This window comes from Streptomyces changchenzhani, assembly GCF_039766235.1.
Taxonomy (GTDB): Bacteria; Actinomycetota; Actinomycetes; order Streptomycetales; family Streptomycetaceae; genus Streptomyces.
The window spans coordinates 1-57,671 of sequence record NZ_JBDHNH010000016.1 but is presented as its reverse complement, the minus strand read 5'-3'; the positions used below and the strand labels follow the sequence as shown (position 1 = coordinate 57,671).

The following is a 57,671-nucleotide window of genomic DNA, read 5'->3' as shown; positions in this document are numbered from 1 at the left end:
GCAACGCCTTCAAGAACAAATCGGCGAAGAGCTTCGACCATGTGTCGGTCGCCATCCGCCCCGACATGGCTTCCGGCCCCTCCAGCGACGCCCAGGAGGCCAAGAAGCAGCCTGTGCTGACCGACGCTCTGCTGAAGAAGGCACAGGGCCTTCCCGGCGCCGCGTCCGTGATCGGTGACATGTCCGGCTTCACCGCGCTCGCCGACAAGAACGGCAAGCTCGTCGGCCAGGACTGGGGCACCACCGGCGCCAACTTCTACCCCGGCGCGGACGGCAAGGACGCCCGATACGCCTTCACCGCCGGGCAGGCCCCGAAGCGGGCCGGCGAGATCGCGGTGGACAGCCGCACCGCCGAGCGCACCGGCTACAAGGTCGGCGACTCCGCCCGGCTGTCGACCGACGGCCCGGTGACCAAGCAGACGATCAGCGGCATCTTCGACACCTCCAACGGCAATGTGGTGGCCGGCGGCAGCCTGGTGCTGTTCGACAACGCGACCGCGCCCAAGGTGCTCGGCAAGAGCGAGTACGACGAGATCGACATCAAGGCCGCCGCGGGCACCTCCCAGGCGGCGCTGAAGAGCGCGGCCGTGAAGATCCTGCCGAAGGACACCGAAGCGGTCACCGGCGCCACCCTGGCCGCCGACCAGGAAGAGGTGATCAACGAGCAGACCAACTCGCTGAGCCAGGCCCTGCTGTACTTCGCCGGCATCTCGCTCTTCGTCGGCATCTTCATCATCGCCAACACCTTCACCATGCTGGTGGCCCAGCGCACCAAGGAACTGGCGCTGATGCGCGCCATCGGCGCCTCGCGCCGCCAGGTGACGCGTTCCGTACTGATCGAGGCGTTCATCGTCGGCGTGATCGCCGCGGTCACGGGCTTCGCCGTCGGCATCGGCATCGCGATCGGTCTGCGCTCGGTGGTCAACGCCATCGGCGGCACGCTGCCCGACGGTCCGCTGGTCGTCGCCCCGATGACGGCCGTTGTCGCGCTGATCATCGGTGTGGTCGTGACCATGCTCGCCGCGTGGCTGCCCGGCCGCCGGGCCGCGAGGATCCCGCCGGTCGCCGCGATGAACAGCGTCCACGCGTCGCCGACCGTGCGCGGTCTGGTCGTACGCAACACCATCGGCTCGGTCATCGCCGCACTCGGCGCCGGCGCGCTCTTCATGGGCGTGTCCGTCAGCGGCCAGGATGGCATGCCATACATGGCCCTGGGCGCGGGTCTGATGCTCGTCGGCGTCATCGTGCTCACGCCGCTGCTGTCGCGGCCCTTCATCGCCGCCATGACGCCGCTCCTGAAGCCGTTCGGCGTCACGGGCAACCTGGCCAGGCAGAACTCGCTGCGCAACCCGCGTCGTACCGCCTCCACGGCCGCCGCGCTGATGATCGGCCTCACCCTCATCACGGGGATGACGGTGATCGCGATCTCCATGCAGAGCGCCATCAACAAGATGGCGACGGACTCCCTGAAGTCCGACTACACCGTCTCCATGGCGAACTACCAGCCGCTCTCCCCCACCGTGGCGAAGAAGCTGGCCGCACTCCCCGAGGTGGCCGCGAGCAGCCCGATGCGCACCGCGTACGGCGAGGTCGACGGGGAGTTCAGCAGCATCAACGGTGTTGACGAGAAGAACATCGGCAAGCTGCTCAGCCTCGACTTCGCCAGTGGCTCGCTCGACGGTCTGACCGGTGACACCACGGTCGTGGACAAGGAGACCGCCGACCAGCAGGGCCTGAAGCCGGGCGACACCACCTCGGTGAAGTTCGACGACGGCAAGTCCGTGAAGCTGAAGGTCATCGGCGTCTACGAGCCGAACGAAATGATCAACGGCTTCTTCACGCCGACCGCCGTGGTCGACCCGCACCTGGAGAAGGTCGCCGACCAGCAGGTGCTGGTGAAGATGAAGGACGGCACCTCCACCAAGGCCGAGAACGCCATCGTCAAGGCACTCGGCGAGAACCCCGCCATCAAGATCCAGGACAAGCAGGCGATCAGCGACGAGATCGGTGGCGCCATCAACCTGATGCTGTACATGCTGTACGGGCTGCTGGGGATGGCCGTTCTGATTGGCGTGCTGGGTGTCATCAACACCCTCGCGATGTCGGTCTTCGAGCGCAAGCACGAGATCGGGATGCTGCGGGCCATCGGCCTGGACCGCTCCAAGGTCAAGCAGATGGTGCGGCTGGAGTCGGTCGTCATCTCGCTCTTCGGCGCGGCGCTCGGTGTCGGCCTCGGGATCTTCCTGGGCTGGGCCGCGGGCAGCGGGATCAGCGACTCGATGAAGACGTACACCATGCAGATCCCGGTCGGCCGGATCGCGATCTTCCTGGTGGCCGCCGCGCTGGTGGGCGTGCTGGCCGCGATGTGGCCGGCGCGCAGCGCGGCCAGGCTGAACCCGCTGGCGGCGATCAAGGCCGAGTAGCCTCCGGGCGGTACGCACAGCCGAGTGGGCCGGCTCCCGTCACGGGGGCCGGCCCACTCGGCTGTGCGGGCTCAGGCCGGGCGGGACCCCGCGCCCCAGACCCTGGCGCGCAGCGGCATTCCGGAGGCTCCCCCCGCCACCGGCCGTACGGCGAGGACCTGGTTGACCCCGATCTTGTTATGTTCGAAGGACAGGGCGGACGCGGCCATGTAGAGCTTCCAGACGCGGGCCCGGCCCGGCGAGGTGGCCCGGACCGCCTGGGCCCAGTTCGCCTCCAGGTTGGCCACCCAGTGGCGCAGCGTCAGGGCGTAGTGCTCACGGATCGACTCGATGTCGCGGACCTCGAAGCCCGCCTCCTCCAGCGTCCCCGCGGTCCGGCCCACCGGCGCCAGCTCCCCGTCGGGGAAGACGTACGCGTTGATGAACTCGTCGACGTGGTACGCCGATTCGTCCGGCTCGGGGCGGCGCGCGATCTGGTGGTTGAGCAGTCGGCCGCCCGGCTTCAGCAGGGCGAAGAGGTCGTCGGCGTACGCCCGGTACTGGACCGAGCCGACGTGCTCGGCCATCCCGATCGAGGAGATCGCGTCGTACGGACCGTCCCTGACGTCCCGGTAGTCCTGCACCCGGATTTCGATGCGGTCGGTCAGGCCCTCTTCGGCGATGCGCTTGCGGGCGAACGCGGCCTGCTCGGCGGAGAGGGTGATGCCGGTGACCCGCGCGCCATACTCGCGCGCCGCGTGGATCGCCATCGAGCCCCAGCCGCAGCCCACGTCGAGCAGCCGGTCGCCCTCCTTGAGCGCCAGCTTGCGGCTGATCAGGTCGAGCTTGTCGCGCTGGGCCTCTTCGAGGGTGAGGCCCTCGTCGAAATAGGCGCACGAGTAGACCATCGAGGGGCCGAGCACCAGTGCGTAGAAATCGTTGCCCACGTCGTAGTGGTGGCTGATGGCCTCCTTGTCGCGGCGCCTGGTGTGCAGCGGGCCGCTGCGGCGGCGCACCTCCTCGCGGGGCGGGGCGGGCGGCGGCAGCAGGCCCACCAGGCCGACCAGGCCGCGGGCGGCGGCGCGCAGTTTGGGGTCGCGGACCGGGTGGACGGTGGACTTGGCGTCCTGGCCGCGCTCCCACAGCAGGTGGGCGAGGCGGTCCAGGCCCTCGTACAGATCGCCCCTGATCTCGATCTCACCGGCCACCCAGGCGCGGGCGAGGCCCAGTTCGCCCGGTTTCCAGAGCAGCCTGCGCAGGGCGCGGCGGCTGTGGATGACGAGGGTGGGGGCGTCGGGCGGGCCGGCCTCGGAGCCGTCCCAGGCCTTGATGCGGACAGGTAGTGGGGATCCGAGGAGCTCCTCGGCGAGCGCGGTCAGCCGCAGGGCGGCGTCGGCCATGGTGCACACCTCCGTGACGGTGGAGCCAGGGAATGCGGGCGAGATACATCCCAGATAACACCGCGGGGTGCCTCGCAGCATCCCGATACCGGGTAAGGGGTGGGCAAAGTGAGTGGTAATGGCAACTACCGTGGCCGGAAAAAGCCTCAGGGGCCGCCCGCACCACGGATGGCGGACGGCCCCTGAGGCCTGGAGTCACTGCGTGTACTACTGGCCCGGCGTCAGGACGCCTTGGCCTTCTCACCCTCGGCGGGCACCGTGGCCTTGACCCTGGCGGGGGCCGGGGCGGGCTTGGCAGCCTCGTAGAACTCCTCGCGGGGAGTCTGCATGGCGCCGAGCGAGACGACCTCGCGCTTGAGGAACATCGCGAGGGTCCAGTCCGCGAGGACACGGATCTTGCGGTTCCAAGTCGGTACGGCCATGCCGTGGTACCCGCGGTGCATGTACCAGGCGAGACGGCCCTTGAGCTTGATCTTCACCTTGCCGATGACGATCATCGCGACGCCCTTGTGCAGGCCGAGACCGGCGACCGCACCCTTGTTGGCGTGGCTGTAGTCCTTCTGCGGGAAGCCGCGCATCCCGGAGATGACGTTGTCGCCGAGGACCTTGGCCTGGCGCAGCGCGTGCTGGGCGTTCGGCGGGCACCAGGCGTTCTCGGCGCCGGCCTTGCGGGCGGCCATGTCCGGCACCTGGGCGTTGTCGCCCGCGGCCCAGATGTAGTCGGTGCCCTGCACCTGGAGCGTCGTCCGCGTGTCCACGTGACCGCGCGGGCCGAGCGGCAGGCCGTAGCGGGCCAACGCCGGGTTGGGCTTCACGCCGGCGGTCCACACGAGCGTGTTGGAGTCGACTTCGAGGCCGTTGTTGAGCATCACGTGACCGTCCACGCAGGAGTCCATGCCGGTCTTGAGGTAGACCTCGATGCCGCGGGACTCCAGGTGCTCCTTGCCGTACGCGCCGAGCTTGGGCCCGACCTCGGGAAGGATCTTGTCGGCCACGTCGACCAGCAGGAAGCGCATGTCCTCGCGCTTGACGTTGGTGTAGTACTTGGCCGCGTCGCGGGCCATGTCCTCCACCTCGCCGATGGTCTCGGCGCCCGCGAAGCCGCCGCCCACGAAGACAAAGGTGAGCGCCTTGCGGCGGACGTCCTCATCGGTGGTCGAGTCGGCCTTGTCGAGCTGCTCAAGGACGTGGTTGCGCAGGCCGATGGCCTCCTCGACACCCTTCATACCGATGCCCTGCTCGGCGAGGCCGGGGATCGGGAAGGTGCGTGAGACCGCGCCAAGGGCAATGATCAGGTAGTCGAAGGGCAGCTCGTAGGCCTCGCCGACGAGCGGTGCGACCGTGGCGACCTTGCGGTCCTGATCGATGGTGGTGACCCGACCGGTGAGCACCTCGGCCTTGGGCAGGACGCGTCGCAGCGGTACGACGACATGCCTCGGCGAGATGCTGCCTGCGGCGGCTTCGGGGAGGAAGGGCTGGTACGTCATGTACGAGCGCGGGTCGACGACCGTGACGGTCGCTTCCGCGTAACGCATCTTCTTGAGAATGCGTCGAGCTGCGTACAGGCCTACGTACCCACCGCCTACTACGAGGATCCTGGGACGCTCCGTGGTGCTCATGTCATCGAGTATCCACCCCTTACCGGGGGGTGGCTCGTGAGCCCCTTCACAAGCACTCCGACCACTTCTGCTACACTGCGCCGCTCACGTGGCACAGGTCATGGTCCCGCAGGGGAACCACCACACCTGACGGGACGTTGGAAACCCCCTGTGAGCTGGCGCCTCACGGTCTTCCGAGGGGTGAACCACCGGCCCTGTTCACAGGTACGCAACACGCCCGCCCCGTCCGATAAACGAGCGGCGCGCACCTGTCAGGCAACCCGCCGGGCCCCAGTCGTCCGAATGGGGGCCCGAGGGCCCCCATTCCTTGTGAAGAACTTCACGAAGTTCGCCGACGGGTGTCCCGCAGGTTGCCCCCGGGACTCCCCCAGGGCTTCCTCGGAGGTCCTTCAGAGGTCCCTCAGGGCTTCCCGAGCCGCCCTCGGCCGACCCCCCGTCAGGCGATGGACCAGCCGATCCCGTCGAGGATGTCGTGCTCGCTGACGACCACTTCCCCGGCCCCCACCCGCTCCATGATCGCGAGCAGTACGAGCGCGCCCGACGCGATGACGTCCACCCGCCCCGGGTGCATGACGGGGATCGCGGCCCGCTCCGCGTGGGTCGAGGTCAGCAGCATGCCGGTGATCTCCTTGACCCGCTCGTAGGAGATCCGCGAGTGGTGGATGGCCGACGGGTCGTACGTGTCGAGGCCCAGCGCGATGGCCGCGACCGTCGTCACCGACCCCGCGAGCCCGACCAGGGTGCGGGCATCGCCGAGCGGCACCAGTTCCTCGGCGCGGTCCAGCGCGGCCTTGATGTCGGCGCGGATCGCGGTGATCTGGCCGAGGGTGGGCGGGTCCGACGTGACCCCGTCATGGACGAGGTGGCGCTCGGTCATCCGTACGCAGCCGATGTCGACCGAGCGGGCGGCCCGCACCCGGTCGTCGCCGACGACGAACTCCGTGGAGCCGCCGCCGATGTCCACCACGAGGTACGGCTTGGGCAGGTCGGCGCGGCCCGTGAGCTCCTTGGTGGCTCCGGTGAAGGAGAGCTCGGCCTCCTGGTCGCCGGTGATCACCTCGGGCTCGACGCCCAGGATGTCGAGGACGCCGCGGACGAAGTCGTCACGGTTCTCGGCGTCGCGCGATGCGGAGGTCGCGACGAAGCGGACCTTCTCGGCGCCGTGCGCCTTGATGGCCCGCGCGTACTCCCGGCAGGCGGCGAAGGTGCGCTCCAGCGCCTCGGGGGCGAGGCGTCCGGTGCGGTCGACGTCCTGGCCGAGGCGCACGATCTGCATCCGGCGGTCGATGTCGACCAGCTCGCCGGTGGCCGGGTCGGCGTCCGCGATCAGCAGGCGGATGGAGTTCGTACCGCAGTCGATCGCCGCGACGCGGGTCATGCCTGCGCCTTGTCGGTGCAGGGCGTCACGCACGGGCCCTTGGCCCACCAGTCGGCGGGCAGCTTCGCGATGGCCTCGTCGCCGAGCGGGTTCACGCCGGGTCCGGCGGCCAGCGAGTGGCCGACCAGGACGTGCAGGCACTTCACCCGGTCCGGCATGCCGCCCGCGCTCGGGAAGCCCTCCAGGACCTCGATGAGGTCGCGGCGCCCGATGTAGTCCTCGTGGGCCGCGCGGTAGGCGGCGGCCAGCTCGGGGTCCTCGGCGAGCCGGGCCGTCATGTCCTTCATGAGGCCGTCGGCCTCCAGCGTGCCGATCGCGGACGCGGCGCGCGGGCACGTCAGGTAATACAGAGTCGGGAACGGCGTGCCGTCCTCAAGCCGCGGGGCCGTCTCGACCACGTCGGGCAGGCCGCACGGGCAGCGGTGCGCGATGGCACGCAGGCCCCGCGGCGGGCGGCCGAGCTGGAGCTTGAACGCGGCGATGTCCGCCTCGGTGGGCTCGGTGCGCGGGGTGGTCGGGGGTGCGGCTTCCATGCGGCTTTCGTGCCTTCGTGTTCGTGGTTCGCGTGCGTGGTGGTGGTGTTACGGCTGCTGGTCCGGGCGGTCGGCCTCGTCCACGCCGTCCCAGAAGTTGTCGTACCAGGGGCGGTCGGCCGCGCCGTCGTCGGTGCGGCGCTTGTCGCGCGCGTCGGGGTCGAAGACGGTGTAGCCCGTCTCCCCCGGCTTCACCAGGTGCAGGTGCTCCCGGGCGAGACGCTCGACGTACGCGTCGTCCTGAAGGCGGGCCTTCTCGTCGCGCAGTTCCTCGACCCGGCCGCCGGCCTCGCGCATCCGCTGCTGCTCCTGGGCAATCTCGCCGCGCTGCGACACGTACTGCCGCATCGGATAGGCGAGCGCCACGATCAGTGAACAGAGCACAAGCACAAGCAGCGCGGCCCGGCCGGTGAGCCGGGAGCGCCGGGCCTGGCGGCGGTTCTGGGAGCGGTAGACGCGGGCGGCGGTCTGCTCACCGAGCAGCTTGAGCCTGGTCGCGGTGGAGAACCGGTCCCGGTTCTTCCCAGCCATGGCCTCGTCTCCCCTTTACGCAGGCGTACGCACGCCCACGCACGGACGTCCCCGGACACGGTACGGGACCGAGTGCGGGGACGTACGTACGACAGGGCGGTCGGCCCCGGATACTGCCTACTGCCTGCTCTCTACTGCCTACGCGGTGCGGAAGCGCGGGAACGCGCTGCGGCCTGCGTAGACCGCGGCGTCGTCGAGGATCTCCTCGATGCGCAGCAGCTGGTTGTACTTGGCGACACGGTCCGAACGGGCCGGGGCTCCGGTCTTGATCTGGCCGCAGTTCACCGCGACCGCGAGGTCGGCGATGGTGACGTCCTCGGTCTCGCCGGAGCGGTGGCTCATCATGCACTTGAAGCCGCTGCGCTGGGCCAGCTCGACGGCGTCCAGCGTCTCGGTGAGCGAGCCGATCTGGTTGACCTTGACGAGGAGCGCGTTGGCCGAGCCCTCGTCGATGCCGCGCGCGATGCGCTCCGGGTTGGTGACGAAGAGGTCGTCGCCGACGATCTGGACCTTGGAGCCCAGCTTGTCGGTGAGGACCTTCCAGCCCGCCCAGTCGTCCTCGTACAGCGGGTCCTCGATGGAGACCATCGGGTACGCGGCGACGAGCTCCTCGTAGTACTCGGTCATCTCGGCGGCCGAGCGGGACTTGCCCTCGAACTCGTACTTGCCGTCCTTGTAGAACTCGGAGGCGGCGACGTCGAGCGCGAGCGCGATCTGCTCGCCGGGGATGTAACCGGCCTGCGTGATGGCCTCAAGGATGAGGTCGAGCGCGGCGCGGTTGGACTCCAGGTTCGGGGCGAAGCCGCCCTCGTCGCCGAGGCCGGTGGACAGACCCTTGGTCTTCAGCACCTTCTTGAGGGTGTGGTAGACCTCGGCGCCCCAGCGCAGCGCCTCCGAGAAGGACTCCGCGCCGATCGGCGCGATCATGAACTCCTGAATGTCCACGTTGGAGTCAGCGTGCGACCCACCGTTGAGGATGTTCATCATCGGGACGGGCAGCAGGTGCGCGTTCGGACCGCCGAGGTAGCGGAAGAGCGGCAGGTCGGACGCCTCGGAAGCGGCGTGCGCGACGGCGAGCGAGACACCGAGGATGGCGTTCGCGCCGAGCGAGCCCTTGTTCTCGGTGGCGTCCAGGTCGAACATGGCCTGGTCGATCAGGCGCTGCTCGGTGGCGTCGTAGCCGACGAGCTCCGGGCCGATCTGCTCGATGACGGCGAGGACTGCCTTCTCGACGCCCTTGCCGTGGTACCGGTTCGGGTCACCGTCGCGAAGTTCGATGGCCTCGAACGCACCGGTGGAAGCACCGGAAGGAACAGCAGCACGACCGGTGCTGCCGTCGTCGAGGCCGACCTCGACCTCGACCGTGGGATTGCCTCGGGAGTCCAGGATTTCCCGGGCTACGACGACGTCGATGGACGGCACGAGAGCATCTCCTTATGGGGTGTGACGCTAGGGGTGCAGGGTCACTTTGGCCTTGCGACAAGAGCCTAACCGGCCCGGGGGCATCGGCCAGCCGATCGCCCGTTCCCTGGGACAAGAACGCGCACTTGTCAGGGCAAATAATGACGAAACCCCGGCCCGGCGCGTACGGGGGAGAACGCGCCGGGCCGGGGTGGTTCTGTGGGGCGAGCCTCTCAGCCGCTCAGCTGCTCAGCTTCGAGCTCACTTGAGGTGCAGCTGCTGGCCCGGGTAGATGACATCGGCGTCGGTGACGATGTCCTTGTTCAGCTCGAAGACCTTGGCCCAGCCGCCCTTGACCTTCTCGGCCTTGGCGATCTTGCCGAGGGTGTCGCCGGACTTGACCTTGTACTCGCCGTCGCCCTTCTTGATCGGGGCGGCGGCCTTGGTCTCGGCCTTCGGCGCGGTGCGGACCTCGCTGCGCGAGGCGGGCTGCTCGGCCTGGCGCGGGGCGGCCTGCTCCTGCTGCGGCTCGGCCTGCTTCTGCGAGCCGGAGGTGTCGACGTTCGGGTCCACACCGTCGTTGGTGAGGCCACCGGCGCCGGCGCAGGCCCAGGCGCCCGGGCCCTGGATGTCGAGAAGACGCTCGGCAGCGGCGATCTGCTGGCTCTTGGAGGCCTGGGCGGCGCTCGCGGCGTACTGCGTACCGCCCGCGGCGGCCCAGCTGGACGGCGAGAACTGCAGGCCGCCCGAGTAACCGTTGCCGGTGTCGATGGACCAGTTGCCGCCGGACTCGCACTGGGCGACGGCGTCCCACGTCTCGACGGAGGCCGCCGAGGCAGAGGTCGCACCCAGCAGCGGGGCGGCGATGACAGCGCCGCTGACGCCGGCGAGCGCGGCAACGCGGGTGGCCTTGGACGGGCGACGGTGCTTGGCCTTGCTGGAAAACAGCATGTGACATCTCCTCACCGACGCCTACGAGGTGAGCTGTCGGGTTCGGGCCAAGTGAGTGCCCGGCTGCACGTACTGGTGCGCAGCTTTACCCCTAGCCGGTTCCGGTTCGTCTCTCGACGGCCGGGCCCGGCGCTTACCTGGGTCCCCCGCTCCTGCCTACGGCGCTTTACGCGTCGGTTCCCCCCGACCGACGGCAGGATTCGGCGTGACGGTCGACGGGGCCCGCGGTGGCGAGCGGTCCGACCGTAAACACACGACTCCCTGATGTCCAAAGGCGAACATCAGGGAGATACCGCCCTTACCTGCTTCTACGGCAAGGGCATCCGTGCAGGTCAGAGGTGACGCGAGGAGGGCTCCTCGGTGGAACACACCAGTTGGGGCAAAGAGACCCTTGTCTCACCAGCTCCAAACTGGGACATTCAACCGCGAACTACCCCTACTTCGCGGTCAGATCGAGGCTCTGGCCAGGGCGGATGAGGTCCGCGTCGGAGCCGACAACGTTCTCGTTCGCCTCGTAGATCGCCGACCAGCCGCCGGACACGTCGTGCGTGTCGGCGATGGTCCAGAGGCTGTCACCGGACTGGACGACGTACTCGCCGTCCGCGTCACGTACCGATCCGTCACCTCGTGAGGCATGACGGCCTGATTCGCGAGATTCATCCGTATTTCCGGTGGACGCTTCGGCGCTCTTGCCGGGCTCGGCGGCCTTGCCGCCGCGGTGCTTGCCCTGGGTAGCGCCCTCGTCGGCGGTGGGCGTCGCGGACTTCTCCGCGGGCGTACGAGGGGTCTGGGAGGGCGTCTCGGACGCGGGGGGCTCGGTCGGGTCGGCAGGCTTGGCGGAGTCGTCCGCCTCCGGCTTCGCCGATCCTTCCGCCGATCCTTCCGCCGATCCCTCTGTTCCCTCGGACTCGTCGGCCTTGGTCGAGTCGGGCGCCTCGGACGGCGTCGGCGCGGTGGTCGCCCCGTCGCCCGGCGCGGCGTTGTCGCCCTTCGCCAGGCCCGAGATCACCGAGCAGCTGGGCCAGGCCTGCGGACCCTGGTCGGCGAACACCTTCTCCGCGACCTGGATCTGCTGCGAGCGGCTGGCGAGGTCGGCGCGCGGCGCGTACGCCGTACCGCCGAAGTCCTTCCAGGTGTCCTGCGAGAACTGGAGCCCGCCGTAGTACCCGTTGCCGAGGTCGGCGCTCCACATGCCGCCGCTCTCGCATTCGGCGACCCGGTCCCAGGTGGCCGCCTCGGCCGCGCCTGCGCTGGTGGCGCCGAGCAGTGGGATGGCGATGGCGGAGCCGGCGACTCCCACCGCTACAACGAGGGCCGGAGCCTGACGCGGGCGGCGATGCCGGCCGTTCGCGGAGAGCATGCAGTTGCCTTTCGAGTGACGGCTGAGATGACGGTGAACGTAGCCGTACTCGAACGTTTGTTACAAGTCGATGCAGCAGAGATCACGTGAAGGTCTCAACATTGACGTTCCGTCACTCCCGTTTCATCCCGAACTCGACCGGAAGCGTGCGCAGTCCGCGCATGATGAGTCCCCCACGCCACCGCAAATCATCATGATCCACCGCAAGCTGTAGGTCAGGAAGGCGCCGCAGCAGCGTCGCGAGAGCCGTCTGCCCCTCCAGCCGCGCGAGCGGCGCGCCGAGGCAGTAGTGGATGCCGTGCCCGTACCCGAGGTGCTGGTTGTCGGTCCGTGAGAGGTCCAGCGTGTCCGGGTCGCTGAACCGCTCCGGGTCGCGGTCGGCGGCTGCGAGCACGACCAGTACGGGGTCGCCCGCGGCGATGTCCTCGCCGCCCAGCGTCAGCGCCTCGGTGGCGTACCGCCAGGTCGCGAGCTCCACCGGGCCGTCGTAGCGCAGGAGTTCCTCGACGCCGGTGGCAAGGAGCTCCGTATCGCCCTCGGCCAGGGCGCGCTGGAGCCGCTCGCGCTGAACGGGATTGCGCAGCAGCGCGTATACACCGTTGCCAATGAGGTTGACCGTCGTCTCGAAGCCCGCGAAGAGGAGGATGAAGGCCATCGCCGCGACCTCGTTCTCCGTCAGATGCTCACCGTGGTCACTCGCCCGGATCAGACCCGAGATCAGGTCGTCGCCCGGTTCTTCCCTTTTACGGTGGATCAGTTCGGCCAGGTAGTTACGCATCTTCTTCACCGACCGTGCGACGCCGCCGCGCGGGCCGCCACCGTGCCGGATCATCATCCCGGCCCAGTCGCGGAAGTCGTCCTGGTCCTCGCGCGGCACACCGAGCAGGTCGCAGATCGCATAGATGGGGAGCGGGAAGGCGAAGTCGTGGATGAGGTCGGCCTCACCCTTCTCCACGAAGGCGTCGATGAGCTGGTCCGTCAGCTCCTGCACGCGCGGCGCGAACGCGGCCACCGTGCGCGGTGTGAACGCCTTCGCCACCAGCCGCCGCAGCCGGGTGTGGTCCGGCGGGTCGATGTTCAGCAGATGCGTCATCAGGTCGGCCTTGCGCTCTCCGGGGATGCCGGTCTTCCCCTTGGAGTGCGCGGACCCGGTGTGGTTGGCCGGGTTCTTGGAGAGCCGCTGGTCGGCGAGCGCGTGGCGCGCGTCGGCGTACCGCGTCACCAGCCAGGCCTCGACCCCGCTGGGCAGCGTCGTGCGGTGCACGGGGGCGTGCTCGCGCAGCCAGGCGTAGGCGGGGTACGGGTCGGTGGCGAACTCCCAGGTGAAGAGTTCGGGCGCGGACGCGGGGAGGTTCTGCTGGTGCGGCACGCCGTCGACCGTATCGGGCGCGCGACGCAGGTCCGACCCGGGCGCCACTCGGGCCCCGCGGCTGCCCGAACTGGGCGCCATACGGACCCTGCGCGGGCCCGACCCGGGCGCCACCCGGACCCCGCGCCGCCCCGGCCCCGCGTGGGACCGGGGGCGGGTCGAGTCCCTACTCGGCCGCGCGGATCGCGTCCCAGTACGTGCGGGCCGCGGCGCGCAGGGCGGCTTCCGGGTCGGTGCCGGCTGCCTCTGCTCGTACCGCCATGGCCAGCAGCTCGTATCCGATGCCCTCGCCCTTCGGGAGCGCGATGTCCAGGCCCGCCTGGCGTACTCGTGAGGACAGCTTCGCCGCCAGGGCCAGGCCCGGCTGGCCGAGGGGGACGCCGTCGGTGATCGAGTCGCGCTGCTTCTCCTCCGCCTTCGTGCGGAACCAGTGCTCCTTCACGTCCTCGGGGGTCTCGGCGGTCTCGTCGCCGAAGACATGCGGGTGGCGGTGGATGAGCTTGTCGATGAGGGTCGCCGCGACATCGTCGATCGAGAAGGGCTCGTCCTCTTCCGCCGGGCCGCCCTCCTGCGCGATGCGGGCGTGGAAGACGACCTGGAGCAGTACGTCGCCGAGCTCCTCGCGCAGCTCGTCGCGGTCGCCGTCCTCGATCGCCTCGACCAGCTCGTACGCCTCCTCAATGCCGTACTTCGCGAGGCCCTTGTGGGTCTGCTGGGACGACCACGGGCAGGCGACACGGATCTGGTCCATGACCTGGACCAGATCGAGGAGGCGGGCGCCGGGGAGGTCGTACGAGCCGGGGAGCAGCTCCAGGTCGGGCATCTGGATGCGACCGGACCCGGCCAGCCGGGAGATGCCGTCGGTCAGCGCCTGGTCGCCCTCGCCGGAGGGCAGCACCACGACGGTCCGGCCGCCCGCGCACGCGTCGACCAGCTCCTGCGCGGTGGGCGTCAGGTGCTCGACGGTGACTCCCGCCTCGCGCAGATACGGCAGCTGCGGGTGGCCCGCGTCGGCGCACAGCACCCGGTCGGCGGCGTGCAGCGTCTGCCAGGCGGGCCAGGACAGCAGTCCGGGCGCGACGCGGTGGCTGGCGGTGAGAAGGACGATGCGGCCGGGGGCGACGGCGGGTGGTGGTGTCTCGGTGGTCACCCGTCGAAACTACCTCGACCCTATGACAGTCCCCCTACGCGCCCGGCTGCTGGCCTTCAGGGGGCGCTGCGGCTTTTTCCTTGGTGACCTGGGTGATCCACGGGGCCTTGTAGTCGCCGAGTTGCATCTTCTTGTCGTCCCAGGTGCCGTAGCGCGGGTTGACGTCGATGTTCAGCGCCTTGGACGCGGCGACGAAGGCGGCATTCACCTTCTGCTGGCCCTCGGGGGTGTTGCCCGCGCCGATCGCCGCGGCGAGCTTGCCCACCAGGACGTCCCTGCGGATGGCGTCGTCGATCTGGTCCGGGGCGATGCCGCGCTGCTGGAGGTACGTCGCGGCGAGCTGCTCCGCGCCGCCCGACTGCTGCGCCGCGCTCGCGCGGGCCGCCTGGATCTCCTTGCGGGTCACGCCCGTGCCCGCGTCGTCCGCGGCGCGCTGCACGATCTGGTCGACGATCAGGTCGTAGAGCTTGGCGCGGCCGAGCTGACCGGTCGTGCCGATGAGCTGGGCGGACTGCGGGGACGTCTGCTGGGCCTTGCGTACGTCCTTGACCTGCGACTGGAGCGCGGAGACGTCGATGCGGTCACCGCCGACGACGGCTGCCGCCCCAGGGTGCGCCTCATTGCCGCAGGCGGCGAGGAACGGCGCCGCGACCAGCAGTGCGGCGGAGACGGAGAGCGCGGTGCGACGGCGGCGGTGCAAAGGGGGCCTCCCGGCGGTGATCGTGCGGCAGTGCAACGAACGACCTTGCGATGATCGATGTTAGGCAGTCGGAGTGGTCCGGGCCACTGATTCGCCCAACGATTCGCTCGTGTTCGTGGATGCGCTGTTCTGCGTTGTGCCGCTGAGCATGATCGTGCGGGAGAGAACGAAGGTGATCGGGATCGCGGCGGACGCGGCGATCAGTGGGGCGTACGTGCTGCCGTAGTGCAGGACGTCCACCAGAAGGTAGACGCCGCTGGTGGTGATCACGAAGTTCGCCGCGTTGGTGAGCGGGAACAGCAGGAACTTCCGCCAGGTGGGCCGGGTGTTGTACGTGAAGCGGCAGTTGAGGAAGAACGAGCCCGTCATGCTGATCCCGAAGGCGACGACGTGCGCGACGACGTACGGCAGCCACGGCAGGAGCAGCAGGTAGCACCCGTAGTACGTACCGGTGTTGATCACTCCCACCAGGGCGAACCTGATCAGCTGGCGGATTACCGGCGCGCGGGTCGCCTCCTGCGGAGTCGTCGGGGGGCGGGTCATCGGTGGACGAGCTCCCTGTTCTGCGGCTGCGAGGCACCGCCGGGTGCGCCGTCAATATTGGTTTCCTGCACCAGGAAATGCGGGCGGCGCTTCACCTCGTAATAGATGCGCCCGACATATTCGCCGACAACTCCGATCATCATCATCTGCACTCCGGCGAGCGCGGTGAGGGCGACCAGGAGTGTCACATAGCCGGGGGTTTCCACGCCGTTCACGAGGGTGACACCGACAATCCATGTCGAGTACGCCATGGCGATGGTGAGGAGCACGATGCCGAGATAGAGCGCGGCCCGCAGTGGTTTGTCATTGAAGGAGAGCAGACCGTCGAGGCCGTAGTTGAGCAGTTTCGAGAAGCTCCATTTCGAGCGACCCTCCTCGCGCACGGCATTCTCGTACTCGAAGGTGACCGTGGTGAATCCGACCCAGGCGAAGAGGCCCTTGGAGAAACGGTTGTACTCGGTGAGTTCGAGTACGGCGTCGACACTGCGGCGCGAGAGCATGCGGAAGTCACCGACGCCGTCGACCAGCTCGACGTCGACCAGGCGATTGATGAGCCGGTAGTACGCACGAGCGGTCAGCGTACGCGTGACCCGGTCGCCCTTTCTGGTCCGGCGGGCTATCACCTGGTCGAAGCCCTGCTCGTGCAGGGCCACCATGCGGCGGACCAGCTCGGGCGGGTGCTGGAGGTCGGCGTCCATGATGACGACCGTGTCGCCCGACGCGCTGCGCAGGCCCGCCAGCATGGCCGCCTCCTTGCCGAAGTTGCGGCTGAAGGAGACATAGCGGGTGCGTGGATCGGACCGGGCGATCTCCTGAAGGATCGCGAGCGTACGGTCCTTGCTCCCGTCGTCGACATAGAGCATCTCGATGGGGTGGCCGAGATCGCCGAGTTCCTTGGTGACATGCTCGTGGAAGCGGCCGATGATCTCCTCTTCGTTGAAGCACGGAACGACAATTGAGATGAGCACGGCTCTCCCCGGATCGAAGCAGTCAGGGACTGACAACTCCCCGCAGGTGGCGGGTATCGGGAATTCGAATGAAATGCAGGCGACCGCCGAGTGAACTCGACGGCATTTGTGGGGATTTCCGCCGCGCCGATGTCGGGCCGATGTCACGGAGATCTCTTCTTCCGTCGCATGCTGGCCTATTCGGTATCGCACACAGCAGAAGGTTGTCCATGCCGATCGTGCAAGCGTTCAGAATCCGGGCCGCGGCGCTCGCCGCGCTGATCACCGTGGTCGCCGTGTGCGCCGGTGACGCCGTCGCCCGCAGCTTTCCCTTCGGACCGCGCACCCGCAGCGTCAATGACCTCGGCAATCAGTTTGTGCCGTTCCACGCACACCTGTGGGACCTGCTGCACGGACGCGCGGACGGCGGGGCCCTGCTGAACTGGCAGTCCGGGTACGGGACCAGCTTCCTGGCCGACATCGGTACGTATGTCAGCAGCCCATTCGCCCTGCTGGTCGGGGTCTTCCCGAGGGACGAGATCGACCTGGCGGTGTATGTGATCACCGTCCTGAAGATGGCGGTGGCCGCCGCCGCCATGACCGTGCTGCTGCTCGCGCTGCGCGAGGGCGGCAGCAGGTGGTGGGTCGCGGGTGTGCTGGGGGCGTCGTACGCGCTGTGCGGCTGGGCGGTCGCCGAGGCGATCTACAACCCGATGTGGATGGACGGCCTGATCGCCTTCCCGCTGCTGTGCCTGGTCGGCGAGTGGGCGCGTACGGGCCGCCATCGTGTCCTGGGCCCGGTGCTCGTGGCCCTGGCGTGGGTCGCGAACTTCTACACGGCGTACATGGCGACGCTGGGGGCCGCGCTGGTCCTGGTGCTGCGGCTGCTCGCCGAGGAGGGGTCGGCGGCCGGGGCGCGGGTACGGGCCCTGCGTCGGGCCGCCTGCGCCACCCTGCTCGGCATCGGTCTTGCCGCGCCCGTCCTGGCCGTCGTCTTTCTCGGGTCGACCCATGCCTATCCGGGCTGGGCGCGGGAGTTCACGCCCTCCGGGTGGGCCGATGTGTTCGCCCGGCTGCTCCCTGCGACGTACAGCTTCTTCACGCCCGCCGTGTTCGTCGGCACCGGCGCGCTGCTGCTCGCCTGCACCCTGGTGTTCAACCGGGCCGCGCCGCGCCGCGAGCGGCGGGCCTGGACGCTGCTCGCGGGGGCCGTCGCGGTGTCCATGCAGTGGGGGCCGACCCATCTGGTGTGGCACGTCTTCGCGACACCCAACGGCAGCCCGTACCGGCAGACCTTTGTGCTCGCCGGGATCCTGGTGATCGCCGGGTGGGTATCGGTCTCGTACGGCTGGCCGGGTCGCCGTGCGCTGCTCGGTGGCGGCGGGGTGCTGGTACTGGCCGCGCTGGGCGCGGTGACCAGCGAGCACCTGACCGCCTGGACGTACCCACTGTTCGTGGGCGGGCTCCTGGCGGCCGGCGGCGCGGTGCTGCTCGCGGCGCGGGCCGACCTGCGGGGGCGCCGGATCCTCGGGGTGGCCGCCGCCGTGCTGCTCGTGGGGGCGACGGTGGGGCAGGCCGCCGCGACCACGGCGTACTCCGACCGGCAGCGGCTCGGACGGCTCGACGACTACGCGCCGTGGGGCGAGCGGCAGCGGCTGCAGGCACGGGCGGTGGAGGGGGCGAACGAGTGGCCCGCGTTCCGGACCGAGACCGGGCGTGAACAGAGCACAGGCAACGACCCGTTGGTCGTCGGCGGCCAAGGCGCGTCGTACTACAGCAGCCACACGCCCGACGTCCTCACCCGCACACTCGCCGCGCTCGGCGGAGGCTGGATGTCGGGCGGGCGCGCGGTGCAGAGCCTCGACAACCCGGTGACCGACGCCGTGTTCTCCGTCGGCGCGCGGGTGCACATGCCGCGCGACCCGCACCGGGGCCGTGCACGGCCCGACGACCGCGCGGTGACGGTGACCCGCGCGCCCGCGCCGCCCCTGGTCACCGTGCGCCCGCCCGGCCGCCCACCGCGCTTCGGCGCCTCGCCGTTCCGTAACCAGGAAGCGCTGCTCGGCGCTTCCGTCTATACGCTGCCGCCCACCAGGCAGACCTCAGGGACCTTGCGGGCCGCGTGCCCGGCGGGCAACGAGGTCTTCCTGTGGGCGCCCGACTTCCTCGGGACGGCCCGGCTCGGGACGGCCCGGCTCGGGACGGGTCCGGAGAGCGACCTGCGGGGCGGGCAGCCGGCGCGGCGCGCGGCGATGCAGCCGCTGGGGAAGGCACCCGCCGACGGCCGCGTCGAGATTGCCCTGAAGGCGCCGGCGAAGGATCCGGCGGCCACCGTCGCGGACCTGCCTGCGGGGAGCGTCGGCTGTCTGGACCGGGAGCGGCTGAACTCCGCCGTGGCCGCGCTCACCGCGAGCGGCGCGAGCTCCGTCCGGGTCTCCGACAGCGGTGTACGGGCCGAACTGCCGCCCGGCACCCGGGGAACCGCCGTCTTCGCCATGCCCCGTATCGCGGGCTGGAGTTGCTCCGTGAACGGCTCGGCCACCCGCCCCGCCGACTCCTACCTGGGGCTCGTCGCCGCGCCCTTGGACGGCCGGGCCACCTCACTGGTCTGCGACTTCAGCCCGCCGGGCCTGCGCATCGGCGGGTACGCGGGCGGCTTCTCCCTGCTCGTGCTCGTCGTGGTGGGCGCCTTCCCCCGGGTACTGGCCCGGATCCGTTCGCGTCGCCGCAACAACGACGACACCCACTCTTCATCCGAGGACCATCGGCCCTTCGCTCGCACGACATGAGCTCCGGCGTACGGTCGGCCGCCTGCCCCCCGTACCCAGGACCGAGGCCAGAGGCGAATCCCCATGCCATCTCTACTGAGCAACCGGCTGACGAAGTGGGCCCTGCGCCCCGTCGCCGCGCTTGTGGACCAGCGCATCACCCGCACCACTTCAAAGCTGCGCGGCGATCTCGAAGCAACCCGCAAGGACCTGGCCGAGCTGCGGCGCAAGCAGTACGGGCTCGGCATGCTGCTCGACCGCACCGGGCGCGGCCAGCACCGGATGCCGACGCCCGACCAGATCGACGCGCTCGTACGCGAGGTGGACACCACGACGGGCGCGGACGAGCGGGCCCGCCGCAATGTCACCGTCGCCTACCGCAATGTGGTGGCCCTGGAGGCGCTGGGCGTGGGCCGGATGGCGGGCGGCACCTCCAATGTGTGCGGCAAGCTGGCCACCATTCCGCTGCTCGCGCCGAGGGACGACGACAACACGCTCGATGTGCTGGAAATCGGCACGCTGCACGGCCTGTTCGCCGCCGCGCTGATGCGCATGCTGCACCGGACCGGCATCGAGGCACGGCTGACGATCGTCGACCCGCTCGCCGGCACCCAGTTGCAGCCCGGGACCACCGACTACGAGGAGCCGACGGGCACCCCGGTGCGGGAGGACGTCGTACGGGCCAACTTGGCGCTCGGCGGCGGCCGTTCGGGTGCGGAGGCGCGAATCCGGCAGGGCTTCTCCGGGGATCCCGAGGTGCGCTCCGAGATCTCCGACCGCAAGTACGGCGTGATCGTGGTGGACGGCGACCACTCCTTCGAAGGGGTGCTGGCCGACCTGGAGTGGGCCGAGCTGATCGCCGCGCCCGGCGGGATCGTGGTCCTCGACGACTACGGCGACGGGCGCTGGCCCGGGGTCAAGGACGCGTTCGACAAGCATGTGGCGGGCGGCAGCAGGCTCACGATGGTGGGCCGGGTCGCCACGTCCGCGTTCCTGCGGGCGGGCTGAGCCCTTCGTCCGGGGCTCAGGCCCCGCGCATCTGCCGGTGCCGGTCGAGGGAGCGCCGCACCTCGGTCGGCAGCGGGTGGTACGCGCCGTACACCCGCTCCGCGTCGTACAGCAGGGACTGCAACTGGCCGTGCGCCGCCGTGTGATCTCCCATCGCGAGCAGCAGGTGCGCGATGCGGTTGCGGAGCTCGAAGGCGCGGGCGGTCGTGTCGACCGTGCCGGGCGCGCCGGTCGCGCCGGCCCCGTACTGGTTCTCGTAGTACGGCAGGAGGCTGCGGTACTCCGCGAGGGCCGCGGCAGGTTCACCTAGCTGCTCCAGGCACTGCGCGGCGTCGTAGCGGAACTGGAGCGCCTGCGGGTCGCCTGGCCCCGCGTCGGCGGCCCGGTCGTCGGCGAGGCGCCGCAGCTCGGGCAGGGCGCGGCGGTACTGCCCGTCGTCGAGCAGCGTCGCCGCGTACTGCTTGCGCAGGATGCGTACGACCGGGGAGCGCTCACCGTGCTGCGCGGCGGCGACCGGCAGGATCCCGCCGAGGATGTCCACGGCCTGGGTGATCCGCCCCTCGCCGAGGAGCTGCTTGACCTCGTCGACGGCGCTCGCGATGTCCGGCTGCGCCGGGGTGGGGGTGGGCTGGGCGGCGGGCGGCGCGGTGACCCGGTCGGGCCAGGGGGCGTGCGGGCGCAGGAAGGGGCGGGTCGGGTCGAGCGGGCGCGCCGGCACGGCCTGGGCGGGCGCGGGCAGGAGGGGGACGAGCGACTCGTAGACCTCCTGGGCGGAGGCCGGCCGGTGCTGTGGGTCCTTGGCGAGCAGGCGCAGGACGAGCGCTTCGAGCGGCTGCGGGATCTCGGGACGCAGTTGGCGTACAGGGAGCGGCGGCTCGTACAGATGGCGGTGCAGCACGCCGAGGACGGTCGATCCCGCGAACGGCACATTGCCGCTGAGCAGTTCGTGCAGCACCACACCCAGTGCGTAGAGGTCGGTGTACGGGCCGACGGCGCCGCCCATGGCCTGCTCGGGCGCCATGTAGGCGGGGCTGCCGATGGGTGATCCGGTGTGGGTGAGGCGGGTGGTGTCGGTGTCGATGACGGAGGCGACGCCGAGGTCGAGGACGGTGAGCGTGCCGTCGGGCTTCACCATGACGTTGCGCGGCTTGAGGTCGCGGTGGACGATCGGCACCGCGTGCACGGCGGAGAGCACGGCACACAGCTGGGCGGCGACCGCGACGGCCCACGGCCAGGGGTACGGGTTGTGCGCGGCGATGTGGTCGGCGAGGTCGGATCCGTCGACGTACTGCATGACGAGGTAGAGGTCGTCGCTGTCGCTGCCCGCGTCGTGGACGGTGACCAGGCCCGGGTGGTCGACCTGGGCGGTGACGCGGCACTCGCGCACGAAGCGGCGGCGCATGTCCTCGGCCGCGGTGGCGGCGGCCATCCGGTCGGGGCGCAGCAGCTTCACGGCGACGCGGCGGTCGAGGCGCTGGTCGTACGCCGTCCAGACCTGGCCCATGCCGCCCTGGCCGAGGATGGTGGCGAGCTCGTAACGCCCGGCGATGATCCGCCCGTTCACCGGCCGTCACCGTCGCGGCTGCTGCTGCTGCCTGGGTCGCTGTTGCCACCGTTGCCGTTGCCGCTGCCGCTGTCCTTGCGGAGGTAGTCGCTGAGCTCGTCGAGCTCGGCACGGACCTGGTCGAGGCGCGGGGAGTGCGGGTGCGGGGTCGGTGTCGGTGTCGGTGTCGCCGGGTAGCCGTACGAAGGCTGCCCGGGGACCGGCGTGTTCACGTACGGGTTCAGGGGCGGGCCCGGGTTGTGGGTCTGGTTCGGGACCTGGTTCGGGAGGTGGTTCGAGACCTGGTTCGGGTACGCGCCGTACTGCGGGACCGTGTTGCTGTACGGGCCGTACGGGCCTGGGGCCCCGAGGGCCTGCGGACGCTGGTGGTGCCGGATGTCGAACACCAGGAAGTACACAGCGCTCGCCATGCCGAGCAGCAGCACAAGGACCACGGCGACATCGGTCCTGGGGTCCTTCACGGGCAGCGAACCGGCCACACCGAAGGCGATGAGGGACACGGGGAGACTCCCCCAGGCGAGCACCCAGTCGAACCCCTTGCCGCGCAGGAGCGCGATCCTGAACAGCGGCACGCAGGACAGCAGGCCGCAACTCAGCGCCCCGCAGAGGGTGAACAACACCCGCAGGCCGATGACGACACCCTCGTTACGGGCGGGCGGCGCGGCGCCGGAGCCGTGCATGGCTGCTCCTGGAAGACCTGGTGGGACGGGAACGGGGACGTGAGGGGAACGCGAACCGGACACGGGCCCGGACCTGGACGACGAAGCGCGAGCGAACGCACTACGAGCGTATACACCGACACCGACAACGGGCCCTGGGTTGTACGGAACCGATGTGGCTCAGCTCACTGTCGGCCCGATCGGGACGTACGCGTCGCGACACGCGCCACAGGCCCTCAGAGGCCGACCGGCGCCTCGGTGGGTCCGCCGCCCGCGGGCAGCCGCTCGTCGGGGCAGCCCGAAAGCACCCGCTTCATGGCGTCCCGCTCGGCGCCGGTCACCCACAGCTCGTACTTCTTCTTCACCGCGACCTGCCGGGCCACATACGTGCAGCGGTACGCCTTGTTGCCGGGCAGCCAGGTCGCCGTATCGCCGTCGCTCTTGCGGCGGTTGGCGGAGGAGTCGACGGCCAGCAGGTTCAGCGGGTCGTTGGCGAACGCGACGCGCTTGCTCCGGTCCCACTGCTGGGCGCCCTTCTGCCAGGCGTCGGAGAGCGCGACGAGGTGGTCGATGTCGACCTTGCTGCGCCCGCGCACGTACTCCACGCGCCGCCCGGTGTACGGGTCGTCCGTGAGCGTGCCGGACACGACCTCGCAGTCCCCGCCCCTGACCCCGGCCTTGAAGCGCTCGCCGGTGAGATCCCGCTTCAGTATGTCGTCGCGGGTACCGCACCCGTTGTCGTCGGCGTCGGCCCAGGCCCGGCCGAACTCCTCGCGCTCGTAACCGGTCTTGGGTGCCCGCCCCTTGACGGTGAGCTTCTGCGCGGCGGCCGGCGCGGACCCGGGTTTGCCCGCCGGTCCTGCGCCCTGACCGCTCGACCCGCCGCTCCCGTCACCGACGCCACCCACCCCGCCCTCGGTGCAGCCGGTGACGGCCAGGGCGGCGGTGAGCAACGCGACGGGAGCGGCTTTTCTGAGCGTACGTATCAAGGCGGGCCGTCCTGACGGAGGGGGTGGCTGGCTCCCAGGATCCTACGGGCGGTCACTTCTCCTACCGGGCAGGTCACGTTCAGACAGCGACGAGGTCGAACTTCCGGCCGAGCGTCGCCGCATACGCGTCGAGGTCTGTGGGGTCGGAGGTGACCACTGTGTCCGTGTGATGCAGAACCGCGGTCAGGACGACCAGTGCATCGACCGCGTCCGGCCGCTTCTTCGGCGGCAGGTCGGCCTGGCCCAGCATCCATCCCACGCGGCGGTAGTCGTTCTCGGTGTAGTCCAGGGACACCTGGCACTGCTTGAGGAACTCGGCCAGGGCGTACTGTCGGGCCCCGCCCCGCCACACCTGCGCCAGCACCGGACCGGGAACCACGGGCGTGACCCCGGTGGCCCGCCATGCCCGGTGAAGATACCGGAGCTTCGCACTGCCGCGCTCCAAGGCGATCATCGCACCGCTGTCGTAGACGACGTAAGCCGTCATGCGGAGCGCCGCATTTTGCCGAAGAATCGCTCCAGCACGGCGTCCGCCTCCGCCTTCTCCCCCGGCGTCAACGGCTCGGGCTCGGGCCAGATCGCCGCGTCGGCAGCCGCGTAGGCCGCATTGGTCGCCGCATCGGCGTCGCGGAACGTCTTCGTTATGGCTTCGTCCTGCTCGACCGAGGCGATCACCCGGGCCTCGATGTACGCGGACAACGTGACACCGGCGCGCTCGGCCGCCCGGCGAAGCCTGTCGGCGTCCGCCGGGTCGATGGTGAATGTCACGCGTGTCTTCGCCATGGTCCGAAGGTAACACGACGTATGAACATGTGCCATTGTCCCTGTTCCGGCGTCACGACCCCAGAATCGTGGTGAGGAACTCCCCCGTCCAGCGCAGCAGTTCGCGGCCCACCACCGGCTTGCCGCCCATCGTGGCCGGCGCCGGGCGCGGGACCATGATCTGGCGGGTGGCGGGCTTCATGATCGTTCGCGGGTGCAGGCGCTTGAGGCGCAGCTCCTGGGATTCGCGCAGCTCCACCGGGCCGAAGCGGATGTTGCTGCCCGCGAGGGTGATGTCCGAGACGCCGCAGGCGCGGGCCAGCATGCGCAGTCCGGCCACCAGGAGCAGGTTCTCGACGGGCTCGGGGAGTTTGCCGTAGCGGTCGGTCAGCTCCTCGCGTACCGCCTTGATGTCCTCCTCCGAGTTGGCGGCGGCGATCGAACGGTAGGCCTGGAGGCGCAGGCGCTCGCCCGGGGCGTAGTCGTGCGGGACATGCGCGTCCACCGGGAGCTCGATCTTGACCTCAAGCGGCGGCTCCTCCTGCTCGCCGCCCTCGACCGCGGCCCGGTAGTCGGCGACGGCCTCGCCGACCATGCGGATGTACAGGTCGAAGCCGACGCCCGCGATGTGGCCGGACTGCTCGCCGCCCAGCAGGTTGCCCGCGCCGCGGATCTCCAGGTCCTTCATCGCGACGTACATACCGGCGCCCATCTCGGTGTGCTGGGCGATCGTCGCGAGGCGCTCGTGGGCGGTCTCGGTGAGGGGCTTCTCCGGCGGGTACAGGAAGTACGCGTAACCGCGCTCGCGGCCCCGGCCGACGCGGCCGCGCAGCTGGTGGAGCTGGGACAGGCCGAAGTTGTCGCCGCGCTCGACGATCAGGGTGTTGGCGTTGGAGATGTCGATGCCCGATTCGACGATCGTCGTGGAGACGAGGACGTCGAACTTCTTCTCCCAGAAGTCGACGACGACCTGCTCCAGCGCGCTCTCGCCCATCTGCCCGTGCGCCGTGGCGATGCGCGCCTCCGGGACGATCTCGCGCAGCTTGGCCGCGGCCCGGTCGATCGACTCGACGCGGTTGTGAATGTAGAAGACCTGGCCCTCGCGCAGCAGTTCACGCCGTACGGCGGCGCCGATCTGCTTCTGCTCGTACGGTCCCACGAAGGTGAGGACGGGGTGCCGCTCCTCCGGCGGGGTGGTGATCGTCGACATCTCGCGGATGCCGGTGACCGCCATTTCGAGCGTGCGGGGGATGGGCGTGGCGGACATCGTCAGGACGTCGACGTTGGCGCGGAGCTTCTTCAGCTGCTCCTTGTGCTCCACGCCGAAGCGCTGCTCCTCGTCGACGATGACCAGGCCCAGGTCCTTGAACTTGGTCTCCGAGGAGAACAGCCGGTGCGTGCCGATCACCAGGTCGACCGAGCCCTCCCTGAGACCCTCCAGGGTTGCCTTCGCCTCCGCGTCCGACTGGAAGCGGCTGAGGGCCTTCACCACGACGGGGAACTGCGCGTACCGCTCGGCGAACGTCCCGATGTGCTGCTGCACCAGGAGCGTCGTCGGGACCAGGACCGCGACCTGCTTTCCGTCCTGGACGGCCTTGAACGCGGCGCGGACCGCGATCTCCGTCTTGCCGTAGCCGACGTCGCCGCAGATCAGGCGGTCCATGGGGATGGATTTCTCCATGTCCTCCTTCACCTCGGCGATGGTGGTCAGCTGGTCGGGCGTCTCGACGTACGGGAAGGCGTCCTCCAGCTCGCGCTGCCACGGGGTGTCGGGGCCGAAGGTGTGGCCGGGGGCCGCCATGCGCGCCGAGTAGAGCTTGATCAGGTCGGCGGCGATCTCCTTGACGGCCTTCTTGGCGCGCGCCTTGGTCTTCGTCCAGTCCGCGCCGCCGAGGCGGTGCAGGGTCGGGGCCTCGCCGCCGACGTACTTGGTGACCTGCTCCAGCTGGTCGGTGGGGATGTAGAGCCGGTCGCCGGGCTGGCCGCGCTTCGCGGGGGCGTACTCGACGAGGAGGTATTCGCGGGTGGCGCCCTGAACCGTGCGCTGCACCATCTCGACGTAACGGCCGACGCCGTGCTGCTCGTGGACGATGTAGTCGTCGGCCTGCAGGGTCAGCGGGTCGATGCTCTTGCGGCGGCGGGCCGGCATCCGGCCCAGCTCCTTGCTGGCGGTGCGCTGGCCGGTGAGGTCCGTCTCGGTGAGGACGGCCAGCTTGAGGCCGGGGTCGACGAAGCCGTAGTCGATCATGCCGCAGGAGACATGCACGACGGACGGGGTGACCTCGGTCAGCTCCGCGTCGAGGCGGGCGGCGATGCCTTCGCCGCCGAGGACCTCCACGGTCCGGGCGGCGGGGCCGTGCCCCTCCGTCACATAGACCGCGCGCCAGCCGTCGGCCAGCCAGCCCTTGGTGTCGGCGAGCGCGCGGGCGGTGTCGCCGCGGTAGGTCTCGGGGGCGTGCATGCCCAGCTTGATCGTGTCGTCCGACAGCTCCTCGTCGGCGGCGAACGGCGCGAGGGACCACCACATCATCTCCAGCTCGCGCGCCCGGTCCCGGACATCGGCGATCCCCCGCAGCGACGCCGCGTCGACGTCGATCGGGGCGTCGCCGCCGCCCGCGGTGGCCGCCCACGACGCCTGGAGGAACTCCTGCGAGGTCGCCACCAGGTCGGCCGCCCTGGTCCTGACCCGCTCGGGGTCGCAGACCACGGCCATCGAGCCCCTGGGCAGGACGTCGATCAGCAGCTCCATGTCGTCGACGAGGACCGGCGCGAGGGACTCCATGCCCTCGACCGCGATGCCCTCGGCGATCTTGCCGAGCAGCTCACCCAGCTCCGGGTGGGCCTCGGCGAGGGCCGCCGCCCTCTCCCGTACGTCGTCGGTCAGCAGCAGCTCGCGGCAGGGCGGCGCCCACAGCCCGTGCTCGGCTACTTCGAGGGAGCGCTGGTCGGCCACCTTGAAGTAGCGGATCTCCTCGATGTCGTCGCCCCAGAACTCCACCCTCAGGGGGTGCTCCTCGGTCGGCGGGAACACGTCGAGGATGCCGCCGCGAACCGCGAACTCGCCGCGCTTCTCGACCAGTTCGACCCGGGAGTACGCCGCCGCCGCGAGCGCCTCGGTGACCTCGCCCAGATCCGCGCTCGCCCCGGAGCGCAAGGACACGGGAACCAGGTCGCCAAGCCCCTTGACCTGCGGCTGGAGCACCGACCGCACGGGCGCCACGACCACGCTGATCGGGCCCGCCGACGGGTCGTCCTCGATGGGGTGCGCGAGGCGCCGCAGCACCGCGAGGCGGCGGCCCACCGTGTCGCTGCGCGGCGAGAGCCGCTCGTGCGGCAGCGTCTCCCACGACGGGTACTCCACGACGCCGTCCTCCGGCAGCAGCGTGCGCAGCGCCGCCGCCAGGTCCTCGGCCTCCCGGCCGGTCGCGGTCACGGCGAGCACGGTCCGGCCCGTGTCGCGGGCGAGCGCGGCCACCGCGAAGGGGCGGGCGCCGGGCGGGCCGACGAGGTCGACGTGCATGCGGTTGCCGTCGGTGGCGGCCTTCACCGCTTCGGCGAGCGCCGGGTCTCTTACAACGGCGTCCAGCAGACCGTGCAGGCTCATGAAGGGTTTCCGTCCGGGGTGACAGCAGTGGGGTGGGATGGAGTGCGTGGAGTGGGATGGGGTGGAGTGGAGTGGCTGTGGGGTGGCAGTGACTGGGCGGGCAACGCGAAGGGCCCGACACGTCTCACGGGCCGGGGCGGATTCCAGCGTACGACTCCCCTACGACACTCGCGCCCGCATTGCCCACCACGAAGATCGGCCGGGCACTCCCCAGGGGGGCGCGGGCCCTTGGGCACGCCCCGGACCTGCCTGCCCTCAGGGGCTACCCGCGGTACGCCCGCAGCTCACACATATTTGACGCCGTCGCCGTCTCAAAACCGATGACCACGGCCTATTCTTTGCCCTACTGCTCCGGCAGCGTGGCCGAACCCGGGCGACCCTCGTCGGGCAGCGCTGCCCGAGGACCAAGCAGCGGGGGCACACTTGGCTCACAACGAGATGTCTGTATTCGGCGTGTCCGAGACCGAAGAAGAGATCTACCGGCATTTTCTGCGGAATCCCGACACACCCGCCGACGACATCCACCTGCGGCTGCACACCGATCCCGATGCCGTCCTGAGCTGCCTCGGCCGGCTGCGCGATCTTAGCCTGCTGCACCCCACGGGCCCGGACGGGCTGATCTCCCCGGCCAACCCCGAGGTGGCGCTCGCCCGGCTGGTCGACGTACGGCTGCACGAGCTCCACCAGGAGCTCCAGCTCGTCACCCGGTCCCGGCACGTGGTGGACGGGCTGCGGGCCGAGCAGGAGGCGCGGCTGCCGCCGCCGCAGGGGGTCGAGCAGTTGGAGGGGCTGAGCGCGGTCCGTAACCGGATCGACGACCTGGCCTTCTTCGCCCGCGACGAGATCCTGAATGTGGAGCCCTACACCAAGCTGTCGCCCGAGAACATCGCTCGCTCACGGCCGCTGGACATGCGATGTCTCCAGCGGGGCGTGCGCATCCGCAATGTTGTCGTCCGTGCGGCTCTCCAGGACCCGGCGACCGCGGACTACCTGCGGGAGCTGGTCTCCTGCGGGGCGGGCATCAGGGTGGCGGAGGACACCTCGGAGCGGCTGCTGGTGTACGACCGCAGGATCGCGCTCGTACCGCTGGACCCGGAGGACACCTCGCGCGGCGCGCTGCTCGCGCACGAGGGTGGCCTGGTCACCAACATCATTGCCCTCTTCGAGAAGATCTGGGAGGGGGCCGAGGACCTCGAACAGGCAGTGGGCCGCGACACGGCGACTTCGGCGACACGGCTGTCGACCATCGAACAGCGGGTGCTCCGGTCGATGTGCTCGGTCGGCAAGGACGAGGCGGGCGCCCGGGACCTGGGGGTGTCGGTACGTACCTACCGGCGCCACGTCGCCGACCTGATGCAGGCGCTCGGCGCCGCGAGCCGGGCGCACGCGGCGCTGCTGGCGCGCGAACGCGGGTGGGTCTGAGGGGCCCGGCCCGCCGTCCCGAAGCCGTCCCGGCCCGCCTTCCCGAAGCCCGGCCCGCCTTCCCGAAGACCTCCTCGGAGTCAGTCCTCCTCGGACCAGCCGCGCAGTGCCGGGTCCGCGAGGACCCGCGACAGCACGCGGTACACCGCGCCGCGATCCGTGGATCCGACGAGACCGACCCGCAGCCGGATCCGGTCGTGGCCGATCTCGGGGGTGCAGGACCAGTGCGCCGGCACCAGCCCGAGCAGCCGCAGCACCGTGGTGGCTCCGGCCGGGGCCGCGCTGTCGCGGCGGACCGTGACGACGTCGACATACTCGGTGGCCCCTTCGAGTCCGGCCGGTGCTCCGGGTGTGTCGAGTCGATCGCCGTAGGTGCAGCGGGACCTCATCGGGTGGCCTCCTCGGGGGCATCCAGTGTGAGCAGTGCGGCACCGGTCAGCGCCGCTATGCCGGTGGGCAGGGCCGTACGGATGTCCGGGGCGAATTCGGGCGAGTGGTTGGGCACCACCGGGGCGCCGCCGTCCCGGGCGGCCCGCCACTGCCCGGCGCCGGTCACGCCGAGCATCCAGTAGGCCAGCGGGACGCCCTGCGCGCCGAACAGCGGGAAGTCCTCGGTGGCGGTGGTCGCGGGACAGTGCGTCACCCGGTGGGGCCCGAACAGTCCCACGTGGACGCGGCGCACGGCCTCGGTCGCCGCCGCGTCGGGCACCAGCACCGGTGAGCGCGAGGTGACGATGAACTCCGGGTCCTTCGGGCAGCCCGACGCGGCGCACTCGGCCCGTACGATCCGTTCGGCCGCCGCCGTCGCCCGGTCCAGCGCCGCGTCGGAGAAGGCCCGTACGGACAGGCCCAGTTGGGCGTCGTCCGGGATCACATTGCCGCGCTCGCCGGCGCGCAGCGAACCGACCGTCAGCACCACCTGCTCGGCCGGCGCGGTCTCGCGGGACACCACGGACTGGAGCCGCAGCACGGTCGCGGCGGCCGTCAGCACGGGGTCGACGGTCAGATGCGGGGTGCCCGCGTGGCCGCCGCGCCCGTGGATGATCACGTCGAGCGCGGTACTGGCGGCCATCAGCGGGCCGAGGCCGTGGGCGACCGTTCCGGCGGGCAGCGGCGCGGCGTGCTGGGCGAGGACCACGTCGGGGGTGCCGAAGCGCTCGTACAGCCCGTCGGCGAGCATGGCCGCGGCGCCTTCGAGGGTCTCCTCGGCGGGCTGCCCGACGACCAGGACGGTGCCCCGCCAGGTGTCGCGGGTGCGCGACAGTTCGGCGAGCGCCCCGGCGGCGGCGGCCATGTGCAGATCGTGGCCGCAGGCGTGCATGACGCCGGGGGCGGTGCTCGCGTACGGCAGCCCGGTGCGCTCGGCGACGGGCAGCGCGTCCAGTTCGGCGCGCAGCATGACGGTGGGTCCCGGGCCGTTGCGCAGGACGCCGACGAGGCCGTGGCCGCCGCCGACGCCGTGGGTGACGACGGCGTCGTGGCGCTCAAGCCAGTCGGCGAGGCGCCCGGCGGTGCGCTGCTCGCAGCCGGAGAGTTCGGGGTGGGCGTGCAGATCGAGGTAGAACTCGACGGCGGACCGCAGGGCGGCCCGTGGAAGGTCGGGCGTCATTCCCCTCACCTCTCTTCCTTCGCTTCTCTCTTCGCGAGCGTGCGGGGCGGGTGCTTCACGGCTCCGTCGTTCCGCTGTCACGAGGTGTCAGTGGGGTGACAGCGAAAGCAGGGCCGATCTGACAGCGGGCACCACTGGAATGGGGCCATCGCAAGGGAGCAGCACCGGAGAAGCCGGTGGGCCCCGGTGACGCAAGGGAGAATCCCATGGCCCCGAAGAGCGCCCTCGCCACTCTCGCCGACGAGATCCTGGAGCTTGAGTCGGAGACCTTCGAGATCTCCGACTACTCGGACGCCGTGGAGGTCGTGCTCGCCGGTTCGACGTCCTCATCCTCGACGTCGACCTGTTCCAGCACCACCAGCACCACCTCCTGCAGCGCCTGAGCAGGACATCACCGCTTCGGTCAACAGCCTCTTCCCGGCGGGACACCCGCCGGGAAGAGGCTGTCGGCCGTGGTGACGCGCCCGAAGGCGCGCTCACAGGAACGCGCACAAGGGCCCCCCTCACGGGAACGGATGCGGGACGGCCTTGATGTCGCCCGGCGCCAGGTCGTCCGTACGCCGCCCGGCCGACCGCAGCGCGGTCCGCAACCGGGGCATCAGCAGGGCCCGTTGCCGGGTCCAGCCGAAGTCCAGCGGCAGCAGACCGGGCACGGTCGTGCTGACGGTGTGCAGTCCCATCCGGTGCTGCTCGGGTGTCGTCTGGTCGACGGCGATGACGTCGTACCCGGCGCGCACCAGTTCGTCGCGCAGCAGCCGCAGGTCGTCCAGGAGGTCACCGGTGCGCGGCCGGACCGTCTCCCAGTCGGCGAAGGTCTCCGCGAGCGGCAGCACCGCCGCGGGCTCCAGGTATTCACGGGCGTGCTCGGTCATCGACGGCAGCCCGTAGAGCTGGGCGTGGTCCTTGAGGTGCAGGACCTTGCTGAAGTCCCTTGCCATGCCTTCGAGTTCGCTGTGCCGGTCGGCGACCTGGTAGGGCAGGTGGGGGATGTACGTGAGCACTTCGCAGAGCGCGGCCTCGACGGTGCCCTCCGGGTCGAAGCCCGCGGCGGCGCTGAAGGACAGCGTGCCGTAGCCGCCGTCGCGGCGGACCGCGAGGGCGGTGACGACGGGCACCGCGATGTCCATCCGGGTATCGAAGGCGTGCACGTCGTACCCGTGCAGGGCGGCCCGGTCGAGCATGGTGCGGGTGGCGGTCCCCCGGCAGGAGCCCAGGTCGATCTCGGTGAGCGGGGCCCTGCCGTACCAAGCGAGCAGGAACGCGTCGCGCTCGACGAGTTCGAGCAGGCCGTAGAGGATCGCTTCCTCCGAACTGGCGCCGGTGGCGCAGCCGTTGGAGCACTCGAAGACGAAGTTGTCGGCGTCGACCCCGGCGCTGTAGTGCGCGAGCCGGGCGGGCACCAGGATCGGCCGGGAGTCGCGCAGCGAGTGGCCCCACACCCAGGGGATGTCCCGGTCGGGGTCGAAGGGGCTGACGAGGTGGTCGCTCGCGTAGGTGTCGGGCGCGTAGAAGCCGCAGTCGGCCGGGTTCAGGGCGTGCGTCCCGGCGGCGAGCAGGCCGTTGTACGGGGCGACGACCGGTGAGGTGCCGCGTCTGCGGTGCGTGCCGGCGTACCGCTCCAGGCCCTCCAGGAAGGCGAGTGTGCGGCTGGTGGCGTAGCTGTTGGCCTGCCCGCTCCAGGTGACGTCGTTGAGCCCGGCGTAGCCGCGTACGAAGTGGGTGCCTGCCACCGGCGCCGTGGTGGTCGACGCGGGGTTGATCCAGGTGTCCGAACCGAGCGCGCCACAGACCGGGTTGGCCAGCGCGGCGGTCGGCAGGGGGTAGGAGTCCAGGGTGCGCAGCCGGTAGCTGTCCGGGTCCGGCTTGGGGGCCGGGCCCAGGTGCATCCGGGCGGCCTCCGCGGTGTCGGGCACGTCCCGCACGCAGGCGGGGCACAGCGGTTCGGGCAGCAGCGGGAACGTCGCGGTGGCGAGGGTACCGAGGTCGACGCGGGTGACCTGCGGCAGTTCGCGGTCGGCGGGCGCGCCGGTGTCGGGTGCGCCGCGCAGGCCGGTGATCGTCGCGCGGTACGCGGCCCAGACCGCGTCCACGGCGTAGCCGGTGAGTACGGGCCAGTGCGCGGCGCCGTGCGGCTCGTGCCCCAGCTCCAGCGCCTCGCGCTCGGAGCGGCTGCGCAGCCGCTGCCAGCGCATGGCCAGGCACTGGCCGCAGGCGGAGTCCGCCCCGCCCCAGGGGCCGATGAGGACGGCGCGGGCGGTGAGCTGGACGTTGGCGCCGGGGCGGGCGTCGGCGTACGGGTCCGGGTGGCCGAAGCCGAGCACGTCGGCGGCGCCGAGCGGGAGGACGACGGGGCCGGGGATGCCGTGGCCGTCGCGCAACGCGGCGTGGCGGGCGGTGAGTTCACGCTGGAGCAGGGCGCGGCCCGCCTCCAGTGGCGCTTCGGCCAGTACCCCCGTCGGGGGCGCGCCGGTTCGTACCGCGGTCGTCATGACTTGTCGCTCCAGCGGAAGGTCCTGAGCGCGACGGCGCCGAAGACGAGGGCGAAGGCGGCGAGCACCCCGCACGCGAAGGCGATGTCACCGGTGGAGCCGTCGCCGGTGAGGGCGGCGGAGATACCGTCGTTGAGGTAGCGCAGCGGGAGCGCCTGGGAGAGGGTCTGCATCCAGTCGGGCATCGCGTCGAGCGGGAAGAAGGAGCCGGACAGGAACGCCATGGGCAGCATCAGGCAGTTGGCGACGGCGGCGACGGCCTCGGGGGTCTTCGCGTACGAGCCGACGATCACGCCGATCGCCAGGAAACCGGTGATGCCGAGGACGAGTACGGGCAGGGCCAGCGGCCAACTGCTCGCCAGTTCCAGGCCGAACGACGGCAGCAGCGCGACGGCGACGAAGAGTACGGCCTGTACCGCGCCGATGCCCAGCGCCAGCACATAGCGGGAGGCCAGCACCGACGACACCCGCGTCGGTGTCATCCGGATCAGCCGCAGAATGTCGTCGCGCCGCCACTGCATGAGGACAAAGCCGACGCCGAAGACGGCTGCGTTGCCGATGCCCCAGGACAGCACGCCGGGGGCGATGTAGTTGATGTACGGCTTGCCGCTCTGCTCGACGGTCTGCCCGTGGAAGATCAGGCCGAAGACGACCAGGAAGAGCAGAGGGAAGGCGAAGGTGAAGAAGAGGGTGGTCTTGTCGCGGGTGTAGGCCCGGTATCCGGCCTGGCTCAGCGCGGCGTATGCGCTCATGAGGGTGTCTCCGTATCCGCTGGTGCGGTGGGTGCGTGGGGGGCAGTTGGGGGCAGTTGGGGGAAGGCTTACGGCTGGTCGATGCCGGAGCCCGTCAGTTCGAGGTAGACGTCTTCGAGGCTCGCGGTGCGTGTCTGTACGCCCTGGAGCCCGGCGATCGCGTCGACCCCGGCCAGTACCCGCCCCGAGTCGAGGGTCTCCAGGACGATCGTGTCGCCGTCCTGCGTGGCCCGGTCGACGCCGGCGATGGCCTGCGCGTCGGCGAGGGTGAGCCGCTGGGCGGGGACCAGCAGGCGGGTGACGGGGCTGCCCGCCGCGATGAGGCGGCCGGGGCTGTCGAGGGCGGTGATCGCGCCGTCGACCATGATGGCGACCCGGTCGCAGAGCGCCTCGGCCTCGTCGAGGTGGTGGGTGGTGTAGACGATGGTGCGGCCCGCGCCCTTGAGCTCGCGGAGCACCTGCCACAGGGCGCGGCGGGCCTGCGGGTCGAGGGCGGCGGTCGGCTCGTCGAGGAAGATCAGCTCCGGCTCGTGGACGAGCGCGGAGGCGATGGCCAGGCGCTGGCGCTGCCCGCCGGACAGGTCGTCGATCCTTTTGTCGCCCTGCCCGGTGAGGCCGACGGAGGCCAGGGCGCGATCGGCCGCATCGCGGTCGCTCCGGTAGAGGGCGGCCATGGTGCGCAGGTGCTCGCGGGCCGTCAGCCGGACGAAGAACGCCGATGTCTGGGTCTGTACGCCGAGGCGCGGCAGCAGGGCCACATTGCGGGGCCAGGGGCTGGTGCCGAGGATCGAGACGGTCCCGGAGTCCGCTTTTCGCTGCCCCTCCATGATCTCGACGAGGGTCGTTTTGCCGGCGCCGTTGGGGCCGAGCAGCCCGAAGAACTCGCCGCGCGCGACGGTGAGCGACACCCCGTTGACCGCGTGGGTGGTTCCGTACCGCTTGTGTACGTCGTCGAGGACGACGGCCGGGCCGTCCTGGGGGGTGGTGGGGGTGGTGGTCATGGGGATCTCCGTCGGTTGATCGGGCGTGCGGTCAGGCGGTCGGGTCGCCGGGCGGTCAGGCAAGGCGGTCGGGCGGTCAGGTCGTCAGGAGGTGGTGGACGGCTGCCGCGAGAGCCGCGACGAGCAGGCCGAGGACCAGCAGGGAGCCGAGTCCGTAGGCGGTGTAGGCGCGGCGGGCCCGCCGGGGGTAGCCGGCCGCGGCCGGGTCGCGGCGGAGTGCCAGCCGTAGGTAGGCGCCGCTGGACGCGGCGAGTTCGGTGCTGCCCAGCGCCTGACTGACGATCTTGTAGCCGTCGAGTGGGGGGAACGGGACGAGCATCGCGACGGCCTGCACGCTGCCCAGGAGCAGCAGGCCGGCCAGCGCGTCGTGGGTGGCGTCGTCGAGCGGGGCCAGCAGCCACAGCGCGAAGAACGGCAGCAGGAAGAGCAGATTCATTGCCGCACCAGCCACCGCGGTCGCAATCCGATGCCAACGGGTGCGCAGGTAAAGGTAGTTGTCGACCGTGCAATACATGATCACCACCGGCAGCCGCCAGCGCAGACCGATCTCGGCGACATGGCCGCCGTAGTGCCGGGCGACGACGCCGTGCGCCAGCTCGTGCAGGGCGGTGCTCACCCACAGCAGGGTCGCCGCGGCCATCAACAGAACCGGGTTGCCGAACAACTCCCAAGTGGCGGTGAGGAGTTCGCCGATGCGCAGCGCGAGCACACTCTCCATGGCGACGACCAGGGCGAGCAGCGGCACCATCCACCACGGCGAGAGCAGGAACCCGAGGGCGCGGTGCAGCCGCCCGGTGGTCGCGTCCGCGTCGGCGACCAGCCGGAACGTGCCGCGCAGCAGCCCCCGCGGCGGCTCCGCGGCGTCCGCCGCCGGGTCGGGGGCCGGCCTCGGCGATCCGGCGAGCAGGCCACGGGTCCCGAGCAGCTTCAGGATCTGCTGCCAGTTGGCGTCGGCGAGCCTGCGCCCGTACTCCTGCGCGTACTCCTCGCCGATGTCCTCCAGGCTGCGCGTTCCGTCCATCCGCGCGATGAGGAAGTGCTCCTTGCCGCCGACCTTGAAGGACTGCCCGCTGTCGGTGTTCTTGATCAGGTGCACGGTCGTGGCGCCGTGCAGCAGCACGTCGCTGATCAGCACCCGGGGCCGCAGCTCGGGGCGGTAGCGCGAGGGAGCGGGCGGGGTGCTCACGCGGGCTCCCGCAGCGCCCGGCCCAGCACGTGCGAGAGGTACGCCTCGTCGCGGATGGTCACATGCAGCCGGTTGTTGGTCATGTGCATGTACGGGGAGAGCAGCAGCGGCAGTGACACGGCCGGATCGGTGATCTGCTCGTCGCGCTCGCCGTCCCAGGACCGGAACACCAGGTCGCCGTTGGCCGTCAAGGTGCGTGCGCGGTCGCGCAGTTCGGCGCAGTGCTCGGCCCAGCCCGCCAGGAACGCGGGCAGCGGCCCCGGCTCGCTGCTGCCGACCGCATCGCGGATGCGGGCGAACCTCCCGGCCAGGTCGGCGGCCATCGAAGCGTAGTTGCGGTCGTACTCCTCGTTGCCGATGAAGTTGGTGCCGGGGAAGGCCCGGTGCCAGAACTCGTAATAGCTGTCGAGGTAGTCGCCCAGCTCCTGCACCCCCGGCAGGAACGTCCCGGAGATGACCATCATCAGCTGGGCGGAGGTGCCGAGCAGCACCGTGCGCAGATGCAGGTTCTTGGTGCGCAGGGCGTCGATGACCAGGTCGCTGGAGTGCCGGAAGTGCCACTCGGCGAGCTCGATGCCGGCCGGGCCGCCGTACTTGCCGAACTCCGGTTCGTACGCCTCCGTACTGCGCGAATTGTTGGTCCGCAGGTTCATGCGGCCCTGGTCGTCGAGGTAGTGGCCGCGCTCGCTGCCTGGGAACTCGATCTCGAAGAGCGTGTTGTAGAAGTCGTTGAGGAAACCGGAGTCGACCTCGTAGAGCGCGGGGCGCTCGGCGAGGAACGCGTCGACGGCCTCCTCGGTGCGGCGGCGCACCTCGGCCTCGGCGGCCGGGGACGAAGGCTTCATGCGCAGCCGTACGTGCGGGCCCTCCAGCCAGTAGTTCATGAAGAAGTACCCGGCGAGCAGCCCCTCGTCCTCCAGCTCGGCCACCAGGGGTCGGATGCACTGGATGAGCAGGGGGCGCGGGTTGGCGGCGTAGAAGACGTGGGTGGCCTGCCAGGCGCCCGTGCGGGTTCCGGCGGGGGCGGGGGCGGTCATGATGCGTTCCTCCATCGGCTGGGTACGACGGTCATCAGCTGGATACGACGGTTTCCACGGCCAGTTCGGCGACATGGCGGCCCCGCCCTGACACGGCGTGCAGGCCGTCCTCGTCGGGCAGCATTTCCCGGAACACCACGCGGGCCTGCGCGGTTTTGAGCAGCGACTCGAACGCCGACAGGGACAGGGCGCTGTCGAAGTCCAGGTACTGCGGCTTGGCGCCGGTCGCGCCGCGCGCCCCACTGTCGGAGACGGTCGCGAAAACCCGGTCGGGCAGCCGGTGGGCGCGCCGGAAGCGGTGCCAGCCCAGAAACCAGTCCTCGTCGGATGTGCCGGGCGCGGCCAGCGGCAGTACGGAGGCGGGGGCGCTCCAGCTGCGGCGGCTGAGGACAACGCTGCCGTAGCGCACCCTGGGCCGCCCAGTCACGCCGCCCACCGGCTCGCTCTCCGGCACGCCGCCCCACACATTGAGCGGGGCCATCGAGGTGGGCGAGAGCAGCAGCAGGGTGCGGGGCAGCTCCGGGAGGGCGAGCGGCACCAGATAACCGAGGTAGACGGGGACGACTTCGCGGCCGAGGCGGGTGGAGCGCAGCACCAGACGGTCGGCCGCCGCGTCGTGCTCGATGTACAGGTCGTCGAGGTGCAGGCCGAACGCGTCGGGCAGGGTGCCCGTTTCGCCGGGGCAGACGATCTCGTACTCGGTGAGCCGCCCGTGCAGATTGAGGTTGCTGGTGACGGGACCGCCGGTGACTTCGGCGAAGACGGCGCCCTCGGGTTCGATGCCGGCGGAGCCTGCCATCAGCCGCTCCTCGATGCCGTCGAAGCAGTGCGTGAAGCGGCTGAAGGGGAAGGACAGGCCGCCGTAGGACCGGTTGAGTACGACAAGCGGGTCCTCGGCGCGGGCGGCGAGCTGCACGTGGTGGCTCATGGGGGCGAACCCGGGTGCCACGGTGGCGAGTTCACTGGCCACGTCGGCGACGAAGGCGTCGTCAACGACCAGTTCGCCGCTGCCCTGCGCCGCGTCCCACAGTGCCCGCATCCGTGCGACGAAGGTCTGCCGGGCGGTGTCGAGGGCCTTGAGCTGGGGCAGGCCCAGCCAGTTCACCTCGGGTACGTACTGTCCTTCGGCGTCGAAGGCGGTGCGCCCGGCGGTGAACGTCATGTACTGGTCGAAGAAGTCCTCGTGGAAGTCGTGGACGAGCTTCAGCAGGTCGTCGCAGCGCCCGCCCTGCCGGTACCGGGCGAGGAAGAACCCCTTGAACGTGACGCGCTGCGGCAGGGTCAGGTCGAACGCGGGGAGGATCTGCTCCACCGCGCTCAGCGGCCCGGCGGCCAGCTCCGTCCACGCGTCGAGGTCCAGGCGCGTCTCACGGGCCGCCGCCGCGTCCTCGTACAGGACCGTCTGCGGCACCCTGGCGCGTTCGGCGCCCAACTCCTCCTGGATGGTGCGCAGTCCGGTGCGCAGCTCGTCGAGCAGCTCGCGCCGGGCGGGCGGGTCGGCGGCCGCGAACCGGTCGATGCAGGAGACCGGTCCTTCGAGGCGCACCGCCAACCGGTCCGCCCACGGGCGCCGAAGGCCGCGCAGCGACTCCTGGAACGCGCGCAGCGGATCGGTGTCGTGCACCCCGGTCCGCAGGCAGGGCACCTGGACCATGCCGAGGTCGAGGAGTGCCTGGAGGTACTGGGCGCTCTCCTCCCCGTCGGCGTGCTGGTCGGCGGCGAGCCACTCGGACAGCTCCCCGTAGCGCAGCGTCCCGCGCGTCTCGAAGAGGCCGAGCAGCCGCTCCAGGGTGCCGCTGCGGCGCAGGAAGAACAGCCGGTCCTTGACCGCGTCGAAGGTGACGGCGTGGTCGTCGTCGCCCGTGGTGACCCAGCGGCGTACATACCGCACCCGGTCGTCGTCCCGGCCCCACCCGGAGGCGAGCGCGACGGGCAGGTCTGCGCGGCGGACGGGGTCGGCGATCACGCACTCGGCGAGCCGGCCCAAAGCGACGACGTTCAGGCGCAGATGGCTGGTCCACTCGTCGTCGACCGCCACCTCAAGACCGACGCCCTCCGCGTCCTCGGTGAACTCGCCGAGCGCGACCCCGGTGAACGTCGAGAACGGGCTGGTCTTGCAAACCGTCCGGTACAGGTACGAAAGCAGTGAGCGTTCGATCTTGCGCTGCTTCTTGTCGGGCCGCGTGTGCGGCGCGGCATCTCCCTTGCGTACGAAGGCGTCGATCTGCGCGTCCAGCGTCGGCGAGGCCAGCAGCAGCCCCTTGCGCAGCCGCTCCTCCCCCGCGAGGCGGCGCAGCGCGGCGCGGCTGCGCCCGGTCTCGTCGGCGAGCAGCGCGGCGCCGTCACCCTTGCGCTCCTCCAGCCGGCGGCGGCCCTTCAGCCAGTGGGCGAGCGCCGTACCCGCCGCCGGGTCGAGGCCGCCGACCAGGGTGACGGCGGCCTCGCCGTCCTGCGGCAGGCGGTTGTTGAACACCTCGCGGCGCAGCTTGAGCAGCCCGCGCCGCACCGCCTCGTCGGTGTTGTCCCCGATCAGGCCGTGCAGCAGATCGCCGATCTCCTCACCCGCTGCGGTCAACTGCGCTGCTTCGTCGAGCACTTCGTCGGCCCAGCGGCGGGCGCCGGGGCAGCGCAGGCCGTACACGCTCTCCATCGGCAGCCCGGCGGCGCGGAGCATGAACGCGGCGCGCGGTGCGCGGGGTTGAGGGGATCGGGACATGTCCGTGGCGCCTCTTCCGTTGCTCACGTTGCTCATCAGGCGATCTCGTAGCGGAAGTCGGCGGGGGCGGGCCGTTCGTTGCCGATCATCATGATCAGCAGCGGTGCCTCGCCGGTCTTTTCGAGGCCGAGTTCCTCGATGTACGAGATGTTGTCGAAGCCCAGCGCGACCCCGCAGCCGAGATCCAGCGCGGAGCAGGCGGTGTACAGGGACTGGGCGGCGGCGCCGATGGTGGCGTTGACCAGGCGATATCCCCGGTCGCCGACGGCTTCCAGTACGGCGGTGGTACGGACCGTGGGCACCAGGACCGCGCCGGCCTGCTCCAGGTTGTAGTTGGACAGGAAGTAGTTCTTCTGGAGGAACTCGCCGGGCCTGCCCTCCTTCACCAGCCGCAGCGAGCGCGCCTGCGGGTCGTACTCGTACGAGCCCGGGGCCAGCCCTTCGACATGGTTGACGAAGGCGTACAGCTTGGCCAGCGCGACGCCGTGCGAGTCGCCGCCGATCTTCGAACCGGACGCGGCGGCGGCCAGCGCGGCGGCCAACTGCGCCCCGGTGACGGGCCGCTGGGCATCGAAGCGGCCGAAGCTGCTGCGGCGTCGGCGCAGTGCGGTGCGTACATCGGTGTCGAGCGGCTGCGCGGCGGGCAGCGGCGCCTCGACGCGGTCGGGGTCGACGGGCAGCGCGGCGGCGGCGGCGAGGGCGCCGGGTGCGGGGCGCCGGGGGGCGCGGTGCGCGGTGGCGGCCTGCATCTTGAGCAGCGAGTCGAAGGTGAGCACGGTACGAGACCGCTCAACGTCCGTGTGCTGGACGGAGGTTGCTCCAACGGCGGCGGTCGCCGCCGACTCCCCCTCCCACTTGAGCGGCACCACGGCGAAGATGCCTTCCTCCTCGCCGCGCACACCAAGCAGCCGCGCCAGCCGCTCCTCGTCGAACCACAGCGCCGGTTCGACGGCCAGGCCGCGGGCCTTCGCCCACATGCGCCAGGTCTGCACGGCGGCGCCCACGTCCATGCTCACGGCGTGGAAGGAGAAGCTGTTGTACTTGAAGGCGTTCTGCCAGTACTTGACGCCGAGGACCAGGTACTGGTCGGTCGTCGCACCCGGCGCGTCCTCGCCGAGCGCCGCCCGCACCTCGCCCGAGACGTCCCCGGTGAGCAGCCGCTGCATGGTGTGGTGGCGGGTCGAGTAGTAGTGCACACCGGGCGGTACGGGCCCGCTCGCCCCGGACACCCAGTACACGCTGACGGGGTAGAGGCCGCCGCCGGATGCCGAGCCGCGCGACCAGTTGGCGAGTGGGTAGAAGGGCAGCGCGCTCAGGTCGGTATTGGCCTGGATGCCGAGCCGGCGGCCGGTCAGCCCGTACGAGTCGCGGAGCATCCCCGAGAGGGAGCGCAGGTCGAACGGGCCGTCACCGCCCGGGATTTCGGCGAGGCCGCGGTCCAGGTCGGCGTCGGCCGGGTACTCCGAGTCCGGCAGCGGCATGCTGTCGACGCCGGGGTAGAACTTGGCCTTGCGCGGGCTGTCCGTCCAGTTCGGTACATGGTCGGCGGGTTCCATCGGGACCCGGCCGCGCCGCATGATCGCGGCGGCGTATTCATGGGCGTATCCCATGGCGGACTCCTCGGTCACTCGATCGCTCGGTCAATCGGTCGCTGGGTCGCTGGGTCGCTGGGTCGCTCGGTCGCTCGGTCACGGGAAGGGGTGAGGTGCGGGGTTGAGGTCGGAGGCGACGAGATCGCGCTCGCGCAGCCCGGCCTCGCGCAGCGCGGTACGCAACCGGGGCATTTCCAGGGCGCGCTGCCGGGTCCAGCCGAAGTCGATCGGCAACAGCCCCGGCACGATCACGCTGACCGTCGTCAGGCCCAGGGCCCGCTGTTCGGGCATGGTCTGGTCGACGACGATCACGTCGAAGCCCTTCGCGGTGACCGCGTCCACGCAGCGCGTCAGGTCGTCGCGCAGGTCGCCGGAAACGGGCGGCACGGAGCCGTTCCCGTACAGCTCGGCCATCGGGATCTTCGGCGGCCTCGGCGCGCCGGGCTCCCCGATCAGGAAGTGCGCGTGGTCGCCCATTTCGGGGATGCCGTACGACAGCGGGTGGTCGTGCAGTGCCGCGACTTTCGCGAAGTCCTGGGCCATGGCCCGCAGCCGCTTCTCGTCGCGCTCGGTGCGGCCCTGGAGGTTGACGGCGTCGGTGGCGATCTCGCAGAGCGCTCCGGCCAGCGCGGACTCGGCGTCGAGACCGGCGCCCGCGCCGAAGCACATCCGCCCAGGACCGCCGTCGGGCCGTACCGCCACGCCGGTGACGACGGGGATGGGGAAGGAGATCCGGGTGTCGAAGAAGCGGGCCTCGTAGCCGTACATCTCCAGCCGCTCGACCATCTGCCGGGTGGCGGGCCGGGTGCTGGTGCGTGGGTCGAGCTCGGGCAGGGCGGCCTGCCCGTACCAGGTGAGGAGGAAGGCGTCGCGCTCGACGACCTCCATGAGGCCGAAGTAGACGGCCTCCTCCAGACAGCCGCCGGACGCGCAGCCGTTGGAACTCTCCTGTACGAAACGGTTCTCCAGGCCGGGTGCGTGGTAATACGTCAGCACCTCGGGGACCAGGACCGGCTTGTTGTGGAGCAGCGAGTACCCCCACACCCAGGGGATCTCGCGGTCCGGGGTGAAGGGGGTGACGCGCGGGTTGGCCCGGTGGAACGCCTCGGAGTACAGCCCGCACTCGCGCGGGTCGAGCGCCCGCTCGCCCCGCCCGCGAAGCCCGTCCAGGGACTCGCGCACCCCGGCCTGCTTGGCGCGGGCGCGCATCCCGGCGTACCGCTCAAGCCCTTCCAGTACGCCGATGCGCACGCTCTGCGCGAAGGTGTCGGCGTGCCCGCCCCAGAAGGTCTCGCGGAGGTAGTCCCCGGACCGCATGGAGAAGCAGCCGATGGTGGCGGAGGTGGACAGCGAGGAGACATCCTGGACGACGGAGGACCCCAGCGACCCGCACACGGGGTTGGCGTACGGCTCGATGGGCAGCTCGTACGCGCCGATGTCACGGACCCGGAAGGTCCCGGGCCGGTGCTTGGGGGCGGGCCGGAAGTCGAGAACGGCGGCCTCGGCGGTGTCCTCCTGCGGGTGGCCACAGCGGGGGCACTCGGGGTCGGGCACGAGCGGATAGTGCCGGACGGCGAGGGTCTGAAGATCCACCAGATGCACGGCGGAGAACGCCCCACCACGCGGCCCGGCCCCACCGACCCGGGCAGCAACCAGCCCGGCAATCGCGTCACCCCCGAAGGGAGTGACGTACGGCGAGGCCGCAACGGCATCGGTCCCGCCCCCGAGCTCAAGCGCCTCCCGCAGAGCGATGGACCGCACGGCCTGCCAACGCCGCTCAAGACACAACCCACAGGCCTGCCCGGATCCGCCGTCGCGCCCGGGTCCGGGGAAGGGCCCGACGACGGCATGCCGCCCGTAGAACCGAACGGGAACGACGGAACTGCCCAAGTCGCCGAGCCCGTAAGGCAGACCCGGACCGGCGGACGCCACCACCAGCCCGTCCGGCGTTTGAGGACACGCCCGCAGGGCGTCCCGGGGCGCCGGGGCCCCGCCGCCGGCTTCGCCCAACCCACCCGGCCCAACCGCCACCTCCAGCCCGTCCGGCGTTTGAGGACCACGCCCGGAGGGCGTCCGGGGGCCCGGGGGCACGCCCCCGGTTTCGGGAAGGGGCGGGGAGGGGAGCAGCGCCGCAGGCGACCCGAACGCGTTGCGCACCCCCAGCGCCGCAACCTCCACCCGCACACCCGCACCGTGCGCAACGAGCCCACGCCGAACCAGCGCACCCAGCTCCGCGCAGGACCGCTCCAACGGCGAGGCAGCCACGGAAGCGACGGCCGCACTGGCCGCACCAGACGTACCAGCCACACCAACCGCGTCACCGGACATCCGCACCGTCACCCCCCGCCGCCCCCACAGTGAGCAGCACCCGAGCCGTACTGATCCCGCCGGCCGGCAGATCCGCCGGGGTCGTGGGGACGTAGAGCACATCCCGCCCGGCCTCCCGCAGCCGCTCAAGCACCGCGTCGAACGTCGTGGCCGCCGCATCCGCGCCCACCGCCGCTCCGGTCACCGCGATCGTCCCGGCGGCGAGGTCCCGCACCAGCGGATCACCCTCGTCGACGGCGGCGAAAGCATCGGCCACACCCCCGGAAGCCGCACCCGCGCCGCCCTCGGCCGCCAACTGCACCTGCCCCAGCAGATCCCGCAGCGCGGCACACGCGGCGGCCCGGCGCGACAGCTCGCCGGCGACGGCCCAGCGCCCGCCTGTCTCCCGCGCCAGCACCACCCGCGCCGATGAGCGCGTCTCCTCGCCGAGGTCGAGCAGCTCCACCTCGATGTCCAGATTGGCAGCGGACTTCAGCAGGAAGACCAGCTCGGGGTCCGCGCCCCCACCCCCATCGGCGGTGGCGACCACCGAGACCCGCGCACTCCCCCGCACCGCCCGCAGCACCGCATCATGCGCCAGCACGGACAACAGCCCACGCCCTGCCGCCTCCTGTGGCGTACCCCCCGCACCCGCGCCCGCGCTCGTCGCCAGGTGCAGCCGGTCACGGTTGAACGCCCCGAAGGTACGCACCGCCGCTGCGGGCACCCGTACCGGCTCCTTGGTGAGCAGCGAGGTCGCGGTGATCCAGGCACCAACATCCCCCACAGCCACTCCCGTGCCGCCCCCCGTGGTCAGCGCGTCGGGCCCCAGCGCCAACACATTTCCCGCAGAGGGGAGTTCAATGACCGGCGGCACCACATGCTCGACATACGTCTCGGCCGCCGCATACAGCGCCCGCATCCGCGCCCCCGCCAGGTGGTGCACGTCGAACGCCGCGATCCTGCGCCGCACCCCGTGCCCGAGCGCCACCTCGACCCGGCTGATCTTCAGCGGGGTCTGGGTGAGCTCCTCGTCGTCGTAACGGATGAAGATCCCGGTGTACGGGCGGACCAGCGCGGTACTGATCCGGTTCAGGTCCGCCACCAGGGCCTCCGCCTCGCGGGCGGTGTCGATGGTGGGGACGGCCGGCAGCGCGAGCCCGCCGGGCAGTGCGTCGGCGACCGGCCCGGCGACCCGCGCGCAGTGCCCGCAACGCGGATGGGCCCGCACCGGCTCCGCCCTGACGTCAAGCGACTCCAGGTCCTGGATGAGCACCTGTTGGTGTGTCTCGGCGGGCAGCGCACCGGTCGTGATGCGGAAGATCTCGTACCCGAGCAGGTTGCCCGTCATGGCCGCGAGCGGCCCCGACAGCGGCCCGTCGACCGTCTCGGACTGCACAACGGCGCCACCGGCGACCTCGCTCCAGATCTCCGCAGCCGCACCGGCGTCGACGTTGCCGCCGAGCCGCAGCACCGCGCAGGACCAACAGCCGGTGGAACCCTCGGTGGAGAGCGGCCCGGTGACGGCGCGGTTGCCGAACGTCCAGGACGGGATGAGGGTCTTGCCTACGGGCACCCCTTCCGTCAGCAGCCGGTGAGTACGGACGGCGGCGCCCGCGCCGGTCACGACCACGACGTCGTACCCGGCGAGAGCGGCCCAGTCCGCATCCGGATCGATGCCGTCGATCCGCACGGTGCAACCGTCCGCCGCCAACTCAGCTGCTTCCGCGGCCACTTCGGCGAGATCGCCCAAGCCCGCGACGGCGATGTGCCCACTGCCGTTACGAATCAGGCTCAGCGCACACCAGTTGGCGACCGCGTCGCCGCCGAGCACCGCGACCTTCGTGTCCCTGAAGCGCCGGAAGCGCGCGGGCGCTCCGTCGACGTAGTGGTCGACGTAGGCGATCTGCGCGGCGAAGCGACGGGCCACCCCCTCGGCCTGCGCACCGCCCGCGACCGCCTCGGCCTCTTCCGCCTCTTGCGCCTCGGGTATGTCGCGGGCGAACCCGCGCTCGTACAGCGTCTTGACCAGCTCCGCCGCCATCGCCCGCTGCGCCGGACCGAAGCCCTGGACGATGTCGGCGAGCCGGTGCTGTCCCGACAGGTGCGGGACGACCAGGGACGCGAAGCGGTACGCGGTGCGGCCCGTCAGATGGAAGCCGCCGTCGGCGTTGTGGAAGAGCACCCCGCCCGGGGTCTCGGTGAACAGCACGTCCCGGCGGATGCGCGGCCGGGTCCCGGCGAGCGCATCGACGGCCTCATTCACTACACCCTCAGCCACTGCACCTTCAGCCATCCGAAGTCACACCTTCTCTGTCGGTTGATCGGTCTGCGTCGGTCTCTGGTCCTGCTGGTCCTGCTGCGCCGGGGCTTCGTCAGTCAGCGCGTCGTCAACCGGCGCGTCGTCAACCGCGGCTCCGCCGAGGCCAGTTCTGCGCGCATACACCCGAAGCAGCTCGTGCATCCGATACGGGCCCGGCGGTCCCTCTTCGAGGAGTCCCGCGTCGGCCAGCCGCTCCAGGACGTCCTCGGCCTCGGCCGGGTCCATCCCCAGCGCCGGGGCGCTCTCCTCGGCCCCGAACGACCCCCCGGGCAGCGCTCCGACCCGCAGGAACGCCCTGGACAGCCGGCGGTCGAGCCGGCCGAGGGCGCCGCCGAGGACGCCCCCCACCGACATCCGGGGGGAGTCGGCCAGGGACAGCCGGGCGAGCGGATCACCGGCCAGCCAGCCCACGCCGTCGGCCAGCCGCAGCCCCGGGCGGGTCAGCAGACGGGCCGTCATGATGCGCAGGGCGAGCGGGAAGTGGCCGCAGGCGGCGGCCAGTTCACGGGCCGCCTCCGGCTCCGCCGCCACCCGCTCGGCACCGAGCACGGCGAGGAGCAGCCCGTACGACTCCTCCTCGTCGAAGGTGGAGAGCCGGTGCACCCATCCGCCGTGGGTCGCGATCAGCCCGGCCAGGCCCATCCGGCTGGTGATGACGGCGGCGCCGCCGCCCGGCCCGGCGGGCAGCAGCTGACGGACCTGGTCGGCGTCGACGACGTCGTCCAGGACGAGCAGCGCCCGTTCGCCGGGGCGCCGGCCCCGCAGCGCGGCGGCCACTTCGGCTGCGGCATCGGCGGAGCTGCGCGGCGCGCCGTCCGGATCGACCATGCGCACCAGCAGCCGGCCGGCCGGGTAACTGTCGCGCACCAGGTGGGCGACGTGCTGGGCGAGCGCGGACTTGCCGATGCCCGGCGCCCCGGACACCAGGACGGTCATCGGCTCACCGCCGTCGCCGCCTCCGCCCCCGCCCGCACCGTCCGCGTGGGCGGTGAGCCGGGCCACCATGGCGGCGACCTCCGCCGTGCGGCCGGTGAAGGAAGGCACCGCGGGCACGGGCACCACCAGCGCGAATCCGTCCCGTACGCCGGCCGACTGCTCGTGTTGCCGGGCGTGCGGCGGCGTGCGCTCGCCGCTCGCGGGGCCCATGTCCTCGCCCCGCAGGATGGCAAGTTCGAGCTTCTGGAGGGTCGGTGAGGGGTCGACCCCCAGCTCGTCGAGCAGATACTCCTTGACGCGCCGGTACTCGGCGAGCGCCTCCGCCTGCCGGCCCGTCCGGTACAGCGCCTCGATCAACTGCTCGTGGAACCGCTCGTATCCGGGGAACGTGCGCGTCACACTCCACAGTTCGACGAGGGCTTCGCCGCAGCGTCCGAGCCCGAGCTCCAGATCGCAGACGCGTTCCACGGTCCGCAGCCGTTCCTCGGCCAGCCGGGGCACCTCGTCCCGGTGCAGCACGTCGGAGCGGACATTGGCCAGGACCGGCCCCTGCCAGAGCGACAGCGCGTCCTTGAGTGTGCGGAGCTCCGACGCCGGGTCGTGCGCCGATTCGGCGGCGCAGCCCACCTGTTGACGGAATCCGATGAGGTCGAGGGTCCTGGCGTCGGCGGTGATCCGGTAGCCGCCGGGCACCGCCTCGACGGGAGTCTCGGTCACGCCGTGCTTGGTGAAGAGCCGCCGCAGCCGCAGCACACAGGTCTGCAGGGCCGCCTTCGCGGTGGCCGGCTGCTCCTCGCCCCACATGGCCCGCTGCAAGTACTCGGCGGACACCACGGCGTTGGCGTGCAGGAGCAGCACGGCCAGCAGGATCGTCGGCTTGGAGGGCTGCAGTACGACGGTGTCGGTGCCGTCCGTGATGCTCAGCGGTCCAAGAAGCTGAAACCGCATCGCGGCTGCCTACTGCCAGCCGTTGACCAGCTTGCACACCTGAACGGCGGCCGTGGGCAATGGCAGTTCGGCGGCGACGGCCTCCCAGCCCCGACAGAAGGACTCGACGGCCTGCGGGGGAATGTGGCTCGGCGCGCTGTGGGAGAGGTGCTGCGACTGCGGCGTGGGGGGTTCGGGGGAGGACGCAGCCGCAGCACCGGCCGAGAGGGAAACAGCGGCCACGGCCAGCCCGAGGGCGACAGTGGCACGGGTCCAGCCTGTGGATGCCTTCGAAAGCGAACGACCAAGCATGTTTCCCCCTGGATAGCTCTGTCTCACCGGATGGCTTCCGGTGACCTCGACGATGTCAGTGGGGTGCGTGGGATAGCAGGGAGAACGGTGTCAGCTTGCTGCACAGGGCACGGCAGCATCGTGCACCGACGGTGTACGGACCCGCGCGCCCGACGCCCCCCGCCCCCGGCGCCGCACCGCCCCCGCACCCGCACCCGCCGCCACGGCAGCAGCACGGCGGCACGACATCACAGCCGGACAGCCACGGCACGACGGTCACAGCCGCACACAGCCGCACACAGCAAGGGGGTGCCCGGCGGAGAGATCCGCCGGACACCCCTTGCGGCCCGGCGCCGGGACCTCCCCTGTGCACCCCGGATCCGGGCCCTCGACCGCACTGCCCTCCCGCGCCCCGCCCCGCCCCGCCACATACGGCGCGGCGTGAGGCGGCGCGGGGCCACCTCCCGCTACTCGGTGGCGATGGCGTTCAGTACGTTCATCCGGCCCGCCCGGAACGCCGGAACCAGGGCCGCGAACAGCCCCACGAAGGCCGAGGCAACAAAGACCCCGATGATCGTCGGCCACGGGATCTCCAGGATCCCGAGTCCCTCCAGGGCCAGCAGCTTCTGTGCCGACGTACCCCAGCCCATACCGAGCCCGAGGCCGAGCAGTGCGCCGAAGAGCGCGATGACCACCGACTCCAGGCGGATCATGCGGCGCAGCTGCCTGCGTGAGAGGCCGATGGCCCGCATCAGGCCGATCTCCCTGGTCCGCTCGACGACCGACAGGGCGAGGGTGTTCACCACACCGAGGATCGCGACGACGATCGCGAGGCCGAGGAGTCCGTAGACGATGTTGAGCAGCTGGCCGATCTGGTCCTTGAGGTCCTGCTTGAAGTCGGTCTGGTTCTGCACCAGGTACTGCGGGTACTTCGACAGCGCGTCCTTGAGGCCCGCGTACGCGGCCTTCTCCTTGCCGTCCACGGCCTTCGCGAACATGATCTGGTTCTTCGGCATTTTCTCGGCCGGCAGATACTTCGCCACGGTCGTGATGTTGGTGTACATCGCGCCCTTGTCGACATTCACGTCGTCCGAGGTGATCGCCGCGATCCGCAGCTTCGCGCTCTTGCCGCCGGTGAAGGCGACCGTCATCTCGTCGCCGACCTTGATGCCGTGCTGCTTGGCGTAGTCGTCACCGACCGACATGGCGTCCTTGCCGTACGCCGCGGTCAGTTCACCGCCGACGGTCTCGCGCCGCAGGTCCTCGGCGTACGTCGGGTCGGCGGCGGCCAGTTCCTCCTCCTCCACCTTGCCGTCGGGCGAAGTCAGCTTGGCCTTGACCGACTTGTAGTTGGTGACGTGCTCGATGCCGGGGGCCGCCCGCAGTGCCTTTTCGGCGTCGGGGACGATCGGCTGCGGGGTCTTGGCCTGGACGATGAAGTCCGCGCCGACCGACTTGTCAAGCTCGTCGGTGGCCGAGGCGACCATCGATGACCCGACGACCGACAGGCACGCCACCAGGGCGAGGCCGATCATCAGGGCCGCGCCGGTCGCTCCCGTACGCCGCGGATTGCGCAGGGCGTTGCGCTCGGCCATCCGCCCCACGGGGCCGAACATCCGCAGGACGACCGCGCCGAGCGCCCGGACCACGACGCCCGCGAGCAGTGGGCCGATGACGATGAAGCCGATGAGGGTGAGGACCACTCCGCCGCCGAGGAACAGTGAGCCCTCGCTCGCCTTGTCGGCCTGCGTCGTCAGGTACAGCAGCGCGCCGCCGGCGCCGGTCAGGAGCAGGCCGAGTGCGGCCCGTATCCGGCCCGCCCTGCCGTCCACCGGGGTCCCGACGTCGCGCAGCGCGGCCATCGGGGAGACCGTGCCGGCCCGGCGGGCCGGGACGTAGGCGGCGACGACGGTGACGATGATGCCGAGCGCGAGCCCGATGGCCGGGGTTGTCCAGGCCACGGTCAGGTCCTTGGTGGACAGTTCCATGCCCAGGGAGCCCATGAGCTTCATCAGTCCGACGGCGAGGCCGACACCCGCGCCGATGCCCAGGATCGAGCCGACGATGCCGAGCAGTAGCGCCTCCACCAGGACGGACCGGTTGATCTGCTTGCGGCTGGAGCCCAGCGCCCGCATCAGGCCGATCTCGCGGGTGCGCTGGGTGACCAGCATCGAGAAGGTGTTGACGATCAGGAAGATGCCGACGAGGAAGGCGATTCCGGCGAAGCCGAGCATCGCGTACTTCATCACGTCGAGGACGGAGCCGATCTCCTCGCGCCCGGAGTCCGCGGACTCCTTCGCGGTCTGGAGCTTGTACGTCCCGTCGAGCGCGCCCGCGACCTGCTGCTTCAACTGCGTGTCGCTGAAGCCCTGTTGGGCGGTGACGGCGATATGGCTGAAGGTGTCCGGCTTGCCGAGCAGCTTCCGCTGCGCGGTCGCGGTGTCGAAGAAGACGACGGCCGCGCCCGGGTTGGTCACCTTGAAGGAGGCGATGCCGGTGATCTTCGCTTTGATGTCGCCGGTGACGGCGATGGTGCGCAGCTCGTCACCGAGCTTGAGGCCGTGTTTGTCGGCGGTGTCGGAGTCGACCATGACCTCGGTGGGTCCGCGCGCGGCGTGCCCGGAGGTGATCTCCATGGACTTGAGGTCGCTCTTCGTCCAGTTGCCGGCGATCGTGGGGGCGCCGCTTTCAGAGCCCATGTTCTTGTTGTCGCTGTCGACGACGGTCACGGACATGCTGGAGACGGCACCTTCGGCGGACCGTACGCCGTCGGTCTTCGCCACCTGCCGGACGACGGAAGCGGGCAGCGACTCCGGCTTGCCGGTCTGCGGAGTGTCGTCGTCACCGGCCGCCTTGGGGGTGACCGTGACATCGGCCGCGGTGGCGGCGAAGAGCTTGTCGAAGGTGGTGTTCATGGTGTCGGTGAAGACGAGCGTGCCGGACACGAACGCCACCGAGAGCAGGACCGCGACGGCGGAGAGCGCCATGCGTCCCTTGTGCGCGACGAAGTTGCGCAGAGAGCTCCTGAGTACGGTCATGACGTCCGCCCGCGTGCGTCGAAGTCCTTCATGCGGTCGAGGACCTGGTCGGCCGTCGGGGCGAACATCTCGTCGACGATGCGGCCGTCCGCGAGATACAGCACCCGGTCCGCGTACGACGCGGCGACCGGGTCGTGGGTGACCATCACGATGGTCTGCGACAGCTCGTCGACGGACCGGCGCAGGAAGCTCAACACCTCTGCTCCGGCACGGGAGTCGAGGTTCCCGGTCGGCTCGTCCCCGAAGATGATCTCGGGCCGCGCGGCGAGCGCCCTGGCGACCGCGACGCGCTGCTGCTGGCCGCCGGAAAGCTCGGTCGGCCGGTGCCGGAGGCGGTCCGCGAGACCGACGGTCTCCACCACCTGATTGAGCCACGCGGCGTCCGGCTTGCGGCCCGCGATGTCCATCGGCAGTGTGATGTTCTCCAGGGCGTTGAGCGTCGGCAGCAGGTTGAACGCCTGGAAGATGAAGCCGATTCGGTCCCTGCGCAGCTGGGTGAGCTTCTTGTCCTTGAGCCCGGTGATCTCGGTCTCGTCGAGGAAGATCTCGCCCGATGTGACGGTGTCGAGGCCGGCCAGGCAGTGCATCAGCGTGGACTTGCCGGAGCCGGACGGGCCCATGATCGCGGTGAACTGCCCGCGGGCAATGTCCACATCGACATGGTCGAGCGCCACGACGCGGGTCTCCCCGGACCCGTACGCCTTCACGACCTGTCGCGCCCTCGCGGCAACGGCCGTACGCCCTCCAGTGCCCCCGTGCCTGGGAATGGTCATGGCCGTTGTCACGGTAAATCTCCTATGTCGCTTGGCAATTGAACGTCGAAAAGGTTGGTTCTCGGGTTGGACGTCGAAGGTTGGTTCTCGTCGATTCTGTTGACCGGAGACCCCGCGCACACTGGTGCGCATCTCCGTATCCACCCGGGGGACAACCCCACCCCCGAGGTGCGGCAGCCCGTATCAAGGCCGTAAGACCAAGTTAAAGAAAAGCGCCGTTCGGCTCGTCCTCCGCCGGGACGAACACCCGCTGGCCAGAAGTAGGGAGATCTCCCTAGGGGATCTCCACCCTCGGACGGAGGAGTACTCCGGGTCGACTACACCCTCCCCCTGCGTGAGCTGCGGATGAGAAGGTGACGGAACCAAATGCGTGCACAGTGAAGGGATCTTGGTGGGCGGCGCGGGCGGCAACACAGGGAGTACGGGAAGTACGGGCTCAGGACGTACGGGAAGTACGGGCCCGGCGTCTGCGGCAGGCACAAGCCGCGCGGGCGGTGGCGGCGCCGAGGGGACGGACGGCAGCGGCGCGATACCCGGGGGCCCGCCACCCACGCCCGCCCCTCCCGTCCCCGCCGCTACCGTCCCCGCTCCCCCGGCCGTCCGGCGCGGCCCGGTCGTCGCCGCGCTCATGCTCGGCATGGCCCTGGCGGCCCTGGACGGCACGATCGTGTCCACCGCCGTGCCCCAGATCGTCGGCGACCTCGGCGGGTTCGCCATCTTCTCCTGGCTGTTCGCGGGTTATCTGCTCGCGGTGACGGTCACTCTCCCGGTGTACGGAAAGCTCTCCGACACCTTCGGCCGCAAGCCGGTCCTGCTCGCCGGAATCGTCCTCTTCCTCGTCGGCTCTCTCCTGTGCGCCTTCGCCTGGAACATGGAGAGCCTGATCGCCTTCCGCATCGTCCAGGGCCTCGGCGGCGGAGCCATCCAAGGCACGGTCCAGACGGTCGCCGCCGACCTCTACCCCCTGAAGGAACGCCCCAAGATCCAGGCGAAGTTGTCAACGGTCTGGGCGGTGTCGGCCGTCGCGGGCCCGGCAGTCGGCGGGCTGCTCGCCTCGTACGCCGACTGGCGCTGGATCTTCCTCATCAACCTGCCGGTGGGCGCAGTCGCGCTGTGGCTGATCGCCCGCCACTTCCACGAACCGGCCCGTACGAAGTCCCCCGCGGCCACCGGCCGCCCCCGCATCGACTGGGCGGGCGCGCTCGGCGTGTTCGCCTGCGGCGGCCTGCTGCTCTTCGCCCTCGTCCAGGGCGGCGTCGCCTGGCCTTGGCTCTCCGCGCCCTCCCTGGCCCTCTTCGGCGGCAGCGCGCTCCTGGCCGCGGCCACCGTCGTCATCGAGCGCCGCGCCGCCGAACCGATCATCCCGGGCTGGGTGTGGCGCAGGCGCACGATCGCCGCCGTCAATCTCGCGCTGGGCGCGCTGGGCCTCCTGATGGTCGCCCCGACGGTCTTCCTGCCCACGTACGCCCAAGCAGTACTGCAACTCGACCCGATAGCCGCCGGCTTCGTCCTGTCGATCATGACGCTGAGCTGGCCCGTGTCGGCGGCGCTGAGCCAGCACGCGTACAACCGCATCGGCTTCCGACTGACGGCGATCATCGGCATCGGCTGCGCGGCGCTGATCCTGCTCGCCTTCCCGCTGCTGCCGTTCCCCGGCTCGGCGTGGCAGCCCGCCCTGATCATGCTGCTGCTCGGCGGAGCGCTCGGCCTCTTCCAACTCCCCCTCATCGTCGGCGTCCAGTCGACGGTCGGCTGGTCGGAGCGCGGCACGACCACCGCGTCCGTCCTCTTCTGCCGCCAGGTCGGCCAGTCGGTCGGCGCCGCACTGTTCGGCGCCGTCGCCAACGCCACCCTCGCGTCCAGACTCGCGGACGCCCCCGAGGCGATACGCGACGGACTGCCCGGCGACCTCGACTCCGTATCCCACGCGTTGGGCGACCCCGGCCGGCTCACCGCGGAAGCGGCCGACTATCTGCGCCGAGCGGTCGACGCCGCCGTCGACTACGTCTATATCGGCGCGGCCTGCGCGGCCGTCCTGGCGCTGCTCGCGCTGATATTCGTCGCCCCGCGCCGCTTCCCCGTCATCACCGAACCGGAAGATCCCGCGCTGCTCAAGTGATATGGCCCACAGGGAAATCGCAGAACTCGTGAGCAACCGTCACCGAATGACCGCTTTGCCCATCCCTCACGTAAGCACCACACACCTGCTACCGAAAAATGTGGCTTCCCTCGGCTCTTATTCCCCCCTTACTCTTCGGCAAAGTCGCGCATCGAAGAGGTCCTCCCACGGCGACGACTCGTCTTTAGTCTTTTCGCTTGTTTCTTTCGGACCCAGAAAAAGGTCACCTGTGAGATTCCGCCGTATTCTCGCCACTGCTGCCGTGGCCGCAGTGACGACGCCGCTCGCTCTGCTCTCCGTAGGCCCGGCGTTCGCCGACGCCAAGCCGGCCACGCAGGAGCAGTCGAGCAGGCCCAGCATCAAGCACCTCATACAGGCTGCCGACGAGGCGCAGAAGGCGTACGACGTCACCGTCAAGGCCGTGCAGGACGCCTCGGACGCGATAGACACCCTCGACACCGACGCCTCGCCGCTCTACGTCGCGCAGAAGGCCGCCGCGAAGGAGGCCGCCGAGGCCGCCACCGCGAAGACCGCTGCCGACACCGCGGTCACCGAGGCGAAGACCGCGCTCGACGCGCTCCCGGCGGACGCCACCGAGGAGCAGAAGGCCGCTGCGGCGAAGGCCGTCACCGACGCCGAGGCGGTCGCCAAGACCGCCGCCGAGACGAAGACCACCGCAGACACCAAGGCCGAGACGGCCCGCAAGGCGCTCGAAGACGCCAGGGTCGCCGCGTTCAAGACACTCGGCGTGGCGCAGAAGGCCGAGAAGAGCGCCCTCGCCGTCAAGAAGGCCGCCGACAAGGCGCTCGCCGACGCACTGGACGAAGAAGAAGAGGACAACGAGGGCGACGGCGAGTGCGTCCTGGACTCCGACTTCACCACCGTCGTGACGGGCCTGCCCGGCACGGTGGTCGCCGGTAACTGGGTCAACTTCAAACTCCGCCTGGCCAACGGCACCGACAAGACGATGGACGAGGTCTACCCCTTCGCGAGCGTCCACGCGACGGACAAAAAGGGCACCAAGGACCTCGGTCACCTGCTGAAGTTCCAGTGGTCCACCGCGACCTCCAAGACCTGGCAGAACGTCGACGTCGAGAACTACATCGACCGCATCACCCCGCTGAAGGCCGGAGCGCACAGCGACATCAAGCTGCGCCTCAAGGTCGACGCGAAGGCCCCGGCGGGCCAGGGCGTCGCCTTCGTCGCCGGTGACTACTGGAACGACGACGAGACGTGCGGCGGGACTCCGGACCTGACCACGTACAAGTTCAAGATCGCAGCCGCGGGCACCAAGCCCGGCCCGGTCACACCCGCCAAGCCCGGCAAGGCCTCCAAGCCCCCGGTCGCGTCCCCGTCACCGCAGGGCACCTCGTCCCCGCAGCCGGTGAGCGGCGCACTCGCCACGACCGGCTCCAACTCGGCCGTCCCGCAGATCGCCCTCGCGGGCGCCGCGGCCGTAGTGGTCGGCGCCGGCGCGGTGTTCGTCGTACGCCGCCGCAAGTCCGACTCCGCGGCGTAGCAACACCAGCCGCACCCGCACCACGGAGGGGCCCGCATCCACGCCGGATGCGGGCCCTTCGGGCTGTCGTGGAGCCGACGGGGGCCGCATGTATTGCGCGGGCAGTACGTTGGGCCGGTGCAGATCAGCGCCCGCGAACTGAACCAGCAAACGGCCACGGTCCTCAGCCACGTAGAGCGGGGCGAGACGGTCGTGATCACGCCAACCGCCCCCGCGACGGAGACTCAGCGACCGGCCGTCCCCCCACCACACCCTTCTCCCACAGCTCGCCCAGCGAGTACTCCTCCAGCCACTCCCGCAGCGCCTCGCGGTCCGGCCGCCGCAGCGCCGTCGCGCCGTCCTCCCACTCCACCACCACCAGCTCGTCCAACGAGAACTGGTTGAGCAGCGTCACCGACTGCGGCGCGATGACCACCTGACTGCGCGCACTCGCCGAGCGCAACAGGTCCGCGAGCTGCACCACCGCATACGGGTGCAGCCCCAACTCCGTTTCGTCCAGCGTCAGAAGCGCAGGCGGATCCGGTTGCAGTAGAAGCACGCACAGGCAGATGTATCTCAGCGTGCCGTCGGACAGTGCCTCTGCGGGGAAGACCGCGTCCACCCCCTCCTGCATCCATCGCAGCTGAATCTTTCCGCCCGGCTCCTCGGCCAGCAGGAAGTCCCGGAAGAACGGCGCCACCGTCCGCACGGCCCGCACCATCCGCCGGTACGCCTTGGGCTCCCCCTCGCGCAGTCGCAACAGAAGAGCAGCCAGGTTCCTCGCGTCCGGACGCAGCGCCTCATTGTCGGCGGTGAACCCGAGCTGCTTGACCGGTGCGCCGATGCCCATGTCCTGGAAATGGAAGACCCGGCAACCGCCCAGAATCCCGCACATGGGCCCTGGCAGCTGCGATTCCTTGAGCCCCTGCGCAAGCCCCTCGGGAGACGGCCCCCACTTCTCCTCGGCGAAGATGAGCTAGTGCGTTGGCCACGAACGTTCGCCGGGTCTGGCGACACGCTGATCGATGTTTAGGGTGCTGGGGTCGGTCGGCTTCACTCTGGATGCAACGTAGTTGTTGTTGAGGATGAGTGAGGTCGCAGATGGCAGAGCCGGTCAGGGCGCGACGGTTGACTGATCAAGAGGGGCAGAGGCTGCAGCAGATCGTTCGGCGGGGCCGCCACGAGTCCGTGCGGGTGCGTCGGGCACTGATCATCATGGCGTCGGCGTCGGGGACCACCGTGACGGCGATCGCGCAGTTGGTCGCCGCGCACGAGGACACAGTCCGGGACGTGATCCACGCGTTCAACGAGGAGGGCCTGGCCGCGCTGGACCCTCGGTGGGCGGGAGGCCGTCCCCGCCTGATCAGCGATGACGAACGCGAGTTCATCATCGCGACGGCCCGGACCCGCCCGGTCACGCTGGGACGTCCCTTCACGCACTGGAGCCTTCGCAAGCTCACCGACTACCTGGCCCGCAACCGGGTGAGGACGGTGAAGATCGGCCGGGAACGGCTGCGGCAGATCTTGCGCGAGAACGGGATCTCCTTCCAGCGGACCCGCACCTGGAAGGAGTCCAAGGATCCCGACAAGGACACCAAACTCGACCGCATCGAGCACGTGACCAGTCGTTTCCCGGACCGGTGTTTCGCCTTCGACCAGTTCGGCCCGCTGTCGATCCGCCCCTGCCACGGCTCCGGCTGGGCCCAGGAGAAGAAACCGGACCGGCTGCCGGCCACCTATCACCGCACCCACGGCATCCGGTACTTCCACGGCTGCTATTCCCTGGGCGACGACCAGCTGTGGGGAGTGACCCGCCGCCGCAAGGGCGGTGACCACAGCCTCTCGGCGCTGAAGTCGATCCGGGCCGCTCGCCCCGACGGCGCCCCTGTCTACGTGATCATGGACAACCTGTCGGCGAACAAGACCCCGACCATCCGGACCTGGGCGAAGAAGAACAAGGTCGAGTTGTGCCTGACGCCGACGAGCGCGTCGTGGGCCAACCGATCGAGGCGCAGTT

At 70.6% G+C, this 57,671-nt stretch carries 43 protein-coding genes and 1 riboswitch (1 of these 44 running past the window's edge); of the genes, 8 read left to right on the top strand and 35 right to left on the bottom strand.

The genetic code is table 11. The features are described from left to right. Positions 1-2,423: the 3' portion of an ABC transporter permease gene (locus ABCR94_RS34945; RefSeq protein WP_347125065.1), read on the top strand. Its footprint begins 121 nt before the window's first position; the window shows 2,423 of its 2,544 coding nt (coding positions 122-2,544); the start codon falls outside the window, past its left edge; its stop codon occupies positions 2,421-2,423. 71 nt (positions 2,424-2,494) lie between these two features. Here the strand turns inward: ABCR94_RS34945 and ABCR94_RS34940 are convergent, their stop codons facing one another. The 13 genes from ABCR94_RS34940 to ABCR94_RS34880 form a co-directional block, all read right to left on the bottom strand. After that, positions 2,495-3,802 (bottom strand): class I SAM-dependent methyltransferase, encoded by a 1,308-nt coding sequence (locus tag ABCR94_RS34940; protein WP_347125063.1) that lies wholly within the window; start codon positions 3,800-3,802, stop codon positions 2,495-2,497. Positions 3,803-4,023: 221 nt separating this feature from the next. Beyond that, the gene (locus tag ABCR94_RS34935) at positions 4,024-5,421 is read right to left on the bottom strand and encodes an NAD(P)/FAD-dependent oxidoreductase (RefSeq protein WP_347125061.1); all 1,398 of its coding nucleotides are present in this window, start codon (positions 5,419-5,421) and stop codon (positions 4,024-4,026) included. Positions 5,422-5,857: 436 nt separating this feature from the next. Further along, the gene (locus ABCR94_RS34930) at positions 5,858-6,799 is read right to left on the bottom strand and encodes a Ppx/GppA phosphatase family protein (protein WP_347125059.1); all 942 of its coding nucleotides are present in this window, start codon (positions 6,797-6,799) and stop codon (positions 5,858-5,860) included. Continuing rightward, entirely contained in the window at positions 6,796-7,332 is a 537-nt protein-coding gene (locus ABCR94_RS34925; protein ID WP_347125057.1) for a DUF501 domain-containing protein, read from the bottom strand. The genes ABCR94_RS34930 and ABCR94_RS34925 overlap by 4 nt, the downstream gene beginning before the upstream one ends. A 48-nt stretch (positions 7,333-7,380) precedes the next feature. Continuing rightward, positions 7,381-7,863, bottom strand: a complete 483-nt coding sequence (locus ABCR94_RS34920) for an FtsB family cell division protein (protein ID WP_347125056.1) — start codon at positions 7,861-7,863, stop codon at positions 7,381-7,383. Positions 7,864-8,001: 138 nt separating this feature from the next. Continuing rightward, on the bottom strand, positions 8,002-9,285 hold the full coding sequence (gene eno / locus ABCR94_RS34915) for a phosphopyruvate hydratase (RefSeq protein WP_347125054.1): 1,284 nt from the start codon (positions 9,283-9,285) through the stop codon (positions 8,002-8,004). Between the two features lie 240 nt (positions 9,286-9,525). Then, positions 9,526-10,215 (bottom strand): LysM peptidoglycan-binding domain-containing protein, encoded by a 690-nt coding sequence (locus ABCR94_RS34910; protein ID WP_347125052.1) that lies wholly within the window; start codon positions 10,213-10,215, stop codon positions 9,526-9,528. Between the two features lie 3 nt (positions 10,216-10,218). Continuing rightward, positions 10,219-10,389, bottom strand: a riboswitch (cyclic di-AMP (ydaO/yuaA leader). Positions 10,390-10,651: 262 nt separating this feature from the next. Continuing rightward, positions 10,652-11,575, bottom strand: coding sequence for a transglycosylase family protein (locus ABCR94_RS34905; RefSeq protein WP_347125051.1), 924 nt, complete (start codon positions 11,573-11,575; stop codon positions 10,652-10,654). Between the two features lie 112 nt (positions 11,576-11,687). Then, a complete protein-coding gene (locus ABCR94_RS34900; RefSeq protein WP_521978506.1) occupies positions 11,688-13,025 on the bottom strand; it encodes a cytochrome P450 family protein in 1,338 nt (445 codons plus the stop codon). Positions 13,026-13,110: 85 nt separating this feature from the next. Next, positions 13,111-14,094, bottom strand: coding sequence for a nucleoside triphosphate pyrophosphohydrolase (locus ABCR94_RS34895; protein WP_347125049.1), 984 nt, complete (start codon positions 14,092-14,094; stop codon positions 13,111-13,113). A 34-nt stretch (positions 14,095-14,128) separates the two neighbouring features. Continuing rightward, complete coding sequence (locus ABCR94_RS34890) at positions 14,129-14,794, bottom strand: SurA N-terminal domain-containing protein (RefSeq protein WP_347125048.1); 666 nt, start codon at positions 14,792-14,794, stop codon at positions 14,129-14,131. 60 nt (positions 14,795-14,854) lie between these two features. Then, positions 14,855-15,337 (bottom strand): GtrA family protein, encoded by a 483-nt coding sequence (locus ABCR94_RS34885; RefSeq protein ID WP_347125046.1) that lies wholly within the window; start codon positions 15,335-15,337, stop codon positions 14,855-14,857. Further along, positions 15,334-16,305, bottom strand: coding sequence for a glycosyltransferase family 2 protein (locus tag ABCR94_RS34880; RefSeq protein WP_347125044.1), 972 nt, complete (start codon positions 16,303-16,305; stop codon positions 15,334-15,336). The genes ABCR94_RS34885 and ABCR94_RS34880 overlap by 4 nt, the downstream gene beginning before the upstream one ends. 209 nt (positions 16,306-16,514) lie before the next feature. Between ABCR94_RS34880 and ABCR94_RS34875 the strand changes: the two genes are divergently transcribed. Both ABCR94_RS34875 and ABCR94_RS34870 read left to right on the top strand, forming a co-directional pair. Then, positions 16,515-19,073 (top strand): YfhO family protein, encoded by a 2,559-nt coding sequence (locus tag ABCR94_RS34875; RefSeq protein ID WP_347125042.1) that lies wholly within the window; start codon positions 16,515-16,517, stop codon positions 19,071-19,073. A gap of 63 nt (positions 19,074-19,136) precedes the next feature. Continuing rightward, positions 19,137-20,060: a class I SAM-dependent methyltransferase gene (locus ABCR94_RS34870; RefSeq protein WP_347125040.1), complete on the top strand. Its 924-nt coding sequence runs from the start codon at positions 19,137-19,139 to the stop codon at positions 20,058-20,060. Positions 20,061-20,076: 16 nt separating this feature from the next. Here ABCR94_RS34870 and ABCR94_RS34865 read toward each other — a convergent pair whose 3' ends face one another. The 6 genes from ABCR94_RS34865 to mfd all read right to left on the bottom strand — a co-directional run bounded on the left by ABCR94_RS34865 (position 20,077) and on the right by mfd (position 27,638). Continuing rightward, on the bottom strand, positions 20,077-21,624 hold the full coding sequence (locus tag ABCR94_RS34865) for a serine/threonine-protein kinase (RefSeq protein ID WP_347125039.1): 1,548 nt from the start codon (positions 21,622-21,624) through the stop codon (positions 20,077-20,079). After that, positions 21,621-22,304, bottom strand: coding sequence for a hypothetical protein (locus ABCR94_RS34860; RefSeq protein ID WP_347125038.1), 684 nt, complete (start codon positions 22,302-22,304; stop codon positions 21,621-21,623). Before ABCR94_RS34860 ends, ABCR94_RS34865 begins: the two co-directional genes overlap by 4 nt. Positions 22,305-22,519: 215 nt before the next feature. Continuing rightward, positions 22,520-23,272 (bottom strand): HNH endonuclease family protein, encoded by a 753-nt coding sequence (locus ABCR94_RS34855; protein ID WP_521978502.1) that lies wholly within the window; start codon positions 23,270-23,272, stop codon positions 22,520-22,522. Positions 23,273-23,351: 79 nt separating this feature from the next. Continuing rightward, positions 23,352-23,759 (bottom strand): hypothetical protein, encoded by a 408-nt coding sequence (locus tag ABCR94_RS34850; RefSeq protein ID WP_347125036.1) that lies wholly within the window; start codon positions 23,757-23,759, stop codon positions 23,352-23,354. Beyond that, the gene (locus tag ABCR94_RS34845) at positions 23,756-24,055 is read right to left on the bottom strand and encodes a hypothetical protein (protein WP_347125035.1); all 300 of its coding nucleotides are present in this window, start codon (positions 24,053-24,055) and stop codon (positions 23,756-23,758) included. Before ABCR94_RS34845 ends, ABCR94_RS34850 begins: the two co-directional genes overlap by 4 nt. Positions 24,056-24,107: 52 nt before the next feature. Then, positions 24,108-27,638: a transcription-repair coupling factor gene (mfd, locus tag ABCR94_RS34840; RefSeq protein ID WP_347125033.1), complete on the bottom strand. Its 3,531-nt coding sequence runs from the start codon at positions 27,636-27,638 to the stop codon at positions 24,108-24,110. 438 nt (positions 27,639-28,076) lie between these two features. Between mfd and ABCR94_RS34835 the strand changes: the two genes are divergently transcribed. After that, entirely contained in the window at positions 28,077-29,060 is a 984-nt protein-coding gene (locus ABCR94_RS34835; protein ID WP_347125032.1) for a helix-turn-helix transcriptional regulator, read from the top strand. An 80-nt stretch (positions 29,061-29,140) separates the two neighbouring features. Here the strand turns inward: ABCR94_RS34835 and ABCR94_RS34830 are convergent, their stop codons facing one another. Together ABCR94_RS34830 and ABCR94_RS34825 are read right to left on the bottom strand one after the other, a co-directional pair. Next, the gene (locus tag ABCR94_RS34830; RefSeq protein WP_347125030.1) at positions 29,141-29,449 is read right to left on the bottom strand and encodes a hypothetical protein; all 309 of its coding nucleotides are present in this window, start codon (positions 29,447-29,449) and stop codon (positions 29,141-29,143) included. After that, positions 29,446-30,669 (bottom strand): amidohydrolase, encoded by a 1,224-nt coding sequence (locus ABCR94_RS34825; RefSeq protein WP_347125028.1) that lies wholly within the window; start codon positions 30,667-30,669, stop codon positions 29,446-29,448. The genes ABCR94_RS34830 and ABCR94_RS34825 overlap by 4 nt, the downstream gene beginning before the upstream one ends. Before the next feature lie 206 nt (positions 30,670-30,875). Between ABCR94_RS34825 and ABCR94_RS34820 the strand changes: the two genes are divergently transcribed. Then, positions 30,876-31,052: a thiazolylpeptide-type bacteriocin gene (locus ABCR94_RS34820; protein WP_347125026.1), complete on the top strand. Its 177-nt coding sequence runs from the start codon at positions 30,876-30,878 to the stop codon at positions 31,050-31,052. 120 nt (positions 31,053-31,172) lie between these two features. Here ABCR94_RS34820 and ABCR94_RS34815 read toward each other — a convergent pair whose 3' ends face one another. From ABCR94_RS34815 to ABCR94_RS34755, 13 genes are all read right to left on the bottom strand, one after another. After that, positions 31,173-33,158: a TOMM precursor leader peptide-binding protein gene (locus ABCR94_RS34815; protein ID WP_347125025.1), complete on the bottom strand. Its 1,986-nt coding sequence runs from the start codon at positions 33,156-33,158 to the stop codon at positions 31,173-31,175. Then, positions 33,155-33,910: an ABC transporter permease gene (locus ABCR94_RS34810; protein ID WP_347125023.1), complete on the bottom strand. Its 756-nt coding sequence runs from the start codon at positions 33,908-33,910 to the stop codon at positions 33,155-33,157. The genes ABCR94_RS34815 and ABCR94_RS34810 overlap by 4 nt, the downstream gene beginning before the upstream one ends. 68 nt (positions 33,911-33,978) lie before the next feature. Beyond that, on the bottom strand, positions 33,979-34,911 hold the full coding sequence (locus ABCR94_RS34805) for an ABC transporter ATP-binding protein (protein ID WP_347125022.1): 933 nt from the start codon (positions 34,909-34,911) through the stop codon (positions 33,979-33,981). 76 nt (positions 34,912-34,987) lie between these two features. Next, positions 34,988-36,097 (bottom strand): site-2 protease family protein, encoded by a 1,110-nt coding sequence (locus ABCR94_RS34800; protein WP_347125020.1) that lies wholly within the window; start codon positions 36,095-36,097, stop codon positions 34,988-34,990. Continuing rightward, entirely contained in the window at positions 36,094-37,134 is a 1,041-nt protein-coding gene (locus tag ABCR94_RS34795; RefSeq protein WP_347125018.1) for a lantibiotic dehydratase C-terminal domain-containing protein, read from the bottom strand. The genes ABCR94_RS34800 and ABCR94_RS34795 overlap by 4 nt, the downstream gene beginning before the upstream one ends. Positions 37,135-37,168: 34 nt before the next feature. Further along, positions 37,169-39,850, bottom strand: a complete 2,682-nt coding sequence (locus tag ABCR94_RS34790; RefSeq protein ID WP_347125017.1) for a lantibiotic dehydratase — start codon at positions 39,848-39,850, stop codon at positions 37,169-37,171. A 35-nt stretch (positions 39,851-39,885) separates the two neighbouring features. Continuing rightward, positions 39,886-41,460, bottom strand: a complete 1,575-nt coding sequence (locus ABCR94_RS34785) for a SagB family peptide dehydrogenase (RefSeq protein ID WP_347125016.1) — start codon at positions 41,458-41,460, stop codon at positions 39,886-39,888. 78 nt (positions 41,461-41,538) lie between these two features. Beyond that, positions 41,539-43,770, bottom strand: a complete 2,232-nt coding sequence (locus ABCR94_RS34780; protein ID WP_347125014.1) for a TOMM precursor leader peptide-binding protein — start codon at positions 43,768-43,770, stop codon at positions 41,539-41,541. Beyond that, positions 43,760-46,045 (bottom strand): TOMM precursor leader peptide-binding protein, encoded by a 2,286-nt coding sequence (locus tag ABCR94_RS34775; protein ID WP_347125013.1) that lies wholly within the window; start codon positions 46,043-46,045, stop codon positions 43,760-43,762. The genes ABCR94_RS34780 and ABCR94_RS34775 overlap by 11 nt, the downstream gene beginning before the upstream one ends. 6 nt (positions 46,046-46,051) lie before the next feature. Further along, positions 46,052-47,956 (bottom strand): AfsR/SARP family transcriptional regulator, encoded by a 1,905-nt coding sequence (locus ABCR94_RS34770; RefSeq protein WP_347125011.1) that lies wholly within the window; start codon positions 47,954-47,956, stop codon positions 46,052-46,054. A gap of 9 nt (positions 47,957-47,965) precedes the next feature. Then, positions 47,966-48,247: a hypothetical protein gene (locus ABCR94_RS34765; RefSeq protein WP_347125010.1), complete on the bottom strand. Its 282-nt coding sequence runs from the start codon at positions 48,245-48,247 to the stop codon at positions 47,966-47,968. A gap of 446 nt (positions 48,248-48,693) precedes the next feature. Continuing rightward, on the bottom strand, positions 48,694-51,264 hold the full coding sequence (locus ABCR94_RS34760) for an ABC transporter permease (protein WP_347125008.1): 2,571 nt from the start codon (positions 51,262-51,264) through the stop codon (positions 48,694-48,696). After that, on the bottom strand, positions 51,261-52,049 hold the full coding sequence (locus ABCR94_RS34755) for an ABC transporter ATP-binding protein (protein WP_347125006.1): 789 nt from the start codon (positions 52,047-52,049) through the stop codon (positions 51,261-51,263). The genes ABCR94_RS34760 and ABCR94_RS34755 overlap by 4 nt, the downstream gene beginning before the upstream one ends. Before the next feature lie 517 nt (positions 52,050-52,566). Here ABCR94_RS34755 and ABCR94_RS34750 point away from each other — a divergent pair. Both ABCR94_RS34750 and ABCR94_RS34745 read left to right on the top strand, forming a co-directional pair. After that, positions 52,567-54,156, top strand: coding sequence for an MFS transporter (locus ABCR94_RS34750; protein ID WP_521978536.1), 1,590 nt, complete (start codon positions 52,567-52,569; stop codon positions 54,154-54,156). Between the two features lie 262 nt (positions 54,157-54,418). Beyond that, positions 54,419-55,675 (top strand): peptidase, encoded by a 1,257-nt coding sequence (locus tag ABCR94_RS34745; protein WP_347125004.1) that lies wholly within the window; start codon positions 54,419-54,421, stop codon positions 55,673-55,675. A 196-nt stretch (positions 55,676-55,871) separates the two neighbouring features. Here the strand turns inward: ABCR94_RS34745 and ABCR94_RS34740 are convergent, their stop codons facing one another. Beyond that, entirely contained in the window at positions 55,872-56,549 is a 678-nt protein-coding gene (locus ABCR94_RS34740) for an AAA family ATPase (RefSeq protein ID WP_347125003.1), read from the bottom strand. A 206-nt stretch (positions 56,550-56,755) separates the two neighbouring features. Between ABCR94_RS34740 and ABCR94_RS34735 the strand changes: the two genes are divergently transcribed. Continuing rightward, a partial coding sequence (locus ABCR94_RS34735; protein WP_347125002.1) for an IS630 family transposase occupies positions 56,756-57,671 on the top strand: 916 nt, incomplete at its 3' end.

Bases quoted from the DNA above. Each gene is read 5' to 3' on its own strand.
- ABCR94_RS34885 (WP_347125046.1), bottom strand. From the start codon at position 15,337: ATGACCCGCCCCCCGACGACTCCGCAGGAGGCGACCCGCGCGCCGGTA.
- ABCR94_RS34770 (WP_347125011.1), bottom strand. From the start codon at position 47,956: ATGCGGTTTCAGCTTCTTGGACCGCTGAGCATCACGGACGGCACCGAC.
- ABCR94_RS34775 (WP_347125013.1), bottom strand. From the start codon at position 46,045: ATGGCTGAAGGTGCAGTGGCTGAGGGTGTAGTGAATGAGGCCGTCGAT.
- ABCR94_RS34790 (WP_347125017.1), bottom strand. From the start codon at position 39,850: ATGTCCCGATCCCCTCAACCCCGCGCACCGCGCGCCGCGTTCATGCTC.
- ABCR94_RS34815 (WP_347125025.1), bottom strand. From the start codon at position 33,158: ATGACGACCGCGGTACGAACCGGCGCGCCCCCGACGGGGGTACTGGCC.
- ABCR94_RS34910 (WP_347125052.1), bottom strand. From the start codon at position 10,215: ATGCTGTTTTCCAGCAAGGCCAAGCACCGTCGCCCGTCCAAGGCCACC.
- ABCR94_RS34900 (WP_521978506.1), bottom strand. From the start codon at position 13,025: ATGGCGCCCAGTTCGGGCAGCCGCGGGGCCCGAGTGGCGCCCGGGTCG.
- ABCR94_RS34830 (WP_347125030.1), bottom strand. From the start codon at position 29,449: ATGAGGTCCCGCTGCACCTACGGCGATCGACTCGACACACCCGGAGCA.
- ABCR94_RS34860 (WP_347125038.1), bottom strand. From the start codon at position 22,304: ATGCACGGCTCCGGCGCCGCGCCGCCCGCCCGTAACGAGGGTGTCGTC.
- ABCR94_RS34835 (WP_347125032.1), top strand. From the start codon at position 28,077: ATGTCTGTATTCGGCGTGTCCGAGACCGAAGAAGAGATCTACCGGCAT.
- ABCR94_RS34810 (WP_347125023.1), bottom strand. From the start codon at position 33,910: ATGAGCGCATACGCCGCGCTGAGCCAGGCCGGATACCGGGCCTACACC.
- ABCR94_RS34875 (WP_347125042.1), top strand. From the start codon at position 16,515: ATGCCGATCGTGCAAGCGTTCAGAATCCGGGCCGCGGCGCTCGCCGCG.
- ABCR94_RS34930 (WP_347125059.1), bottom strand. From the start codon at position 6,799: ATGACCCGCGTCGCGGCGATCGACTGCGGTACGAACTCCATCCGCCTG.
- ABCR94_RS34765 (WP_347125010.1), bottom strand. From the start codon at position 48,247: ATGCTTGGTCGTTCGCTTTCGAAGGCATCCACAGGCTGGACCCGTGCC.
- ABCR94_RS34805 (WP_347125022.1), bottom strand. From the start codon at position 34,911: ATGACCACCACCCCCACCACCCCCCAGGACGGCCCGGCCGTCGTCCTC.
- ABCR94_RS34935 (WP_347125061.1), bottom strand. From the start codon at position 5,421: ATGAGCACCACGGAGCGTCCCAGGATCCTCGTAGTAGGCGGTGGGTAC.
- ABCR94_RS34920 (WP_347125056.1), bottom strand. From the start codon at position 7,863: ATGGCTGGGAAGAACCGGGACCGGTTCTCCACCGCGACCAGGCTCAAG.
- ABCR94_RS34795 (WP_347125018.1), bottom strand. From the start codon at position 37,134: ATGACCGCCCCCGCCCCCGCCGGAACCCGCACGGGCGCCTGGCAGGCC.
- mfd (WP_347125033.1), bottom strand. From the start codon at position 27,638: ATGAGCCTGCACGGTCTGCTGGACGCCGTTGTAAGAGACCCGGCGCTC.
- ABCR94_RS34845 (WP_347125035.1), bottom strand. From the start codon at position 24,055: ATGGCGAAGACACGCGTGACATTCACCATCGACCCGGCGGACGCCGAC.
- ABCR94_RS34760 (WP_347125008.1), bottom strand. From the start codon at position 51,264: ATGACCGTACTCAGGAGCTCTCTGCGCAACTTCGTCGCGCACAAGGGA.
- ABCR94_RS34905 (WP_347125051.1), bottom strand. From the start codon at position 11,575: ATGCTCTCCGCGAACGGCCGGCATCGCCGCCCGCGTCAGGCTCCGGCC.
- ABCR94_RS34870 (WP_347125040.1), top strand. From the start codon at position 19,137: ATGCCATCTCTACTGAGCAACCGGCTGACGAAGTGGGCCCTGCGCCCC.
- ABCR94_RS34785 (WP_347125016.1), bottom strand. From the start codon at position 41,460: ATGGGATACGCCCATGAATACGCCGCCGCGATCATGCGGCGCGGCCGG.
- ABCR94_RS34825 (WP_347125028.1), bottom strand. From the start codon at position 30,669: ATGACGCCCGACCTTCCACGGGCCGCCCTGCGGTCCGCCGTCGAGTTC.
- ABCR94_RS34850 (WP_347125036.1), bottom strand. From the start codon at position 23,759: ATGACGGCTTACGTCGTCTACGACAGCGGTGCGATGATCGCCTTGGAG.
- ABCR94_RS34820 (WP_347125026.1), top strand. From the start codon at position 30,876: ATGGCCCCGAAGAGCGCCCTCGCCACTCTCGCCGACGAGATCCTGGAG.
- ABCR94_RS34925 (WP_347125057.1), bottom strand. From the start codon at position 7,332: ATGGAAGCCGCACCCCCGACCACCCCGCGCACCGAGCCCACCGAGGCG.
- ABCR94_RS34780 (WP_347125014.1), bottom strand. From the start codon at position 43,770: ATGTCCGGTGACGCGGTTGGTGTGGCTGGTACGTCTGGTGCGGCCAGT.
- ABCR94_RS34740 (WP_347125003.1), bottom strand. From the start codon at position 56,549: ATGTGCGGGATTCTGGGCGGTTGCCGGGTCTTCCATTTCCAGGACATG.
- ABCR94_RS34940 (WP_347125063.1), bottom strand. From the start codon at position 3,802: ATGGCCGACGCCGCCCTGCGGCTGACCGCGCTCGCCGAGGAGCTCCTC.